The organism is Solibacillus sp. FSL W7-1436 (genome assembly GCF_038007305.1).
Taxonomy (GTDB): domain Bacteria; phylum Bacillota; class Bacilli; order Bacillales_A; family Planococcaceae; genus Solibacillus.
The window spans coordinates 1-50,474 of record NZ_JBBOWV010000003.1; the positions used below are offsets into that span (position 1 = coordinate 1).

Consider the following 50,474-nt stretch of genomic DNA (forward strand, 5'->3'; position numbering starts at 1 on the left):
TCTTTAACGAATAAAAAGTGTTCATCCTTAATGAGCAAAAAATGTTCAAATTGGGTTGACGGTTACAGAGAAAAGTAAAGTAGAAAATGCTTCGAACAAGTTAGATAAACAGGCTGAGTGGATTAAACAACTAGAAAAGCAAATGTTTGTCTAGGTTTTTTCTCGACAATCTGCCAGCAATCATGGGATGCCCTTTTTCCGGCACAGAGAAAAAAATTACGTGATGGTGAGCGAGGGAGAAAGATTATGCTGTTTTATGTAGTAAAGATGGAGAAGAACCATTATACATATAAAAGGCAATTGTCAGTTCTATACTGAAATTGCCTTTTACTGGGTATTTTATTTAAATGGGGTACCTTTTAAACGGGAATTTCAATATCTAACAAGGGTGCATATTGTTGAGAGCCGAAAATGTCCCCATCTCCAGGGCTTCCACTTGGAGTAAGGCGGGATATTGTAAATTTAATTGCATTTGCAGGATTATATTGTACAAAATCTGTAATGCGATCTGAGGAAACGTTAAATAGTTTCGCCATACTTTCACGCGTAATAACATTACTAGAACATACTTTATTGTAGTTCTCTTGATTATTAAAAATAATATCAAATGTAATACGATCGGTACCGGCATTTTTAGAACGAACTGTTTTGGCTAAATCTTTCAAATACTCTACAGCCATAGTATTACCTCCTTTTAATTAAGAACTTTATTTTTTTGTTCAGACGTAACTTCTTCCACTCTCACATCAAAGAGATCTAATGCATTTTCAACAGGAATGACATGATTTAATGTCCATTTATAGCTCTGTCCAGCATATAAAACATCATCAATTAAATAAGCTGCTGTACCTGCTGTTCCTTTAACCTCGGGTAGCTTACAATAGAATACTTGTCTTGTGGCAAATAAAGTTAATTCCTCTGCAGTGACTTTATCACGTGTAATGCCTTCAATTACAATGGCCAACTCATGTGATTTAATCTCTTTAACAGGCTCTAAATCGCCCATAACACCATTTTTCCCAAACACTTTGAGGTTAAGACTGTATTCAACTCCAGCAAATTCTTGAGCTACTTGATCCTCTACAAACTTAATTACTGTATCAATATTTTCAATTGTATATGGATCACGGACACCGGCAATGCCAATAAATTTTTCACCGATTAATCCGGCACCTTCCAATTTAACTTTAACTTTCCCTTCGATTGGCTTATATTTATAACCGGTAATACGGCATGTTTTTTCATCATATTGCTCATAATGGCAATCTGTCATATCTAGCATACCGCCTGCAAAGTATTCAAAATATGGATTTGACCGTTCATACATTGCATGCCCAGCAACTGAGGCAATAGTACATCTTTGATCAGGATGCATTGCTGTTGCTTTTACGTCTTCATGTGTGATTGTTCCAATAATACTTTCTTTAGCGCCATAAGGTTCTGCACAAAATGATGCACATTCTAATACTTTTCCTAGATAATATGCATTTGCTTCAGGAAAACCTTCACGAATAGCAGGTGCAGCAAATACTGCTACATCACTAGATCGTCCTCCAATAACTACATCAGCGCCTAAATCTAATGCTTTTATGAAAGGATGAACACCAGCAACCGCCACAATACGTTTTGTGTTTTCAAGTTCTTCCAATGTCAAATCATTTCGAGAGTCTAGGCCTTCAATTTTTACATCATTTTGCATTTGATTTTTTAAAAATTCCTTTTCTACTTCTGAATAAAAGTATCCAATTTTAAAAGGCGGTAAATTATGTTCTTTGGCTAAATCTTTAATAATTTGTACATACATATCAACTCGACTATTAGCACCGGTATCACCTGCAGAACCTATAATCATAGGGACACCTTGTTCTCTCGCTGCCAAGAGCATTAATTCTAAATCATGTTTTTGCCAATTATACATACTCACAGAACGGTCGGAACCAAGTGCTGTTGGTCCAATATCATCACTACCAGAATCTGCACAATAATAATCTGGTTTTGTAGCTGCTGCAATCTTAAAGCTGCCTTCTTTCGTAGGAGCAAAACCTAAATGGCCATTAGGACTTACAATTCTTAATTCTTTTTTCATAGTAAAACCTCCAGTTGTTGTAACATATTATAATGAGTTATTTCATGTCCTGCCCCTGTAAAAAGTGCTCTGAATTTCTCGTGTGATCTTTTAATACTAAAGAGAAACAAAACACCAAAACTAAGGAGTAGAACGCAATGCTTATAGCCAGTGACGGGTGCTATATATCTTTTTAGAAAAGCTATAAAACAGTGATAAACAGATTCAAGCCGATTTCTCTAATCTAGTGTTTAAAGGATGAAGGATTCATTATTTAAAAATGAATTACGGAATTTTAGATGCAGCTTCAACAAAGGCTTTATATATTGCTAGCATTTGTGAATCATGAATCCGGAATTCGGGATGAAATTGTACACCTAAGAGAAATGAATATTCAATGCCTTCAATAGCTTCAATTGAGCCATCGTAAGCATATGCACTCACCTTTAATCCCTTGCCAACATTTTTAACTCTTTGTCTATGATAACTATTTACATTAACCTCGCTGCTATTAAAGCAGCTTTTTAAAATGCTGTCCGGTTCTACACTAATTGGATGCGATGTTTCTTGTCCAAATGGGCTTTGTTGGTGAGTTGTATCACCTATATTTTCGATGGTCCCGCCTAAAGCATCATTGATTGTTTGATGACCACGACACACACCTAAAATAGGAATTTTTTTCTTCAAAGCAGCATTGATTAAAGCTAAATCAAACGGATGTCTAACAGGATTTTGCTCTTTTAATCCAGGTAATTCTTCTATGTCTTCCATAGCTGGCAAGAGACCACCGCCCCCGGTCATTAACAATCCGTCATATAACTCGATTAATTCATCAACAGCTTCAAGATTTGTAAAATGAGGTATAATTTGCGGAATCCCACCAGCAAGATAAACAGCCTCTATATATGACTTATCTAGATTCAATTCCCCTGCTAATCCTTCATGGGGTTTTATATTGCAATTTACCCCAATTATAGGTTTATTCATTTATTGTCTCCTCCGTATATAGGTGACATGCTACACCATGTCCATCTATTAATTGCCATTCAGGTCGCACCAGATCGCAAATTGGTCCTTTTTTATTAAAACAACGGTCTTTAAATACGCATCCAACAGTTTGATTTATTGGGGATGGTACATTGCCTTCTAATATAATTCGCTCTTTCTTCTCGTCTTTATAAACTGCTGGTATAGATGAAAGTAAGGCTTTAGTGTAGGGGTGTTTAGGATTATTAAATAATTCTTTTGTTTCTGCCATTTCTACCATCTGCCCCAAGTACATAACAGCCACTCGATCACTTACGTGGTAAACAACACTTAAATCGTGTGCGATAAATAAATATGTTAAGTTTAATTCTTGTTTTAGCTCATCCATTAAATTTAAAATTTGTGCTTGAACAGAAACATCTAGTGCTGATACGGGTTCGTCAGCAACAATGAATTCAGGTTTCATCGCTAAAGCTCTTGCAATACCAATTCGCTGACGTTGACCACCACTAAATTGATGGGGATATTGATCTAATTGTCTTTTAGTTAAACCAACACGTTCAATCAAATCAAAAATTTCTTGTTGTTGAACATACGGATCACTTACTCCACGACATTCAATTGCAATCTTTAAAATTTCGAAGACGGTCATTCTGGGGTTAAGCGACCCGTATGGATTTTGGAATATAATTTGTGCATGCTTTCGATATTCTTTTGTGGTCTTATTACTCATGTCAGAAATATCTTTGCCTTTAAAAATAATTTGTCCATCTGTTTTTTCATGTAAATTTAGAATAGTTCTACCTAATGTAGATTTGCCACACCCACTTTCGCCAACTAATCCTAAGGTTTCGCCTGGGTAGATGCTAAAACTTACATCATCAACAGCGCATACTAATGAATCTTTTTGCTTCGTTAATACTTTTTCAAGTACGCTGGCACTACGTTTAAAATATTTCTTTAGATTACGTACTTCAATAAGAGGTTGAATTTCTAATGTTGGAGTTGAACTAATTTGATCATTATTTGGTAGAGTATTTAGCAATATCAAACCTCTCCTTCCAAGTACTGTATACATCTTACATAGCGGTTTTCATTAATCTTTGTCATTTTGACAGGAGCGTTACATCTTTCAGTTGCATAGGGACAGCGATTATAAAAGCCGCAACCTTCTCCTACTTTTGCTAAATCGATTACATTTCCCTTAATCGGTTCAATTATTTTTTTCTCTTCTGAAATTGTTGGAATAGAATTTAATAAACCTTTTGTATAAGGGTGACATGGATTATTAATCACATCATAGGAAGACCCTTTTTCTACGATTCTCCCAGCATACATAACAATAATTTCATCACAAAATTCGGATGCAACCCCTAAATCATGCGTTACTGTAATAATGCTAGTGTTGTGTACTTTATTAATTTCCTTTAGTAATTCTAAAATCTGTGCCTGTACAGTTACATCTAAAGCTGTTGTTGGTTCATCTGCTAATAGCAATTTAGGATTATTTGCGATTGCCATTGCAACTAAAATTCGCTGTTGCATACCTCCACTAAATTGATGTGGAAAATCATCATAGCGTTTTTCAGGATGAGGAATTTTCACTTCTCCCATTAACTCGATGACTTTTTCTTTTTCTTTTTGTCTTTGTTTACGTTTATTAAAGAAATTATTCTTACCGTTGTTTAGAGTTCCATGAGTTTTTATTATTTCACGAATTTGTTCTCCTACAGAGTAAGCTGGATTTAGTGCAGACATTGGATCTTGGAAAATCATTGAAATATCATTCCCACGGATTTTAGTCCACTGCTTTTTAGTTTTAGTAGTTAGATTATGCCCACCAAATGAAATCTCTCCATCAAGAATTTCACCCGGTTTAGAAATTAGCCCTAAAATACTGAATAATGCTGTACTTTTACCACATCCAGATTCTCCTACAATGCCAATTATTTGTCCTTGATTTACAGAAAACTCTATATTGTTTACAGCTTTAATCCAAGATTCATCTTTTTTAAAGCCCACCGTTAGATTTTTGACTTCCAACATAGTTCCCACCCCCTATTTTGTCTTCATTCGTGGATCTAATATGTCTCTTAGGCCCTCACCAAGTAAGTTAATATTTAAAACTAAAATAAGGAGGAAAATCCCAGGGAATGTTGATAACCACCAACCTGTTAACATATATTCACGACCAGAAGCAATCATTGATCCCCATGCCGGAGTAGGAGGTTGGATTCCTAACCCTAAAAAGCTTAATGATGCCTCCATAATAATCATGTAGCCAAAACGAAGTGTCGCCAATACAAAAATAGTTTGAATAATATTTGGTAAAATTTCACTCCACATAATTTTGATGGGATTTCTTCCAATGGATTTGGCTGCTTCAACATACTCCTTCTTTTGCTCAGATAGTGATTCTCCCCGAGTTATCCGGAAAAATTCTACCCAGCCAATAAATGAGAGTGCTAAAATTAAATTCAAGAAACCAGGTCCTAAAAATGACATTAGCCCGATTGCGAAAATTAGGAAGGGAAAAGATAATAATAAGTCAGCTATTCGCGAAAGTACTGTGTCGAACCATCCTCTAAAATACCCTGCTATTAAACCTAAGGATGTACCAACGAGAACTGAAATTGTTGTGGCAATAATACCAACTGCAATGGAAACACGTGTACCTTCAATGATACGTGAGAATAAATCTACACCTTGTTCATTTGTACCGAGTATATGGTTCCACGTACCACCTTCCATCCAAACTGGGGGTAAAATACGGTCTGCTAGATCACCTTCTATCCCACTATGAGGGGTAATGAAGGGACCAATAATGGCTATAACAGCATAGAGTAACACGACAATTCCACCTATTAATGCTATGGGCTGCTTTTTAAGATCTTTAAAAATATTTTTTAAATTCTTCCCCCACTTTTGAAGTTTGGTAGAAGTAGCATAGGAATCATAAGTCGTGGTCTCGATGATTTTTATTTCTCTTGTCATCAGTTCACCTCTTCCTCTACACACGTAACTTAGGATTTAAATATGTGTAAATAATATCAACCATTAGATTGGCAATAACGAAAACAAATGCATAAAACATTACTACTCCTTGAACGAGTGTATAATCGCGATTAAAGATGCCATCAACCGCTAATCGACCAAGTCCTGGCCAACCAAAGACCGTTTCAACAATCATATTTCCACTCAACATAACTCCAATTTCTAAACCGATAATTGTTACTGTAGGAATCAGTGCATTACGTAATGCATGGACAGTAATGACTTTCCATTCTGGCAATCCCTTAGCACGTGCCAATATGACATAATCTGCTTTTAAAGTTTCAATCATACTTGATCTTGTTATTCGAGCAACAATTGCCGCCATACTTGCCCCAAGTGTTAAGGCTGGTAAGAATAAGTGACTCAAAGCATTTTTAAAGGCTGCAAAATCACCTATGATTAAACTATCGATTACATACATACCAGTGATAGTAGGTATGGTGTATTCAAAATCAAGTCGTCCTTTTACAGGTGTAATACCCATGAACACCGAAAAAATTAAAATCATAACAATTCCCAGCCAAAAAGGAGGCATGGATATTCCTAAAAAAGACCCGCCCATCCCTATTCGGTCTATTAAGCTATTCTGTTTAACAGCTGAGTAAACGCCCAAGGGTATTCCAATAATTGCTGATATAAATACTGCAGCTAATGCTAATTCAATTGTTGCCGGTAATGTTTCCCCAATTAGCTCTGAAACGGGCCTGTTTTTTTTGAACGATTCCCCCATATCCCCCTGTACTAATTGCAAAACATAGTCTTTTAACTGAATATGAAGAGGTTGATCTAAATTCATTTGTGAACGTAATGCGCTTTCCTCAGCTTCAGAAACATTCCCTTCCCCCATCATTAAATCGATTGGATCTCCTGGAGTTAGGCGCATAAATAAGAATACGATTAACGCTACACCTAACATAATTGGGATTGTTGCTAGTATTCTTTCAATAATTTTTATTAGTTTCATAGCATCGCCCCATTCAAATTACGTTATTTGTCTTCTTTAAAGAGTTTCTGATTAGAATAAATTATTAGTACTCCAACGTGGAGGGGAATGATTTGGAAAATAATTCTATTATTCCCCTTGATTTTGAAGCACTAATAAATTTGATTTTCTATTTCAGTTCAACTTTAGGCAGGTAGAACATTCCATCTGGGTATACCTCCCAGTTCTCCAAATTAGCAACAGATGCTTCTATTTCTTTAACTGCGTAACCGAATATCCAAGGTGCCTCGTCATAAACAATTTGCTGAGCTTCTTTATAATATTCTGCCCGTACTTTTTCATCTATTTCAGTTTCGCCTAATGATAAGAGTTCATCAACGCGTGCATTACTGTATTGACTATAGTTACCACGATCTTTAGTTTTTAACTTAGGGTTTAGTAGATCGAAAGGATCCATACTACCGTTCCCCCAATCGCTAACTGACATTTGTCGTTCTCCATTTAGCAGTAGGTCTTTTAAAACACCCATGTCCCAAATACGAGTTTTTGCATCGATATTTAATTTTCTTAACTCACTAGCTACTGCCTCGGCAACTTCTTTATGTTCATCTCCTGTATCGATAGTTACGGAGAAACCATCAGCGTAACCAGCTTCTGCCAATAAGGATTTTGCTTTTTCGATATCGTATTCATATGGCACTAAATCTGTATTTTCTGCAAAGGACCCTGGAAGCATGGTTCCAGCAAGTCTTTCGGCATAATCACCAAAAATACTAGATACAATTTTTTCCATATCAATGGCATGATTCATAGCTTGGCGTACCCGTATATCATCAAATGGAGCAATATTAACGTTCATTTCCATCATTGCTACACGAGTTCCATTTACACTTTTGACTTGAATATTGTCATTTTTCTTCAACTCTTCTGCTAAAGATGCAGTTATAGCATGTATACGTTGAACCTCACCAGCTTGTAAGGCGGCAACACGAGAAGAGTTTTCAGGGATAACATCAAATGCTAATTTCTTAATTTTAGCCACATCGCCATAGTAATCATCGAATCTTTCTACAATGATTCTTTCATCCAATTTGGCTTCAACAAATTTAAATGGACCGGCTCCAATAGGGTTATTTGCAAACTCCTCATCTCCAACTTTTTCAATGTATGCTTTAGGTACAATTTGTTGGTGTGGAAGCATTTTTAAAAAAATAGGGTATGGACTCTCAAAAATAAATCTTACTGAGTAGTCATCTAATTTTTCTATTCCAATTAAGGGACCGACTAATCCTTGGCGAGGGGATGTATTGCCCGCAATCGCACCAGGAGTAATAATACGTTCAAATGTAAATACAACATCATCAGCGGTTAACTGTGTTCCATCATGGAATTTTACATCGTCTCTTAAATAGAATATCCATTCTGTAGGACTAGAATTTTCCCAGCGTTCTGCAATTAGGGGAACAACTTCACCTTTTTCATCTCGAGTGACTAAACCATCAAAAATATTTCTTACTACACCTTCTGATACGCGATCACGATAATTAGCTGGATCTAATGAAATTACCGAGCTCTTGATTCCCATAATTAAATTCTTATCTTCTGAAGCAGATGACAGATTATTGCTACCACTGGCTTCTTGCGCATTATCATCGTTGGAACTACAAGCCACTAAAAATAATAAAACAAAAAGTAAACTTAATAATTTAGTATCAAAAATTTTTTTCAGAAAAAATTCCCCCTTTTCAGAATATTAAGATTATAATAAGTTATTATAACATGTTATGTCAAAGAAAATTTAAAATATTCTCGAATAAACGCATATATAGTATTAATTTGACATAATATTCTCTATTTATTAATATTATATAAATATAATGTAATGATTAATAATACATGTTATAAACAGTCTGGGAGGGTTAATTATGCTAAGTAGAGAAAATTCAGTGCCTTTATATGAGCAATTAAAAAATATTGTTGAAGAACAAATAATTAGCGGGAAATGGAAAGTAGGCACCCAAATACCTTCAGAAAAAGAGTTAGCGGATATGTACAAAGTTAGTAGAATTACTGTTAGACAAGCAATTTCTTTGGCAGAGCGTGCGCAACTTGTAGAAAAGGTGCAGGGGCTAGGTACTTTTGTGGCAAAAAAAATGATTGCTCAACCTTTAGAAAGAATCACTAGTTTCCAATCAACAGTAGAACAGTTAGGTTTAATAGCCTCGACTAAGCTGATCAAAACTTCGACAATAACAAGTGATTTTCAATTATCTAGAATTCTGAATATCAATATAATGGATAAAATAACAAACATCCAACTACTGGGATCTGGGAATGATAATCCTGTTGTATTTTATAATTCATATTTCCCTTTCGAATTAGGTTCATTAGTAAATGATTTTTCCAAAGAAATGACTGAGCTAAATAAGCCTTTTTCAACAATTGATTATTATTATAATTCATTAGAATATAAGCCTACGCATATTGAACAAACTTTTGAGGCTATAGTAAGCGATGAAGAAGTATCTTCAATACTTTGTATTCCTATCGCTTCTCCATTGTTAAAAGTAACATCGATAGTATATAAAAATGAAGATCCCTTAGAATTTAAAGAATCTTTCTATAAAGGAGATATATATAAATTTTTTGTGACTAGAAGACTTGATTTTTAATAAAAAATAACGAATTAAATTTAATTTATAAGGAAAACTCCTTTGATTCTGTCCATATCAAACGATATAGACAAAATTAAAGGATTTTTTGCGTTGTGATGCTTTTTTTATTGACCCAATCAATAAAAAAAACCCCCTAATAAATATTCAAAATAAAAAAAATTCAGATTTTAATGGAAAAAGTCATCTGAAAGAGTTATATTATACACATATAAAATATTAATTACCGTAATACGGTAAAAGGGGTGTAATAATGATTCAATTACCTACAGTTGAATTTAGCGATGAACAAGAGCAATTTAGATTGGAAGTACGAAACTTTTTGCAAGAAGAGTTAGATAAAGGCACTTTTGAAACAAAATGTGACTCATGGTTAAGTGGGGATGATTCAAACTTTTCGAAATTGATTGGACAAAAAGGTTGGATTGGTATGACCTGGCCAAAGAAATATGGCGGTCAAGAAAGAAATACTATCGATCGTTATATTCTAACAGAAGAGTTTTTAGCTTTTGGGGCACCAGTGGCAGCACATTGGTTTGCTGATCGCCAAACAGGACCTTTACTGCTCAGATATGGAACAGAAGAGCAGCGAGAATATTTTTTACCTAAAATTGTGCAAGGTGAATGTTATTTTGCAATTGGTTTAAGCGAACCAAATAGCGGTTCTGATTTAGCTTCTTTGAGCACACGTGCTGAAAAGGTTGAAGGAGGCTGGATAGTTAATGGGCAAAAAATTTGGGCTAGTAATGCCCATCTTAGTCACTATATGGTGACCCTTGTAAGAACAAGTCCGTTTGATGGGACGAATAAACATGGAGGTCTTAGTCAGTTAATAATTGATTTAAATGCAGATGGTGTGACGATTGTACCTATAAAATTTTTAACTGGAGAACATCATTATAATGAAATTTTCTTCGAAAACGTGTTTGTACCGGAAAATATGCTAGTGGGAGAGTTGGGTAATGGTTGGGCACAGGGATTAGCCGAACTTGCTTTTGAGCGAAGTGGTCCAGAACGTATTTTAAGTACGTTTCCCCTAATTAATGAGTTAATTCAAGAATTAAAAGCTCAAAATAATACTGAAGGGCTAAAGCAGGCATCTAAAATTGTAGCTCGTTTATGGAGCTTGCGTAACCTATCACTTGGTGTTGCAAAGCTTTTAGAAACCGGAGATGGGAAAGATGTAAGTATTCCTGCAGCGTTAGTAAAAGCACTTGGTACAAAGTTTGAACAAAGTGTCCCTGAAATAGCGCGACTACTTGTTCAAACATATCCTCATCTTGAAGCTGAACGTAAAATAGATCGTTTAATGGCGCAATCCATTTTACATGCCCCAGGCTTTACAATACGTGGAGGTACAACTGAAGTTTTATATGGAGTAGTTGCGAAGGGAGTGGTTGTACAATGAGTGAAATGAAAGAAATGATATTAGATGTGGTAGACCGTGTTCTTAAAGAAAATGTGGATAAAGATTTAGTAGATATTTTAGAAGATGGAAAATGGGCTAAAGATTTATGGGATATTTTTCTTGAAAACGGAATGACAACTGTAGCAATTTCAGAAAAAAATGAGGGTGCTGGAGGAGATTTAGATGATTTATTAAATATTGTTCGTCTAACAGGAAAATATGCTGCCCCTATCCCCTTTGCCGAAGTAACTTTTGCGAATACTTTACTTGAATATGTATCTCTTAAGCCTTCTGATAGTTTAGTAACATACATGATTTCAGGAAATCAAAATTTCTTTATAGAAGATAATCGTATTTCTGGGGCAGCATCTAATATCCCATGGGCAAGATATGCAGAAAAACTGCTCGTGCTTGTTAACGAAGTCGATGGTCCCCAATTAGTTCTAGTTGAATTATTACATGCTGACATTACTCCAAGTACAAACTTAGCAGGCGAGCCACGTGACACAGTGGTACTGAAAAATTCGAAGATAGTTCAAGTTTCTGACATCCTTAATTTTGAACAAATGCACCATATAACTAAGTTGGAAACAGCATTTCGACTTGCTCTTATTACAGGGGCAATCGAAAAAGTTAATGAGTTAACTGTTCAGTATACAAAAGAACGTGAACAATTTGGCCGACCGATACATCGATTCCAACTTGTACAACAGCACTTAGTGCAACTAGCAGGCGAAAGTGCTGTGATGCAAGCAGCATTTAATAATTTTACTGCTGCACTACTCAATGATTCAAATCAAAATGAAGTTGCTTTTACGTGTTTAAGAGCTGAAGAAGCTATAACTCTTGCAGCAACGATAGGACATCAAGTACTGGCTGCAATAGGGACAACATATGAGCATGCACTTCAACAATATACTCGTCGTTTATGGTCATGGCGAGATGAAGGAGTCCACAGTGATTACTGGAGTGACCTCATCGCTACAGATCTTCTTGAAAATAGCGGTAATAACCTATGGGATTATTTAACGAGAAATAAAGGCGAAGTTAAAATATAGGAGGTTTTTTTATGGGGGATTTACTATTTGAAGTAACAAATCATATTGCAACAATTACATTGAATCGTCCGAATGCTTACAATGCTTTTAGTGAAGATATGATTACTAAATGGATTACAGCTTTAGAAACTGTCAGAGATGATGATGCTATTCGGGTTCTTATTGTTAAAGGGAATGGAAAAGCATTTTGTGCTGGTGGAGATATTAAAGCAATGCAAGCGGGAGAAGGTTTTTATAAAAGTGAAGAGGATATTACTTCAACTGGTTTAGCGCGAAAAAACTCCTTATGGAAAAAAATCCAGCGTGTCCCGTTGCTTCTTGAAGAAATAGATAAGCCAGTTATTGCACAAATCCATGGGTTTGCAATGGGAGCAGGATTGGATATGGCCTTAATGTGTGACATTCGAATAGCAGCACAAAATACAAAAGTTTCGGAAAGCTATATTAATGTAGCCATTGTTCCGGGGGATGGTGGCGCTTACTATTTACCGAAACTAGTGGGTGTTGATCGAGCATTAGATATGTTTTGGAATGCGCATGTTTATGAGGCAGAAGAAGCTAAAAAATTGGGGCTCTTAACGTATGTAGTTGAGGATGAAGAACTTAATCAATATGTATGGAATTATGCTCAAGAGCTTGTTAAACGCCCACAAACAGCTTTACGTTTTATTAAACGGGCAGTATACCAAAGCCAGCGTATGGATTTACGCACTTCTCTCGACTATATTTCATCACAAATGGCAATAGTCACGGAGCTTCCTGACTTCAAAGAAAGTGTGACAGCTCTTACTGAAAAGCGAAAACCTAATTACAACTAGGGGGTATTTTATTTGCAACCACTTGAAGATATCAAAGTATTAGATTTATCTCGGGTTTTAGCGGCACCTGCTGGTTCAATGATACTAGCTGATTTAGGAGCTGAAGTAACTCGTATTGAACATCCTGAAGGCTCAGATAGTATGCGTGACTGGGGTCCTTTTATAAATGGACAGAGCACTTATTATTTATGTGCAAATCGCAATAAGAAATCTATCACATTGGATTTGAAAACAGAAGCAGGGGCTGAACATTTTAAAGAACTTGTAAAAGAAGCAGATATATTATTAGAGAATTTTAAAACAGGTGATATGGAAAAAATGGGGCTAAATTATGACGAAATAAAAAAAATTAACCCACGTCTTATCCATGTAGCCGTCACAGGTTTTGGGCAAACAGGACCTCTAGCACATGAACCTGGGTTTGACCCTGTAATTCAGGCTATGAGTGGGCTAATGGATGTCACGGGAACAGCAGATGGGGAACCGACTAGAGTAGGTATACCAATTGCTGATATCTTAACATCCCACTATATAGTGATGGGAGTATTAGCTGCTCTTCGTTTGAGAGATCAAACAAATAAAGGACAATTTATTGATTTAGCGTTATTAGACGTACAAATAAGTAGCCTCGCCAATATATCGAGCGCATATTTAAATACAGGGTTTGTTTCCAAAAGGCTCGGAAATCAACATAACAATGTAGCGCCTTATCAAGTATTTAATTGTAAAGATGGCTTATTAATGATTTGTGCCGGCAGCGATTCACAATTCGCTAAATTATGTAAATTATTAGGAAGAGAAGAATGGATATATGATGGGCGATTCAAAACGAATATGCTAAGGAAAGAAAATGAAAACCAATTAGCGGATATGATTAATGAAATCATTATTATGAAAAATCGGGATGAATGGATTCCCCTTCTGCAGGAATATAAAATTCCTGTTGGGCGTGTTAATACAATTGAGGAAGCGATAGAACAGCCTCAAGTCAAAGCACGTGATTTAGTGGGAGAAATCGAGCATGAAGCGTATGGGAAAATTAAATTTATAAAAAATCCCTTACAATTTTCAGAGTTGAATATCCAGTATAAAACTGCACCTCCTTTATTGGGGGAAAATGATAAATCCGTCGCTATTTTAAAGGGAAAGACGATATAATAAATATATTTCTCATTAAGCAGGTGACTAATTTGGATAAGGAAACATTCGAAAAAAATTACACAATCTCTTCTTTACACAAAGCAATTAAAGTACTTAAAGCGTTTTCTAATGATGAACCTTCATTATCTTTAACTGAATTAAGTAAAAAAACAGGTATTTCAGTATCTAGTTTACAACGTTTCGTAGCAACATTTGTATATGAGGGGTTCTTAATCAAAAATGAAAAAACAAAGAGATATCAGCTCGGTTATTCTTTATTGTATTTAGGCAATTTAGTTAAACAAGAGTCTAACTTAATAGCCATCTCAGAGCCCATATTGAAAAAATTAAATGTAGAGTTAGGAGAAAGTATATCTTTAAATGTTATAGATGCTTATGAAAGAAGATGTATTTTAAATTACGATTCTCCACAAGCGCTTTCTTCACGAATGTTAGTAGGTGATACGGCGCCTTTATATGCAGGTGCTTCATCAAAAACTCTACTAGCTTTTATGCCTGATAGAGATAAATATATTGAAAGCATTGATTTAAATCCAATTACGGAGTATACAATTTTATCTAAAGAAACACTTCGTCAACAAATTAAAGAAATTAGAATGAATGGTTTTGGGAAAAGTAAGAGTGAGCGAGTAAAGGGAGCTTGTTCTGTAACTGCACCCGTTCTTAATGATTCCCGTTCAATAATGGCATCACTTACGATTGTAATCCCAGAAGCAAGATATAATGATTATGAAGAAGAGGATTTAATAATTAAAATTAAAGAAGCAGCTCTACAAATTGAAAAGCAATTATAACATCAAGAAATGATAATTTAAATCAGACTTGGCATTAATATAGTAGTGGAATTAGGCTGGAAAAATGAAATTAGTTTATTTAGTGTAAAAAATGCGTACCAGCAAATGTTAACTGGTACGCATTTATTATTAATATATCTTTAACGCTTAAATTTTATTCTAAAGCCTGCTTATGATACTCATGAAGCGCAATAGAAAGTTGATTGGAGTAATTTTCTTCAACATAAGCCGTGATATAGAGCTTTTTATCGATTTCTAATTGCGTTGAATTGAAAAGTTTTTTGAAAAATGAAATCTTTTTTTGTTTCGTATACTGCTGAATTTCCTCATTTTGCAAACGGTTGAGCACGGTTTGTTCGATCGATTTTTCTCTAATCCGAATTGCAATATCCTCTTTATTGGATGCAACTATTTCCTCCACTTTTTTCTTCAACTCGGTGTTTTCATGTTCAAGTTTTTTCGTGATTGTTTGGATTGCCTCAAATTCTGATGAAGTTTCGGTAGGAAGGGCTTTGATTTCTTGGATTAAGAAGTCCTGGTTCAAAGTGAGCTGCATTTGCTCTGTTTCTTTGTTTGGCACCATTACAAATAATCCCGTTTTCATAATTTGCTCCAGAGCTTGGCTCATAGCATTGAGTCTATATTCAACATCTTCCGGTATACTAACTTCAGTAGCTGATGCCGTTCTTGTTTTGATGATATGGCCATCTTCATTAATTCGTAGAAGCTGCTTTAATCCTTTTACACGATACTCATCTTTTAACAGTAGAATCATACGAAGTTTTAAAACGGCTTTATAGTCTAGCCGAATTAAGGAGCCAGTTGAATACTGCGGAGCGTTTAAGCCAGCAGTGCGGAACTTTATACCAGTGAATGCGGAGTTTTGAGCCACCGAGTGCGGACGATTAAGCCACTCGTTAAAAATAAGAGGGAAACAACCACTACTAGTAGTGATTTGTTTCCCTCTTTCATGCTATGGAGGACTAGCGCTTGATGGGCTTTAGTCCATGACGTTCGCGCATCGATACTTCGCCATCAATTAAAATGTGGTAGGAATCATGGACGATGCGGTCTAAAATGGCATCTGCGATTTGGGCATGGCCAAGTTTGTCGTACCAGCCTTCCGGCGCAAATTGAGAACAGAAGATCGTTTTAGACGGGCTTCTACGATTTCAAAGACATTTAAAACTTGTTCTTCTGTGAGTTCTGTTAAGAGCCATTCATCAATGATTAATAAATCGATTTTTTTATAGTGTTGAATGAGCTTTCGATAGCTGCCATCTGCTTCATATTTAGCTACAGCTAATTCATCAAGTAGCTCAGGTAGGCGAATATATTTTACTTTATGGAATTGACGGCAGGCATGAATGCCGAATGCATTCGCTATATAGCTTTTTCCGTTGCCTGAAGCGCCCATTAAAATGATATTGTGGTGATTTTGAATATAGTTTCCTGTGGCTAGTTCTAAGATGAGTTTTTTATCTAAATGGCGATCTGAGTGGTATTCAATATCTTCAATGGCAGCCGATGGCTCATTGAATGTTGCTTGTTTAATTAAACGAGCAAGTTTGTTGGATTTGCGGCGATCGTATTCGGTATCCGTTAAGAGACTGAAAAGTTCATCAAAGTCCATCTCACGATAAGACTGATTTCGACTCATTTCTTGATAAAGTTCGGCCATTGCGCTTAAGCCCATTTCTGAAAGCTTACGTAACGTTTCTTGTTTACTCATTTTTTCTCCCTCCCAAAGTAAGCAGCTCCACGTGTAAAACCATGATTTTCGGTTGAAGCTGTAGTTGATTTTTTGGGTTTATTTTTGGCTTTAGACGTTTGTTTGGTTCTTTCTAATAGTCCCTTTAAAACCGTATTGGATGGGTTAGATGAGATTTCAAGCAACGTAGTAAAATCGCTTGTTCAAGTTCTTCAACTGCGTATTTTTTCGTGAGATTTTGTAGCGTATTTAAAATTTGAAGTGCCTTTTTCTCTACATGATTTTCTAAAATATACGCGACATACTTTTCTGTACATGGACCGATGGTTGCTGCCCATTTTGAGCTGTTTTCTGGATTATGCTCCACATATGAACGATGATGGTCAGGCATATGGTCGATGTTTGTGGAATATTGTCCAACGTTGCCTTTTAATCGTTTATGGGATGCAATTCTAGTTTCTTTAAAGTACACTTCAATTAGATCTGTTGTTAAGCGAATATCTACCGATTCACGGGCGTATTCGTAAGGGACGGAATAATACATGCGTTCAACTTGGATGTGGTAGTTCAGTTGAACCTTGGCGGTTTTCCATTCCGTCATCTTAAAGCGTGTTGGAGGAAGTTGTTGGAGAGTGCTTTTCTCTTCTTCCTCAAATACGCTTTTTCGTGTTCCAGGACGTTTTTGAAAATCGGTGGTGTTGATTTCTTCAAGTTTTTCAACGATATGTTGATTCAGTTCATTGATGTGAAAACACTGTATGTTGCGTAAAGCAGCGATAATTTGCCGTGAGGCATGTCCCACACTACCTTCGGCACTTGGTTTATCTTTTGGCTTTTGTACGCGACTTGGCACAATGACCGTGCGATAATGATCAGCCAGCTCACGATAAGCTTCATTTAGAACTGATTCTTCGCGCTTTGCTTTAATCACACCTGTTTTTAAATTATCTGGCACAAGTGTCTCTGTAACCCCTCCAAAGTAATCAAAGGCGTGGATATGTGCTGTCAACCAGTTGGCGGATGTCATATCTAGAAACGCTTCTACATACATCATTTGGCTGTAAGGTAAGGCAGCCACAAAAACATAGGCAGTTAAGTCCTCTCCTGTTGCACGATCTTGAATTGAAAGCGTTGCGCCTGCCCAATCTACTTCCAAAATTTCACCTGGTTTGCGTTTTAAAGGCATGGTTAATTTAAATTTTCGCGCATAATGACCGTACTTTTCAGCGAATGTACGATAAGCATAAGGGATTTTTTTAGCCTCCTTTGCGGCTATTGCGTACTCATGATGTAACAATTTAAGCGTGACGTGCTTTTTCTGCAGCTCCTTGTGTACATACTCCCAATCCACTGGACAGTAACCTTTTTCAATTGGCTGTTTCTCTGGGTAGAGATACTCTTCAAGCCACACATTTGTCATCGTATCGTTCAATGAGGTGACGTTTAGCTTTGCGGCACGTTGGATGACATCGGATACGGTATTGCGAGCGTGTCCGGTACTAGCGCTAATTGTACGTTGGCTAATTTGGTCGAAGGAAAGAGCTAATATCTTTCGGTAATCAATCATAAAAAATCCTCCTGTTCTGAAGTGTCATACCTGTTGGTATGCTCCTTCATTATACAGGAGGTTTAAGGGAATATATGTAAGTGGCTCAAAGTTTCCGCATTCGGTGGCTCAATTGTCCGCATTGAGTGGCTTAAAGTTCCGCACTGGTGGTCTTTTTGCTCCGCAATAATCAATTCTAAAAAAAATACACCCATAATTTAGTAGTAGGCTCGTTAAAGTGATTACTGCCCCCCAACTTTGCCATCCATTGACAAGTACTATACCAGCCTCCTCTATACTGAAATGGCATACGATTCTGTAGGTCATTTTATAGGGGAGGGCTTTTTCTATTTATTAAAACTATATGTTCGTATTCCATTTATGATGGATAAAAAGATTTTATCCACCTTAAAAAACAATGCTTGTTTAAGGTTGATTATGGTATATTAAAAGAAACGTATGTTCCCTTGAAATCCTCTGTAATCTCGGATCAAATTTTGACCAACATACACTTTTGAAAATCGACTTAGCAAAAGTAGAAATTTGTGTTGGAGAAATTCAAACTAGATTAGGGTGAAATAGAAAAGAATAGATTAGAAAAGAAATATAGAAAAAAGAACGGAATGGAATTGGGAGGTATATATAATGGAAGAAACTCTGTTTTCTTTGCAGCAATATAAGATGCAGCAACAGAAAGATGAAACGATTCAGGCAATGAAAAAGAAGAAGCTCGACATGTACAAACCAGATTTCAATTTATTTCAGGCGTTCTGTGAGCAGCATTTTTTAGCAATAAATTTTGACTCGCTTGAACTGTATTTACACGAACTCATTACGCAGCAACATGCACGCCTTTCAACATTCAACCGCAGATTTGCTGGAGTGAAATACTGGCTAGTTAATCAATATGGATTGCAGATGACGAATGAGCAAGAGTCAGGTGTGAAAATGCTACGGTCACTCTATAATGAAGAAGATTATCTGCGCTTAAAATCGATGCGTGGTATTCGTGCCGAGAAACAAACGGATGTGCTACGTTTAATCGATCGCTACGATACGGGGAAAAAAAGCGATATCCGTAAGCGTGCGATTTGTCTTGTAAATTTAATCACTGCCAATCGCCCTTCTGAAATGGTGCGTCTCAAAGTGAGTGACTTTGATTTAGAAAATCGTACGGTCCAGGTGATGATGGTGAAACAAGGTGACATGAAAGAAAAACGCCTGACGCTCGAGTGCGTGCAGGCGGTTAGAAACTATATAGCTGCTTGTGAATTGGTTTCCGAAGATTATTTTGTTGGTGCAGCCGATAAATGGGGTAACTATACAAACCGTCAAATTAGTGAAGTGAGCTATAATCAAGCCATTCAAAGTTGGTTAGGCTTTGCACCTTATACTTTCCGTAAAACTCAGATTACGGCTATGTATCAGAAAGGTGCTGATATTCCGACCATCGCAAAGCAGTCTGGCCATAAATCACATCAGACGATCATGGAACATTATATTAATTTAAAGAACAGTGATGTGGATGAGTATTTATAACTGCATTTATTTAAAATATTAAAAGTGGCTTGCTAAACTCTCAACAATTGTTTATTTTTAACATTAAGTTAATTTTTAAATTTACAATAAAAAATGTAATTTGCTACTGTCTCAATCGGTAAATAGTTACTCTTCTTAAAATGAAGGTAACAAAAAAGAAAATAACCAAATCATAAGAAGTGTATTTAACGTCGAAAAATTATAAGCGTATTAACAGTTTAAGGTTAAAGCTAGGAGCTTATTAATCGATTATTAGATATGTATTTCGTGGAATAGGAGAAGTAGAAATGGCTAATAATTTTTATGAGATGTACCTAAAAATGAAAGGTTATTATGGAAGTAAATGGATGGAATCTGAACATTTGAAAATTTTTTTAGAGAATAAAATTAGTAAGGATATACCTAGAAATGTATTAAACGATATTAATCTCTCTTTATTTTTCGAGAGAGAACATACAAATTTAGAAAGGTTGTATCGTACTTTGGTAACGGTAAAAGAACCATTTGATACTAAGGAAGCATATTCCAATGGAATTGAAGGGTATAATGCCGATCGATTAAATTTACATAGAAAGATTATTGATAAATATACTTCTGAACAAAGAGTAGCGATCTTACTTGGCGGGGGCTCTGGTGCGGGGAAAAGTTCTGCTATACAAAAATTTGTTCTGCCGGTTTTTTTAAGTTCTTTTATCCTTATCGATTCGGATGATATTAAAGAGCAAATACCGGAATATCAACTTTTTAAAAAAATGGAAGTGATAGACGCCAGCGATTATGTACATGAAGAAAGTTCTGATTTAAGTAAAACATTAATAAATTATTCCATAGACAATAAACGTAGTTTTATTTACGACGGTACCATGAGTAAATACGATAAATATAATGATTTAATTGATCGTTTAAAACAAACAGAATATGAAATACATATATTATTCGTAGATACGGATGTTGAAATAGCTCAAGAAAGAGTTGCCGAGAGATTTTTAAGTGAAGATGGTGAAATAGGGAGGTTTGTTGATCCAGAAATAGTAATAAAAACGAATCAAGAATCAGCCGAGACATTCTTCAAACTATATAAATCAGTAAATGGTTTTACTTTAATTAATAACAATGATACTCCACTTATCATAGCTACTAAAGAAGAAATTAAAGAGCCTAAAATGTTTGAGCTCTTTAAAAAAAAGGGTAAATATTAATGATAATTCCTTTTTAAATAAAAAATTATAAGAAATAATATTAGTAATTCAGATGTATTTAGGTTATATTAATAACAAAGAAGGGTGGGAAGGTCATGAACATTTCAAAAGCTATTGTTAATTCAGTTGAACGGAACGCAGAAGAATTTGTAAAAGAACAAAAAAAAGCTAAAACTGCAGAAGCACGTTCTAAGTCTAAACAGGCTTATTGGGAGTTTGTTCAGGCGAAAAGAGAACAATTAGCAACTTCTCCCAAAAGCACAAATCATGAATTCGTATTAATGAAAGCTTAAAACCATAAAAATCTATACTAAAGCGATTAGATGAATAAATCTAATCGCTCTTTTATGTGCGCCCGGCATGCGTACGAACTATAGGGTGCAAGTCCCGAACCCCGAAGACAGAAGTAGAGGTTAGCCAAGAGCAAGGGTGTCCGTGGTGACGCGGAATCTGAAGGAAGCTGGAGGCAAAACACCGGTCCGAGGAACACGAATCTCATAGAAGGCTAGGTGTGATTGGATGAGTTTGCATAACAAAACAAAGTCCCTTCTGTCGAAGGTCATATTTAGTAAATGAGGCGGATAGATGGTGTGAAAGTGCGTACGCTTACCCGGGGAGGTCTGACAGGAATGTGAAGTACCCTTCATAACCTACTTGGTGACAAGTAGCTGAACTGTCAGAAGTCAGCAGAGGTCATAGTACAAGTAAGTCTAGAATTACTTGGAAGGACTGAACAATTAAGAGAGAATAGCCCTTGGCTTTCCAACCTGGACGGATGAACACAGAAAACAGGAGAAACCTCACGCTTAGAAAGTAGTGGTGAATCCCACGAGGGTATTTGCGGAGGGTGTAGTCCAGTTGGGCAAGAGAAGAACAGCTATTCACGGAAAGGAACAAAATGGTGATGTTGAATCAAATTTTGGAACGGCAAAACATGATACAAGCATTAAAGCGAGTAGAAGCGAATAAAGGAAGCCATGGAGTAGACATGATGCCCGTACAAACCTTACGACAGCACATCCTCGAAAATTGGGAAACCATAAAATCGCAGATTTTGAATGGTACCTACGAACCGCAACCAGTCCGTCGTGTCGAAATCCCGAAACCAGACGGCGGTGTGCGTCTATTAGGAATACCAACCGTGACGGACCGTTTGATTCAGCAAGCCATCTCGCAGATTTTATCAAAAGAATATGACCCAACATTTTCGGACCACAGCTATGGATTCCGTCCAAATCGGAGTGCTCATGATGCGGTGAGGAAGGCAAAAGGCTATTTAAAAGAGGGATACCGATGGGTAATTGATATGGATTTAGAGAAATTCTTTGATAAGGTTAATCATGACCGCCTAATGGGAACATTAGCAAAACGAATTTCAGATAAACCGTTATTAAAACTTATTCGTAAATATCTCCAAGCGGGTGTCATGATTAATGGAGTAATTTCAAGTACAGAAGAAGGGACCCCTCAAGGTGGTCCTTTAAGTCCGCTACTTTCTAATATCGTCTTAGATGAACTCGATAAAGAGCTAGAGAAACGAGGACATAAATTCGTTCGCTACGCAGATGATTGCAATATTTATGTGAAAACCGAACGTGCTGGATTACGGGTGATGGCAAGTGTACAGCGATTCATCGAGGGTAAACTTCGTTTAAAAGTAAATGAAAAGAAATCAGCAGTAGACCGTCCATGGAATCGTAAATTCCTAGGTTTTAGTTTTACGAATCATAAAGAACCGAAAGTTCGCATTGCGAAATTAAGTCTCGTACGAATGAAGAAGAAAATACGAGAAATTACCTCAAGAAAGATGCCTTATTCCATAGAATACCGAATTGAAAAGTTGAACCAATATCTGATAGGGTGGTGTGGATATTTCGCTTTAGCGGATACTCCTTCAATATTTAAAGCATTAGATGGATGGATTAAACGAAGATTACGTATGTGTCTATGGAAGAATTGGAAGAACCCCCGAACAAGAGTCAGAAATCTTATTCGTTTAAAAGTACCTTATGGGAAAGCATACGAATGGGGAAACACCCGAAAAGGGTACTGGCGCATTTCTAAAAGCCCCATATTACACAGAACCCTCGGCAATTCCTATTGGGAAAGCCAAGGGCTGAAAAGTCTGCAAGTTCGTTATGAAACTTTGCGTTATTCATCTTAATTGAACCGCCGTATACGGATCCGTACGTACGGTGGTGTGAGAGGTCGGGAGTTAATCACTCCCTCCTACTCGATTAGCTGAAATTAGCTAAATGAACATTTGTTGCATGAAGGCTTGTTTTTGTGTATTCATTTCTTTGAGTTTTTGAACTTGGTAATCGATTCTAAAATTTAGACTTTCAAAAAAAGTACCTATTTTTTTTTGTTCTTGGATATTAGGCAACTGTATTACGATATTTTCGATTGTTTTCTTTGACAAACTAGGGACACCTGTAGATTCATCAAAACTTTTCCATTTAATCATTTCGAAAAGAGTATAAACAAATTGGAGGTTATTTGATTCGGTAGGTGTGCAATAAAAAAGTGTATCTACAGTCCAAAAAGGTGCTTTTAATATTTGCGGTACATCAATCGTACCTTTTCTTCCAATACCGATTGAATCGGCTTCGGATAGCGATTGGTCAACACTTAACATATATCCACCAGTTCCATAAACAGGGATATTCCCTTGTCCCAAGTGTTTATAATCTCTACCTGAATTGACTTTAATTAAAGAAGATAAATTCTTTTCTACCCACTCTGGAAATTCCTGCCCATCCTCATCCCTAAACCGTAATTCCTGACTGAAAATTTTCTGCATAAACCCTTTTTTCTGCTCTTTCAGCAAATCAATTTTCTTTTGTTGCAGTTGGATTTTTCTGTCGAAACGACTTATGAAATCGGCAATTTTTTCTTGTTCCTTTTTAGTAGGAATACTAATTTCAATAGAGTTTAAAATAGATTGACTAACATTAAAGCGTGTACTGCCTCCAGATTTAGAACCAATTTGATTACGTACAGTCGGGGATTCTAGATTTAACTTTAAAAAGTAGGGATAATAGTCAGCTTGTTTTTTCCCACGAATCACAAAACCACCAAATAAAGCGAAATTATCCTCGTCTAAATATACAGAACTTTTTCCAACATCATCTCTTGTTTCAGAGCTACGTAAAAATAATAAGTCACCATACTCAACCTTATTTGTCTGTTCAACTTTTTCTGAAACGGCTACAGAACCGATAATATCTTTATATTTTATCGAATTATTATTTAAGATATCTAATACATTGATAAATTTCCGACCATGTCCATAACTGCTTTTTTCAGCATTTATACCATTATTAAATGACATTAAGTCACTAAGTAAGGTTACTTTCCACTCGTCATTAAACTCTTTGAATCTTAAAATTGGCACAGGCATTTTTACACCCCTAATTCCTTAAAGTACTTCGCTAATTCCTGATCCACTTCCGCAATCTCAGCGTCAATCTCTTTTAAACGTTTCGCTACAGCTTGCAGGTCAATCACTTCTTCCTCTTCAAATGTATCCACGTAACGAGGAATATTTAAGTTATAGTCGTTCTCTTTAATTTCTTCCAAAGTAGCTGCATACGAATACTTCTCAATCGTTTCACGGCTCGCATAAGTAGCTATAATCTTATCTACATGCTCGTCTGATAAATGGTTTTGGTTCTTACCTTTTTCATAATCACTTGATGCATCGATAAATAACACATTATCATCATACTTACGGCATTTTTTGAATACTAAAATACATGTCGGAATTGATGTACCATAGAAAATATTTGCTGGGAGACCAATGACTGCATCTAAATAGTTTTTATCTTCAATTAAATATTTACGAATCGCTAACTCAGCAGCACCACGGAACAGAACACCGTGTGGTAAAACTACTGCAAACGTACCGTTATCATCTAAATGGTGGATAAAGTGTTGGATAAACGCAAAATCTGCTTTTGATTTCGGTGCCAGTTTTGCATACGCACTAAAACGCTCATCTTCTTTGAACTTATCGTCTGCAGTCCACTTTGCTGAATACGGAGGATTTGCTACAATCGCTTCAAAACGTTCATTTAAGTGCGCCGGTGCTTCTAGTGTATCATCATTTTTAATATCAAAACGTTGGTACGGAATGTCGTGCAGTAGCATGTTCATGCGCGCTAAGTTGTATGTTGTTGATACTTTTTCTTGACCGTAATACTTAAATACTTTTGCTTCGCGACCAACACGTAATAGAAGAGAGCCTGATCCACATGTCCCGTCATATACGCTACGTAATTCAGACTTTCCTTGTGTAACGATTTTCGCTAAGATTTTTGATACTTGTTGTGGCGTGTAGAACTCCCCTGCTTTTTTCCCAGCATTCGCTGCGAACTGTGAAATCATGTATTCATAGGCATCGCCTAAGACATCAATCTCTACATCATCTTGTAAAAACGGAATTTCTGCAATTTTCATGATAACTTTACTAATTAAAGTTGTACGGTCTTTTACAGCACGTCCTAAACGTGATGAATTTAAATCCATATCGTCGAATAAATTTTCAAAGTCTTCTTGGCTGTCGTTTCCTAAAGTAGAAGATTCAATGGCTTTAATCCCATTCGCCAACATTTCAATGTCAAAGCTGCCGTTCTCACCTTTTTCGATTTCTTGTAGAAAGTGGGAGAAGAGGTATTCAGGTTCTACAACATAGCCTAATTCATCGATTAGGTAGTCCGCTAAATCTTCACGGTACTCTTCGTTTGCCCAAGCATCTGCATACGATATGTTATCTTCTTTCAACAATGCATCAGCACGTGCCTCTACTTTTTCTGATAAGTAGCGATAGAAAATTAAGCCTAAAATATAATCCTTAAATTCACTTGCATCCATCTGGCCACGTAAATCGTTTGCCATCGCCCATAATTTTTTGTGGAGCTCAGCTTGTTGCTGGCGTTGCTTTTCACTTGTTGTCATCTATATTCCTCCGTTATTTCATACTTTTAATTAACTGTTGCTGTATAAGCTGGTGTTGCAATTCAATCCGCTCTAGCTGCAGTACTTCTTTTCTTCTTTTTAGCTGAGCAATGCGTCCAATTATTTTCTGCTTTTCTAAAGTTGGTAGCTCAATCCCAAGCTCTTTTAAATGGGAAAGCTTTAGTAATGTGACTGAACTGCCTTCGCTCATCACAGAGAGCTGCTTATGAATGTCTGGATGTTCATTGAAATACCACTCGAAAAAGGCTAAATCGACGGTTTCATGCAATCGTATTTTCAAAAAGTTATTTGTAAGCAAAAGACCACTGTATTTCTCTGGAAGCAAAGCAACCTTTTTAGCCTGTGTATGTAGCACTAAGCTAGTTGTGTCGGTTAGAAGTTGAGCATCTAACTTTTCTTTAGCCATGGTAATGTCTAAACTTTTTTCATTTGAAAAACGATAACTAATTCCTAATGTTTCATTAAATTCTTTTAATGAAAGTGGCTTTACCTTTACGGTTTGTACATTGTTCGCAGAAGATTCTAAACGAGTAGCAAAAGCTCCTTGTGTAAATTCTGCAATTTGTTCTAATCTCATTCCATCACCACACTTGTTATTTTTAAAAATATCATTAATTTAAATTAAATATAACTGATATATTTAAAAATATCAATACACAACTTAAAATTCCTTAGTTATTTTTAAAAATAACAAAAGAGAGCTTTTGGAAAGCTCTCTTTGCTGGTTTATGCCCCATATTTTTCTGTGAAATCACGAATGAATGAAGTAATAACTTTGATTGCACGCGATTTTTTTAAGAAACTACCTGATAATGCGTCCATAATCGTTTGCTTTTCAATGTAATTGGAATACTCATATGTTGCCAATTGTTCACGTAATACAGTATTTTCTATTCCATTTACTTCTGCAAATGCCACAAGTTCATTTTCACTTACTTCTTCTTCATAACGATGGAAAGCATCAATGACAGAAACATCTTTAGGTAGTGTCGGTGCTACTTTGTTTAGGAAATCTTTAATCAGTTCCGCTTTTAAACGTAATTTAGGATCTGTTCCGTGATCTAGCTCTTGTTCAATGAAACGAATTTCTTTATCAAGTTCATTTGGATCTTCCAGATTTAAATTAGCAATTAAATTTAAAATATAGCCAACATTAATCGTATCTGTGTGCATGAGCTCTAATTCAAAGTCCACATCATGAAGAATCGATTCTTTTGGTAATTCGCTACGTTTATACTCGTCGTACACTTTAAAATACTTGCTTTTGAAATCTTCATATGTTTGTTCGGAAATGGAAAGCACATTCTCATCAAATTCAAAATCAGAGAATGACTGCAATTTTTGCAGGAACTTCGTGACATTCTTAAATGCCATGATGAACTCATGCTTTTTTTCTTCACTTTCTAACAGGTCCACTTCTGCAGGAGTAGCTGCGAGTGATCTCAAGTTAGAAATAGCGGTTAGAAAAGCACCTAAATACTCAGTTTTACTTTTCATCAGTACCGTATCGACATTATCCGTTCGTGAGAATAAACGAATTGCCGCATCAGTGTTTTCTTTTAGGTTACGGTAACACACTATATTCCCGTATGGTTTTGTTGCTTTTTCTACACGGTTTGTACGGCTATAAGCTTGTAGCAAATCATGATATACCATGTTTTTATCGACATATAGCGTATTTAATGGTTTACTGTCAAATCCGGTTAAGAACATTTTCACCACAATTAAAATATCGATCTGCGCATTTTTAACACGCTTGGAAACATCGGAGAAATAACGGTCCCACGTATCTGTCGAGTAATCCGTTTCAAAATAGCCATTATAATCTTTAATCATGCGATCTAATGCTTCACGTGAATGCTCTTCTGTGCCATCACTGTCCTCGTTTTGCCCGTAAGTATAAATACCAGCAATCTTCAGGTTGTGGTCTTTGGATTTGAAAATATCATAATACTTAATGAGCGTTGGAATCGAATCGACCGTAAACATGGCACAGTAACCTTTGCTTTTTGACCGGCGTAAATGGTTGTCCAGAATATGATCGGCCACGTTATTTAAACGTTCTTCATTATGCCAAACTTCTTCTGTATCAATCGCATATACTTTATTTTTATTATTTTCATCAATTTTCGATTTCACCGTACTAATATATTCCACTGAGAAACCAAGTACGTTTTCGTCACGAATAGCATCTTTAATTAAATAATGATGTAAGCACTTTTCAAACAGGTCGGCAGTTGTGCGTCCGTCCTGGCTCTTATTTTCTTTAAAACGTGGGGTACCAGTAAAACCGAAATACTGTGCATTTTGGAAATGCTGATTGATTTCTTTACGCATATCCCCGAACTGGCTGCGGTGGCATTCGTCGATAATAAAGACAACATGCTCTTGTTTATATGGCTCCATAATCGAAGCATATTTTTCACTTTTCACCGCATTATTCATTTTTTGGATTGTTGTGACGATGAATCTTTTCATTGGGTCTTTAATTTGATCAATTAAAATAGACGTATCATCTGTTCGGTCTACAGCCCCTTTTTGGAACTTATTAAATTCCTGAATTGTCTGGCTGTCTAGGTCCTGTCTGTCAACTAAGAAAAATACTTTTTTAATGCCATCCTCATTAGAAAGGATCTGACCGGCTTTAAAGGAAGTTAATGTTTTCCCTGAACCTGTTGTGTGCCAGATATAGCCGTTATTATTCGTTTCAGTTGCCCGTGTTACTAATGCTTCGACTGCATATACCTGGTATGGACGCATGACCATCAATGCTTTATCTGTATCATTAATAACCATATAACGGCTAATCATCTTTGCTAAATGGCATGGCTGTAAGAACGTACTTGTGAACTCCTGCAGTGTCGTGATTAATTCATTTGCTTCAGTTGTCCAGAAGAACGTAAAGCCAAACTGTATATCATAATCAGAGTTGGAGAAGTATTTTGTATCAACGCCATTACTAACCACAAAGATTTGCAGGAAACGGTAAAGACCTGTAAATGTATGCCGGCGATAACGCTGAATTTGATTAAACGCTTCTTTAAAATCTAATCCACGTCGCTTCAACTCAATTTGGACAAGAGGTAAGCCATTAATCAAGATGGTGATATCATAACGATTTTTATACTTTCCCTCCATTGTTGTTTGGGTTGTAACTTGAAAAAGGTTTTTACACCATTCTTTCGTATTGAATAATTCTACGTATAAAATTTTGCCATCTTCACGTTCAATCGGAAGCTTATCACGTAAGATTTTGGCTGATTCATAAATGCTTTTATCCTCGATTTCCGTTAAAATACGACGAAATTCGGAGTCAGTCAGCGGTTGGCCATTTAATTTATGTTCATTGAATGTATTCAATTGTCTACGGAAATTATCTTTTACAGCCTCATAATCCGGTAAGTATACAGGCTGGTAGCTTTGATTTGTTAATTGTTTATGTAAATTATCTTCTAATTGAGCTTCGGACTGGTAGCCCATCATTAATTCCCCCTAAAAATTACTCTCTTTTATTATACTGAAGTTTTATTAAAATAGTTTCAATTACCCAAAGAAATATTAGGTTATTTGGTTTATAAGCTAAAGCTGAGCCTATGACACTATTGGGAATAGATACACTCACATTAAATCTACTTATAGACCTATCTACAAGTAGACACGTCTACAAATATACAATTAAAAGCCCTCCAACTCACTAAAATAATCCCTCTAAAACAATAATTTATTTCTTTTGCTATGAAATGTTTGCTATAATCTACTTATCTACATGTCTACAAATCTACATTTAACTAAAATTATGTTTTTAAAATAAGGGAGGTAACAGAAATGGAAAAAAGAGAAGAAGCAATCATAGTAACGTTCGGTAATTTCAAAGGGGGTACTGGAAAGACAACAAATAGTACAATGATTGCCTATGCATTATCTGAAATGGGTTACAAGGTGCTTTTGTGTGACCAGGATCCTCAGGCAAATGCGACGACATTGTTCTTAAAAACAAAAGCTTCAGTTACCGATGAAATCGTAACATTTAATAAAACATTGATGGCAGCGATTCAAGAGGAAGATTTGGGGCAAATTGTAACAGAGGTTAAAGAAAATTTGTATCTATTACCGAGCTTTAGTGATTTTGCTTTGTACCCACGATATCTTGAAAAGAAATTCCCGTCAGACACGAGCTCACGGGTTAAATATTTCGCTTCGTTAATTGAGCCATTGAAAAAGGATTATGATTTCATTTTCATTGACGTACCACCAACGATTTCGGTAATTACGGATGCAGCACTATATGCTTCGGATTTTGTCGTTGTCGTACTGCAAACACAAGAAAGAAGTCTGCAAGGTGCCGAAGTATTTACGGGTTACTTACAATCATTAATTGATGAATACGGTGCGAACTTGGATATTATCGGGATTTTACCTGTTCTTCTTAAAAACGGTGCAGCTGTCGATTTGGCAACATTGGAAAATGCCCGTGAAATTTTTGGACCTGAAAACTTATTTGAAAACGTAGTAAACAATATGGAACGTTTAAAACGTTTTGATATAACGGGAATTACGAATGAAGATATGCATGATCGCAAAGTCCATAAAAGTTATGGAATTATCGCTGGGGAATTTATACAGCGTCTGGAGTCTGAGTTATCGGAGGTGACTGGTGTTGAGCAACTTACTAAATAACAAAAAGAAAAAATTATTAGATCGTGGGCCTAAAATTACCCCTGCCCAAGAGTTTTCTCTTAGTGATGTGGAGACAAATGAAACAAATGTGAGTTCGGTTGAACCTGAACCATTAAAAGTAATAAAAGAAGAAAAACCGAAAAAGACAAAACAAAGCACGACAACGGTCCGGGTAGAAAAAATAACTAGAAGTAAACTTAATGCACTTGTACAAATGGGCAAGGCAGAAACGGTTGATGTATTAGTAGATATTCTGATTGATGAATATGTTAATCATCAACTCCTAAAAGATGAAAAGAAAACATACGATATCCTTTTAAATGTCCTTCGTAAAAAAGAAGAATTATAATTTCTAAAACACTTACTTAAACGTCAAAAGTAAGTGTTTTTGAATTTGATAAAAAAATTTTAAAATAAAAAAAGTCTACTGGTATACTCATCTACATGTAGATGAGTATACCAGTATATATATATACAAATCTACCAGTCTACACTGCTTCTACAAACCTTGGTAAATCAACAACTAAACCATATATAAAAGTCTACAGATCTACCTATCTACAAGTAGAGAAGTATACAAATATACTCATCTACTTGTAGATAGGTATACCAGTCTACAAACCTTTAAAAACCCCGAAAAAGCCTATTGCATCTAGGTTTTCCCATAGTTATAATGCAAATAACAGAACATAAAGACAAAACAAAAAAGCCATTCCCCAATGTCTTTGGCCGGACAAGGAATGACTTTCACACGATTAACAACTAAATAAGTAAGTGTTCGCAAATAACTAACCTATCGTCATTAATCTACAACAAAATAAAGTAGCGTCATCAATAGATCGCTTATCTTGTTGCTATAATATAATCGTGTGCTGGTAACACACAATTAAGTAATTCAATATTATGTTTATTATAGCAAATTTAGACCTGATTTTCAATATTGTTATATTGAAAAGTGGTTTTGTGTATTCTTTTTTAGGCTTCTTTTTTAAGGATGGCTATGGAGCCCACCTATTTGAAAGGAAAGCGATTGATCAGAGCTATTATGTTATTAGCTCTCAACTCTATGTATCAACCTCATTACCTCTTTCAGAGGTTTATCAACGAATTTTAGCTATTTGCGTTCACTTACCTAATTATTCAAGGGAGAGGTCTGCGCAAATGGCTATTTTTTCGTATGCAACCAAACAAGATACACTAGCAAAAATCATCGAAACAATCATGCATGAAGGTCTTCTAACTTATCATCCAAAATATTCTGATGCACCCCTGGATTTGCAGTACAGAGCAAAGCAGCTGGACAAGCTCCACAAAAAGGGGGCTGTTTTTGCTGTACGCAATAAAAGCCATTTTGAGAATGGTGTAAAAGGTTATATCATCACATCAAATGAAACGCTCATCAAACAGGCAAATCTAATTTCGCACTTCACTCCAAATGTATATCGCCGCTACTACTATGCCGATGACAAACGCCAGACAATTAAAGGCTTTGAAGAGGAAAACCTGCAGCAAATCAACGCATTCGTAGTCGATATTGATACAAAGGAATACAGCCTTAACGATATTCAATTGGCATGCATTGATGAAAGTATAGGCGAACCTACCCTCATATTAGAATCGGAGAGGGGCTACCAGGTGTATTTTGCTATGAAAACGCCGATTTTTATATCAAATAAAAACCAGTTTCGCAGTTTGAAAGTAGCAAAACGCATTGCAGAAAACTTAAAACGCAGTTTAGCGAGTGTCGAAGCAGATATGTACTGTAACGACTTCGGTTTTTTCCGTATGCCCAATAACCGCAATGTGAAGTGGTTTAACGAATATGCTATCTATGATCCGGCCACGTTAATCGCATGGTCCCAGCGCAAAGATGCTGACAGAGGACGTCAGCTTTATGTAGTACCGCAAAAAACAAACAGTCCTTCTCTATTGAACACAGATTGGTTTCACCAGCTGCTTCAAACAACGGATGTAAGGGGTGAAAAAGGACAAATCGGGCGTAACAACTATTTGTTTACGCTTGCTTTAGTGTGCTATCAAGACGCGCGTGACCAAAGCTATACATTTGATTTACTGGATCAGTTTAACTCACGCTTACGCACACCCCTGCCAGTAAAAGACTTGAATACAATCGTTGAATCAGCATATTCCGGGCGGTACCACGGACCGAAAAAGGAATATGTTGAACAACTTATAGAACTATACGCGCCCCATCACAAAGATATTAAAGTATCTTTTGGCCATACGGCTTGGTACAAGCATAAAAAAGCGCGCAAAGACCGTGAACGCAGCCATTTAGAAGAATGGGAAGCAGACATCACGGAGTGGATTACGGCAAAAAAACAAGTTTCTGAGCCGTTTATTTGGCGTACCCAAAAAGAGCTGTGCAATGAAATCGGTATTGCAAACAGTTCTTTAAACAAGCTGCTAAAGCAATCAAAAAAACTATTGAAAACAACTAGCGGCAAAGGCCGTAATGCAAAAACAGGCTGGACAACCGTTGATTTATACATAGCGTACATCATTTGGCTGAAAAAAGATCTTGGCGCACGTTTTGCGTTCGGAATCCGCGCGTTGGTCGAAGAACAAATCGATTTGATGGAACATGTCGCAGGATATGAAGTACTTCTAGAGAAACTTAGAAAGCTTCATTTTGAACAGATAATTAATGAACAACTGACCATGAGCGAATCATTAACGGGTACTGGTTAAATAAATACTCCACTCTGCCAATACATATTTCTAGTTTCCTATTTTTTACTTTGCCTCATAGAAAGAGATCTTGATTTGTTTTAATTAATATTAGGCTGTTTATATTGCTAGGGAACAAAGCCCACAGCGGGAGGCGTTCCACAGGCCAGCTTGCTGGGCGAGGACCTTAAAACAAGGCTACTGGGTAATCTAAGGGTTTATTATTTACGGACCGTGATTGGATGGATTATTTAATAGAGAGACCTATGTAAATATGCGATTTAAAATTAATATGGATTTTTACAGGAATTGAATATTTAGAAAGTAAGCTAGTTAGACCTTAGCTGAAGTCAGTATTGGAGATTGATATTTCAATGACATCAATCTTAGCGCTAAAAAGCTTATTATGAGTATTATTATTATTAAAATAGATTTCATTTGTAAGGTAAGTGTTTTTAACTTTGCTTTTTAGCAGTTACAGTAGTAAGAGTCTTGTAAAAGAATAATAGTATGTGTTTGGTCTTTATACGTTAAGTTAGTACTTTTCGATGAGTATATTGCGAAAAATAGGTATTCATATTATACGACTCTAGTTTTATTTTAGGGAATAGCGATTAGGTAGATAAGGTATTTTTTGTGGGTACGTTGTTTTGGAGTTGAAAGAACTTATCTTAGGAATATTATAGTTGGCAGAAGGATAGTTCTCATTAATTATAGAATTTAACAATTATTAGTTAAATATTAACAGTAAAGGTGGTAGACTTTCCTTTGAAAATGAACGATTTTAAGGTTTTACCGTTGGACGAACAATTAACAAAACTTAACAACCATTTGTTAACTCTAAAAGATAAGGCTGGCCGATTAGAAGATAATTTTAAATCGGAGGAATTTGATTTCAGCTATTCGTTGTTAAAGAAAAATGCAAATGAACTTGGTATAACGGTAGATGGTAAAAATTATGTAGCATTTAAAATGAGGGATAAACTACAACAAGTTTCTGTTTTAGATAAACAAAATAATAAAAAGCAGAATGTTAAACAAAAACAAGGTGTTGTTAAAAGGAATAAAATTGTTAACAAACAACAATTTTCTGCTGAGACAGAAAATCTTGTATTAACAAGTGATGAATTAATCTTTGTGAAAGAACTTTATAAGAATAAACAAGATCTTGTTAAGGCAAAGCAAAACTTATTCTTACCGCAGTTTGCGGGATTGAAGAAAACTACTGGTATTAGCGTGTATGTAGAATTATGGGAACGGTGGGGCAAGTTCAAAAAGAAGTATCCGATGTATTCAGGAACTGATTTAATGGCTCAAGCATTAGAAGAATTTATGGAGAAGTATGAGGAAAAAGTAGATTCTTAGAAGGAATATGTAAGTCCATAATCAAAGCACAAATGTGGGCACCTCCAATTTGCTAAACCTATCAATCAATTGAGATGTCATGCTTATGCTAACAAACAAATAAACCAATGTTTCCGTCAAACTTATTCCTCTTCGATGTATTCTCTTCAATTCACCGCTGAGCCAAGTGTTGCTTTGTAATAAAGTTCAATCAAAAATGCCTCACAAACCATTATTTACGGTAAAAAAGAAGAATCTATTTTGAAAGAAAGATTGATCAAAATAGATTCTTCTCTTGCATATATAAGTTTCCGTTTTATAAAAAAGTTTGTTCATTTTCTAATTGTGTTGCTCAACAATCGCGCCCAGATCGTATTTGTGGAATAAATAAAAATCCTGTATCTTTACAGGTTTTTTATCAAACTTTATTATAAATAATCGAACTTAATTATAAATAATCGAACTTAATTATAAATTATCAATCTTTATTAAAAGACAACATCTATCTTACGTCCGCACTATACAAATGGTCTGTTGTTGGTTACTCATAACTAGCTTGTATTACTCAACTATTTATGGAAAAATAAAACAGTAAGACCATTTTAGTAACAGGAGGAACAATTGATGAACCAATATGAATTTAAGAACATCACAATTAAGATTCACAATGGCGATAATAGCAAAACTGCTCTAATCGTTAATAAAGAAACATCCGAACAACTTAATTTATTAAATGCAAATAACTTCGCTACATTAAGAACAAAACTTGAAAATTACTTCTCAAAGGAAAATCTTTTAGAAGTTGGCGAAACAATAGATCACATTTTCAAGTAAGGATAACAGAGCAAGGTACTGTTTGTACCTCGCTCTTTTTCATTCCCCGTAAAACGCATAATTGTACTCCATAAACGCGCCAAGATTGTTGAATAACTAAATTAAATCAATATGTTCACAAAGTTAAGTACAAGAAAATTCCCAAACACCACTTTGGGAGCCAACACCCTTTATTCAATTGAATAAGGGGTTATTTTGACGCTTATAAACAGTAAATCCCCAAACCTCGATTTGGGAACTATAAGGTCGGAATAAGAATTGTTGTAAATAAACTGGACAAAATAAACTTAAATAAAATTTAGGGTGATGAAGTTGAAAAAAATTTTTCCTCTTTTCTTATATTTATTAGGTTTCTTAATTTTGGGAATAAACGATAGACATGTTTCTGGAAATACAAACGATATTCCTCCACCTTTTGAGGAAATATATCCTGAAATAGGGTACAAATCGGTAGATGTTGCAGTCGACGATTTTGAACAACATTTTAATCAAGAGCCTATGTTACCAATAAGAGTACCACCAATTAGCTTTACGCATTACTGGGGCAGGTTTAGTGATTTAGATGGCGAAGCAAATGACACTCTTGAGGTTACATTTATAAGTGAACATTTTCCTAATAATCACTTTAAGATTGATGTGCGATCTATTCAACATAAAATCTCGTTTGAAAAGTATAAATCTAAAGAGATTCAATTAAAAAATGGGAATAATGCAATATATACGGGAGAATTATTCCCTGGTTTTAAATTGTTGATATTCGAAACAGTTCATTGGCAATATGTGTTTAGTGTTGATGAAGATGTTTCCGATGAAGTAACACCTGAAATACTCGTCCAAATAGCAAATTCGATTGATTTCTAAAAATCCTTATTTAACTAACGCTTTAGTGAAACAAGTATTTATAACGTATACAAAACAAATCTAAATAACGTTCCCAAATCAAAGTTTGAAGTGACCCCCAAAAGTTAGACACGGTTATTTCGCTTAGGCAGCTTGGGTAAAATGAGTTCGGTATTGTACCGGACTCATTTTAAATTTGGCCTTTAGACGTTTCGTGTTGTAATAATGAATATATTTTTCGAGCTCTTCTTTAAAGTGCTCAATACTTTCAAATTCTTTTAAGTAAAGGAATTCTGATTTCATGATGCCAAAGAAATTCTCCATCACCGAGTTGTCGTAACAGTTGCCTTTTCGTGACATGCTTTGCACAATGCCTCTTGATTGGAGCGCATGGCGATATTGCTTCATTTGATAATGCCAGCCTTGATCGGAATGCATGAGTAGCTGGTGGTCTTCTGGCAAACGCTCTAATGCTTTATCTAACATGTCTGAAACAAGAGAGAAAGTAGGTCTAGAGCCGATTGTATAAGTAATAATTTCACCATTAAACATATCTAAAACTGGCGATAAATACAGCTTTTCGCTAAATAATTTAATCTCTGAAATATCCGTTGTCCATTTTTCATTTGGTGCTTCCGCTGTAAATTGGCGGTCTAAAATATTTGGGGCAATTTTCCCCACTGAGCCTTTATACGATTTATATTTTTTCATCCGGACAATACATTTTAGGCCGAGTTCTTTCATGAGGCGCTGTACCTTTTTGTGGTTCACTTTTTGCCCACGATTCGCCAGCTCATCCCGAATACGACGGTAGCCATAACGACCATCATGTTCCTTATAAATGGCTTGAATATCGTCTTTTAATTTCGTGTCTGGATCAGGCAAATCTAATTTCTTTGCGATTTGATAAAACGTACTGCGTGGAATTTCTGCGTACGCTACAAGTGCTTTCACCGAATAAATCTCCCTTAATTCACAAATGACTTTTACTTTGTCTTTCGTGGTGATGCTTCCTTGGCTTGAACTAAGGCATTCAACTTTTTTAAATAGGCATTTTCCATTTCTAACTGTTGGATACGTGCTTGAAGTGCTTCTGTAGAGCCTTCTACTAAATTCTTTTTAAATGATTTCGTTCCTTGTTTTTTCATAGATGGACGCCCCTTTTTCTTTGGCTGAAGGGCATCCTCTCCTAATGTTTCGAATTGTTTTTGCCAATTCCGTATGCATGAACCGGCGCCAATATTGAAAATCGCTGCCGTTTCATAGAAGGACGTACCATGTTCAGTCATATAGTTAAGTACGTCTAGTTTAAACGCTTTTGAATAATTTGTATATCTTCTGACGAACGCTTCTACACCGTTCTTTTGATATTGTTTCGTCAACGTTAGTAAATAACGATGTGAAATTCCAAACTCCGCAGCGACGACTCTGGAGCTTTGCCTGCTCGTTAAATAGCGTTCAACCACTGCTAATTTTTGTTCGGCACTCATTTTAGCCATGAAAAAAACACCTCATTCGTTAGTATTGTGTCTAACAAATGGGGTGCAGTTCAGTTTTGGGACACTTTAATAAGGCACGAACGTTGATTTAACAGCGTTTCGTGCTTTTTCTTGTGAACATTGTTTATGCGGTATTTTATACAAAGTAATAAGCGGTTGATGCAGCGGTGTTTGCACTTACTGGCGTGTTATTCAGCTTGCATAAAATTGTGTATATTTCTTATCGTTGTAAACCCATCATTTCTGACGCTACCTTCTAAAAAAGTTCTTCAATTAAATGGCCCTTTAATTGAAGAACTTTATTTTCACTTTACAGGTTCTTAATCCAAAAGAAAAACCGAAATCCCCTTTTAGAAATAGGAAATTCCGGTACATCTTTATTTATAATCTACACCAAGTTGTGTTATAAAAATCGCTGCGGTTGAAATTTTCTTTTTCAATGGTGTAGATGAGCACCTTGTCCAAACTATTATGAAACTGAAGAAAGACAAATGAGTGAAAGGAATTGATGAATTAAGTAAACATTATTAAACAACCTTAATGAGAAAAGCAGCGATTTTTAGAAGGGACATTTTGTAATTTTTTCGAAAACAGTACAGTTATTTAGATAATAAATACTTTAAAAAAAATAGACGTTCACTTACTCGGATATTTTCTGCAGTTTACGCATTTAAGTTTAGTTGGTTTTTAATGTAACATTTCAAAGATCATCTTTTTAAAGCAGTTACGGAAGACGATATTTTTAAATGGAACTATAACAATTAAAACATCTTACTATAATTCCATATATTCCAAAGGAAGTGTAACGAAAAAAAAGAGCTTTTATATTATTGTAAACCTTATTTTTATCGTATCATTAGAAGTTTTCTAATCTTCTTCGTTAAAAGCCTCCTGTATATCCGCCACTATTTTAGTAATTAATTTCAGTTCCTTTTCACTACAATTCGCTAATCTATATTCTAATTTGTTTAATAGTGTTTGTTTTGCAGGTTCTTGTTTTTCTAGGAATTGAGTTAAATCAAATAAATCCTCAGGTAATACCTCTAATCCAGTAGTAATTTTTTCTAAGGTTTGAATAGTTATGTTTCTACTGGCTCTTTCTACCCCAGCCAAATAAGAAGTTTGCATCTCGCATTTTTCAGCGAGTTCTTCTTGTGTAAGGCCTCTTAATTTTCTTATGTATTGAATATTTTGTCCTAATACCTTCATTAGATCGCTCATTGAATCACCTCAACTTAAGCCTAGGTGAGTATTTAAAATACAAACAGATACTTAAAAATAATAATTATTTGATTTTATAACTTATAAGTAATAAAATGAAGTGTGATTTTATAAGGAGTGAAATTTTAAATGAGTAATAATTTAAGTACAAGTGTAGTTCTAGAAAATGTGGTGCAGTCGAAGATGAGGGGAAGGGTTATTTATCAAGGGGCCGTATCATCCCAAGTAGCCGTGAATTTTTCATATTCTAAATTATTTAATGATCCATCAGGAAAAGGCTATCAACGTCCAATCAATAAAAAACGTTGCACAAATTTTGCGGATTATTTATCACAAGGGGAAGACTCTTTATATACACCTATTTTATTAAATGCTGCAGGTAATTGGGAATTTCATGCATATGACCGTCAACGTCCAAATTATGGTCGTTTAATTTGTCGTAAAAAAGCAACCTTAATGGATGGCCAGCATCGTTTAGGAGGAATAAAAGAGTACATCGAGGAAACAGGTAGCACTCTAAGTGTGCCTTTTTTGGCGTTTCATTATTTAGATGAAGATGAGGAAATCAAACTTTTTGATGTAATTAATACAAAAGCGAAAGGGATAGGGACTTCACTCAGTCGTTATTTAAATCGTGATAATGATGACTTAAGTTGGGTCGCAACAAATTTAATATTAAAACCAGAAAGTCCATTTTTTAGTAAAGGAACATTGATTGGTAAGCGCACACGTGAGAAACATATTACATTACAGAACCTTTATCACATCGTTAATTTACTTACAAAGAAATCTGATTTAGCAAAATTGCCAAAAGAAAAGATATTAAACTTAACAATGTTCTATTTTAATTTAATCAAAGAATTGCTACCAGATGAATGGGAGGATTATCAAAACTATCGATTAACACATATAACATGTTTAAATGCATTAGCGATTGTAGGAAACGAACTAATTAATGAAAATTATTTAGCGAAGTCACAGCAACCAGATTCGGTTAGGATTGCTAATAAACTAGTTAATTTAGGGGAGATTGATTGGTCTGCAACTGGAGACTTAAAATTTGTTAAGGGAGTGGCCGGAACCAAGTTGCTTGCGGGAGATATTAGAAACTGTATTAAATAAATCAGTATAATTATTCAACGCATGTCTCTCAAAGCAACGTGTGCAGACAAGGCGGCAATGGAAAACTTCTTTGGCTTACTAAAACAGGAAATGTAAATACATCAAAAGATGACATGCAATAATTAGCTTATGCTTTAGTTTAAATTATACAAACGATGATATAACATCTATATCTACTGATATTTCAGATATAGATGTTATATCGTTGTATTCGATTTAACAGGCTTCTTGCCCCCAAATCGCAATTAGGTTTCCCGCCAAAATTTCCACCAGGATTTTTTCTTCTCTTCCTCTGCAGCTAATTGTCTTCTTGTTTCCATTGATTCTTTTAAAGCCAACATCAACTTCTTATCTCTTTCATCAATACTATTTTCAATATAGTTTTGCTGCTTTTCTAATTGTTCCAACAGTTTTTGATTGAACTGCATTTGATTATTTTTAAATGTCTCAAACACTTCTAATAACTTACTGTAATCAGGGTTTGCTATAGGTGCTGCATCTGTTATATCGTCTATGTCAGATTCTAATATGGCTTTCACCGCTTGACTCAAAGTTAACGATCCTGAATTTTTAAGCGTTACAATTTCCTTTATTACCTCTACATCTTTTGGATAAAAGACACGATGCCCTACTGAATTTTTATTAAATTCATATTGCTGCTTTTGCATTAATGCACAATATTTCCTCAGCGTACTTTCCTGGACACCCAGCATTTTACTTACCGTAACAGTGTCATAAATAAGTTCCCCACCAATTGTTTTATCAGATATATCCGATATAAAATTTATATTCGATGTATCAGACATAACATATCACCCCCTCTAATACATACAATTCGTAAAAACTCACTACATTCCTTTATAAATCGTTCTACAAAATAAGACATATCAGATATATCAGGTATAACTGATGTAAATAATATAATCAGCACGTAAGCTCAGTGAATAAGTGCGTTTCGTTGAATTAAAAAGCATGAGTCCGATACAATATCGAACTCATGCCTCACAGGTTACCTGAAATAATCGCGCCTAACTTTTGGGGGCCACTACCCTCTTACTCCACTTAAACCATAAGCCCTTTAAATAAATTACCAATAAATCCTTTGAAGTCTTATTCAATTAAATGGGCGCGATTGTTGAGTAACACAAGAAGAAAATAATTATACTTTTTTATAAAAAACTAACTTATAACTATTAAGGGAGAATCCGTTTTGAACAATACTTTTTCAAATGGATTCTTTTTTATTTGTTATAAAATAAGGAATTAAGGAGTATTTTGTTCAAACTTTATTTCAAAGCTACAAAAAACTGTTTTCTAAGTTAGTTGTAAACTAGTTTATTTCTAAATATTTTAGAAATAAGTAAGCTAGCTTTTTTCGATACAAATTGATGAAATGGTATTGTTAGCAATTTAACAAATAATTCCTTTCCTTTAAATACAAAAATACCATTTTAATATAATAAAAACTCCCCTTATCAAAATTGAAATCCCACCCATAAAATTATCTTGATTTTTCATTAGTAGGTTCGTTGGCACGTTCCAATGCCTACTCTAAATTCTTGCGAAAACCAAACATTTATTTACCTAATTTTATTACACATAGGCCTATGATTTGAAGGTATATGTGGCGGCACATTAATTTAAACCTTTAAAATAACAAGCCTTTAAGCCATTTCTACATGCTTACAATATACCCTAAAAAGAAGTACCTAATTTTGGGTAATCACCTGGGTTTTCACCTTAATAATTCCTTATTAAATTGAACAAAAATATCCCCCTTTTACACACTGCTTTATACTTGAAACACTTAGATTTTCTATTAAACAATTAGCCAATCTATTCTACTTATGTTATATTATGATTAATTCAAATTTACTTTTGTAAATTATGTAAAAACGGGACTACCCCGAAACTGATTTCCGCTTAGTTATTCGCTAAGTGGAAACCTGTTTCGGGGTTTTTTGTTTATTTAATCCGTTTGAAAAGGAGGAAACATTTATAGTGACAGCACCATTACTGTTTATTGATGGGAAAAGCTACACATTTTCTCATGCAGAACCAATCCCAAATAATGCAAAGGGCTTGTACCTTTCGGAATACGAGTTCACCATCTTACAACAGATTTATCTTCATCGCATGGTAGAAGCAAGTAGGGTTCATATTCTGTTCAAAATAGAAAGGAGTTCGATGAGGGCAAATAGCATCACGAATCGACTCGCTAAATTAGTAGAATATAAAATTCTTAAACGTAAGCAATCTGACACAAAGAGTATTCGTTATCGGAAATACTATTATTACATTGGGGAAGTAGGCTACGAAATTTTAAGGAAATATCATCCTTTTCCTATGGGTGCTTACTCGCCTAAAGATTGGAAAATACCCAATGCGCACAATGAAAGCTGTACCAATGCCATTATAGAGGCTCACAGCGCTAATGCTTTGCGTGAACAACCGTTTAATATTCGCTATGAGCGAGGCAGTCATCATGAACTCATACGTGAACGTGCTAATTTGAATGGTTGGGTAATCCCCGATTATATTTTGCAGCATGAAAATTTACTGATGTGTATTGAGTATGATACGGGCACTGAACCTGTCGGCCGCATTACAGAAAAGTCTAAAATATATGCTGGCAAGTTGGAATTACTAAAACAGAAAGGGTACCGATTAGCGATTATTTATTTAAAGAGCTCGAGCAATACAGGAAAAAGTAGCATACGCCGTATCCAGTCTATGAAAGCAGCGCATGAAACCATCTATAAACAAATACGGGATATTCCAATTTATGTCGTTGATGAAGCAGATTTATATACAATTGTTGAAAAATTATGCCTTGGTATGTATCCCTACCAATATGAGCAAACGCTATCGATTATCTTGAAGGCAGAACTCTTAGAACGTCTCAATAATAAGCAAGCGAAAGCCTTACGCTCCAATTCAATTGGATTATCTGAAATGTTACTTGAAAAAAAGGATGAATTTTTATTCCCCGAAAACTTTATTTTTCGCGCAGATCAATTTTTTGAGCACCGTGGCACTGTTAAAACGGTTGTATACTGTGCTGGAGAAATCGGTAGTGTACACACATATATCCATTTACGCATAGCCAATAGTATATTCGCTAAGGCAAATGAATCTTTACTGATGACTGAAGTGAGTCCAATTGAATTACTCGTCACCTATGAAGGTATAGACAATACACAATTGATAAAGGAAGTGTTGGGGATACCACCACGCCTAGATATTCGCTTACAAACCTCTCTTGAAGTAGAGTTTGTATTTAATTTACTGTTTGATAGATATGGTACCGCTAATTTAGAGAATATGTTCGGTGATCCCATACAACGGTTAAAATCAATTTCTGCATTCAAAATGATTTGGGAGGAACATAAATGAATATTCCATTAAAAGGTAAGTTGCTATGGTTTAATGACAGGCTAAAGGTATGGGAAATGTGAGCAGAAGATTTGTTGAAATAGGAATTTATGAACGATCTAAATCTTTACATCATTTGCAGCAAGAGATCTCGGCATTCTTGCAACGGTATGAGCATTTCATGAAAATTCAAAAAATGTAAATGAATAACTTTATAGAAAAGCCATGTATGTTGTTAAATGATATGGTCCCCATTAGGTAGATAGATTAAAAATAAAATCTGTTTTTCAAATGGGGGGCATTTCAATTCCAATGTTACTCAAATCATATTTAGTTCAATTTTATAAAATTAGTTGAATATAGGGAGAGTTCTTAAGGAAGCAATTATTTGGCACGATAATTGCATGTGAATAGCTAGGGAGGATAATAATGGAAAAAACAAAATTGTATTTAAATGGGGAATGGGTATCAGCAAAGAGAACGTATGATTTATATTCCCCATATACTCGAGGAAAAATCGCTGAGGTAGCGCTAGCAAATGAATCTGATGTAAAAGCAGCTTTGATAGGAGCTCATAATGCTTTTAAAGAAATAAAGGACATGCCTTCTTATAAAAGAGCTGAGATTCTTTATAACGTAGTTGCTTTATTAAAGGAGAGGAAAGAAGAGGCAGCGAGTATTATTGCATTAGAGGCTGCAAAACCCATTAAAACAGCTAGAACTGAAATAGATAGAACTATTGCTACTTACCAATTTGCAGCAGAAGAAGCTAAACGTATATATGGCGAAACTATTCCAATGGATGCTGCACCAGGGGGAGAACAGCATATCGGATTCACTTGGCGAGAACCATTAGGTGTGGGAGTTGCAATTAGTCCATTTAATTTAGTAGCACATAAATTGGGACCAGCTATCGCTGCAGGTAATACAATTGTACTTAAACCAGCAGAGCAAACCCCTTTAAGTGCATTGTTTATTGCAAAATTATTTGAAGAGGCTGGTTTACCACCAGGTGCTTTGCAAGTAATTACTGGTGATGGGCGAGAGCTTAGTCATGCATTAACTACAGATCCTTTAATAAAAAAAATATCATTCACAGGAAGTGCAACTGTAGGGAAAATTATAAAAAAACAAGCTGGGTTGACGAAGATGACCTTAGAATTGGGCTCTAATTTCCTGGACTCCCAGCATTTTACTTACAGTAACCGTGTCATAAATAAGTTCCCCATCAATTGTTGTATCAGATATATCCGATATAAAATTTATATTCGATGTATCAGACATAACTCATCACCCCTTTAGTACATACAATTCGTAAAAACTTAGGACATTCCTTTGTAAAACGTTCTATAAATTAAGACATATTAAGTATAACGGACATAACTGATGTAACTGATATATCCAGTACGTAGGCTCAGCAAATAAGTGGGGTTAGTTGAATTAAGGCATGAGCCCGATGCAATACTGTACCTATGGTAACCAACAAACTAAAGGAATTTCTTAAGTTAGATGTTACATTTTTATTTTTTACTCATTCAAATATTTATATGTACGGCCTAGAGCTCGCTTGCTAAGGGGAAGAAGCATCCTAGGGCTATTTGGAATATTCGCAAGTGGAATGCAATAGCAACACTACTGAATTAAATTTAGGCAGAGTTAAGACTGCTGACTTAGCTGCTGTAACTAAGTCTAGGACGCAGTTACATGCTTTCTTGTTGATGTGGGCATTGGAAGAAAACTTATGAATGGAATTATCATATTATTGGCCAATTAAATTCGAATTCAAGGTAAAGGTTTTGTTATTGATAATGGAGAGATACAAAACTGAGGAGAGAATATGATTAATAATAAAAAAACAAGCACCTAAAATCTGGTCTTATTGCTGAATTTCTTTTTCGAGAAATGCGCCCGTGAGCTACAGGTGAATTGTGGAGATTACAATAAAATAAAAAAGCTACCACAGGCTGCAAGAGCAGCCAATAGTATCTTTAAATGTTATTCGGAAAACTGCAAGAGCAGTTCATAAAATAACAAAAGTAACTTATTGTGATTGATAAAATAAATTTTATCAATCTGACTTGACCTTTTCAAGTGGTGAAGGTACTTCATTGAAAACATACTTTCGGATTCATACATACCTAGGGGTTACGTAAAATTAATAATTTTTAAAAGCGACTAAGGATTAGAACCGCTGAATACCCCATCGATTGCTGAGAATGTAACCGCTAAAATAAACTTAACAGTTTTTGCTCATTTCAATTGAACACTTTTTCACCAATTTAATAGTTTCCTGTAAACTGAAAATATCAGTTTATTAGGAGGTTGTACCAATGGAGGAGAAGCTTGTGTTACATATCGAAATTCATCAATTACGCAATCGTCGATTAAAGGTTGCACAAATCGCAAAACGACTAAAAATATCACGTAACACCGTGTATAAATATTTAGGTATGTCATTTGAAGATGCAATAAATGAATTTAGTCAGACCGGACGCAAAAAGAAGCTGGATGAATACCAAGATTGGATTGTAGGTTGGTTACTTGAGTTTCCTAGCTTAACGGGAGCGCAAGTTTTAGATTGGCTACAAGAAAAATTCCCAACGATTGATGTAGGAGAAAGTACGGTTAGGCGTTATGTAAATGAAATTCGTGAAATTTATCAAATTGAAAAAGTAGATGAACCTCGAGAATACGAAGCCGTTATTGAACTGCCTCCAGGGAAGCAATTACAAGTAGATTGGGGACAAACCATTCAAAAAACAACGGTTGGTAAAGAAGTGAAATTATATTTCGTAGCCTTTGTGTTAGCACACTCCCGGCATAAATTCACTGTGTGGTTAGATCGACCTTTTACAACAAGAGATACAATAGACTGTCATGAAAAAGCTTTTCAGTTTTATGGCGGTATAACGGATGAAATTGTTTACGATCAAGATAATTTAATTGCGGTAAGTGAAAACGCTGGGGATCTTATTTTAACTCAGGAGTTTCAACAATACGTAAAAGACCGGAAATTTAAAATCTATCTGTGCCGCAAAGCAGATCCCGAATCGAAAGGCAAAATAGAGAGTGTTGTAAAATACGTAAAATATAATTTCGCTAAAAATCGAATTTATACAACACTTGAGGACTGGAACGATAGGTCTTTAAAATGGTTAGAACGTACAGGGAATTATAAAGTGCACAATACAACAAAAAAGAGACCTTTCGAAGTGTTTCTCCTGGAAAAGCAACACTTAAGAAAAGTCTCTACACCGCTTCCTAAATTAGAAAGCAACCATATAGAAATTATAACAAGGAATGTCAACAAGGACAACACAGTTCGGTACGCATCTAATCGATATTCCGTTCCACTGGGAACATATACGAACTATCCAGTCATACAAATAGTGCCCCAAGGGCAGAAATTAAAAATATTAGTACCGCATACTGGCGAAATTCTTGCGGAACATACCATTAGTTTAGAAAAAGGCAAACTAATAAAAAATATAAATCATGGACGTGATCGCTCTAAGTCGCTCGATGAGTTACAACGTAATGTGCTCACTTTATTTCCATTTAAAGGAGCCGAGCAATATATTCAAGATGTTTGTCATACATACGGTCGATATCGTAGAGATCAATTATTGTTATTCCAAAAAATTGCGAAAGAGAACCCAGAATGGATTTCTGCAGCAATTAATAAATGTATTCAAGAAAAGTTATATAGCGCAAATGAGTTTCGAGATGTGGTCGCCTATTTTAAGCGAACAAAAATTGAACCAGAACAGCCAATAACTACTGTAAAAGAATCAAAAGAATCGCTAGCAATAGCAGTTCAAACGAGAGATTTAAAAGAATACATTCAACGTATGGGAGGCAAATAATATGAGTAAAAGTGTGGCAGATATCCAACAGGCATTTAAGCAATTACGTTTAGCAGAAACGGCTGAGGGGCTCCCAGAGCTTCTCCGCCAAGCAGAGCAAGTATCGTGGACGTATTTAGAATTCATTGATGAACTAACAACATTAGAGCTTAAAAGACGAGAAGAAAAGAGTATCGAAAAGCGTTTATCGTGGGCACGTTTCCCATACCATAAGCCGTTGCATATGTTTCAGTTAGAGGAGCAAACAGCGATTACAGAGCGCCAAATGAAACAGCTGCAAGAGTTCCAATGGTTAGAGCAAAGTTACAATTTAATTCTTTTGGGACCACCTGGTGCAGGGAAAACGTTATTGGCCGTAGGCTTAGGCATTGAAGCCATTCAAAAAGGCTTTCAAGTCTATTTCATAACAATGGGAGAATTAATTCAGTTATTGAAAACTGAGGAATTTACACATCGCTCACAAATCCAATTAAAACGTTTGAGAGCGTCAGATTTAATTATTATCGATGATGTGATGTATATGGCTTTAGATCAACGGGAAGCCACTTTATTCTTTCAACTCGTACATCAGCTATACGAACAAAGTTCGCTAATATTGACATCAAATCGAAGTCCAGAAGAATGGACAGAGTTAGTAGATAACCAAGGGATGATGACTGCTATTTTAGACCGCCTGTTACACAGAGTCGAGGTCATTCATATGAACAATGAAAGTCATCGTTTAAAACATCAACAAAGAATCTTTAACGTAAGCCCGAAATATAAAAAATAGCGCACCTTTACGGTACGCACGACAAATGGCCAACTATCCTAAATTTTTTTCAGATAGTTGGCTATTTTGCACATGTGGCTTGAATATTTTCTGACCAAGGCATGTAGTTATGTAAAATCTCAGGTTGCTGATGAAATGGTAAATTTGGTAATTCCGTCATCAGCTTCACCAGATACTGATAAAAATCAATCCCGTTTGCTTTGGCCGTTTCAGCCAAGCTTAAACAGATGGCATTCGCATTGGCACCCGCTTCGCTCACAGAGAAAAGCCAATTTTTACGGCCAATAACATTTGGACGAATCGCATTTTCAGCGGGATTATTGTCAATTGCGATGTGACCGTTATCAAGAAAGACTTTTAACTCATCTGCTCGGCTCAATGTGTAGTCCGCTGCTTTCGCAATTGCGTTTTTACCAAAGAAAGGAGAACGGTCAATCCAATCGAAAAATTCAGCTACGATGGGCTTTGCTTCTTGTTGACGAACTCGCACACGTTCTTCCGGTAAAAGGTGTTTGATTTTACGCTCGATGTGAAATAAACGATCGCAATATTCAACACCTATTCGCCCGTTTTTACTATCAGCTTTCAGCCAATAACGTCGTACGTGCGCCCAACAGTTAGCGAACTGAACATTAGGCAATTGACCATAAGCCGAATAGCCATCACAAATCACAGTCCCTTTGAACCCTGCAATTAAATTTTCTAATATAGCTCGCCCTCGTGAGAGAGCGCTCTTAAATAAAACGATAATAGGACCTTCACTTTGTACACTACGACATACCCAGTTATAGGCGTTCGATTGAGCGGATTTCCCATCTGAACGTTTGAGTATTTGTGCATACGTTTCATCCACATGCAGCACAGATTTCGCCGTCAATAGTTGCTTCATCAAAACATAAAGCGGTTGAAGCCAATCTTCTGCTACGCGTATTACCCAATTGGATAAATTCTTATCGTTGGTATGTAGGCCATGTCGCTCCCATTCATTTACCTGACGGTAAAGAGGCAAGTACTGGATAAACTTATCATAGATAAGTTTTGCTAAAACAGTGGGTCCGGCAATGCTTCTTTGGATAGCGCCTTGTGGTGCTTTACCACGTTTGATTTGTGCTTTTTGTAGGGCATCTTTTTTACACGCTTTGCACTCATAAGCATGTTCAAAATGTTGTACACGTTTCAACGTAGCTGGAATAAATTTCGCTTCTTCACGTACCATCGTTGAACTGAATTCTACCATTTCACCGAGACAACAATCACAAGCTAAATTAGCTGGATGATGATGAATTTCCTCAACTTCAATATCCTCACGAAACGAATCATTTCGTTTTTTATTTGTCTTTTTACGAGTAACGGTATAACTAACCGTTTCCGTGCTTTGTTCTTCTGTCTGCTCAGGTTCGTTAAAAGACGGATCTTCTTCAAATAAAGAGCCCTGTCCGTCTGGTGCTTGATATTTGGATTTCTCTGACTTAGAGCCGTATAAGGCTTTCGTTAATTGACGAACTTGTTCCGTCAACGCTTCTATTTGTCGATTTGACTGAGCTAACTGTTCTTCAAGTAATCGTATAATACGTTCGTTTTGTTCTTCTTGCTTCTGTTTAACAAGCGTCAAATCGTTCACCACTTTTCCGTTCAAGTTATATGTGGATGATTATACCATTTAATATATGATGATTAAAAGATACCTTTTACAGATTTTGCAATTGCCTTCGGCTGTTGTAGAGATAATCCTTCCAACAACCAACGCAGCTCTTGTTGCGAAAGTTTGCGTACCTCATTTTCATCTTTTGGCCATTGTAATTTCCCATTATCTAATCGTTTATAAAGCATGGCGAAGCCATCTCCATCGAAATACAAACATTTATACCGATCCTTGCTCCATCCAGAAAACAGAAAGATAGAATCACTATACGGATCCAATTCGAAAGAATCTTGAATGAGCGTTGCGAGACCATCAATACCTTTACGCATGTCTGTCTTACCGCAGATGATGTAGATGTTTTGCACGCTCGTAAAATCCTGTTTCATCCCTTCAGCTCCTTCATAATGGTTTGGATAATGCGCTCATCTACGCCATTGAAGAAGGAAATTTCAGCCACAGCGGTTTTAATTACACAACTTGGCTCAGCAGTGTATTGAAGAGAATGATTCGAAGAAGTTTCAACTGGAAGAGGATCGAGTTTGACGGGAACAATGGTTAATTTGTTTTTAGACATAAATGGCACCTCCTTTGGTTGATACATTTATCGTACCGGAGGTGCCTGATGTTTTATATGCGTTGTTTGATTACGGGCTTAC

40 protein-coding genes and 2 pseudogenes are annotated in these 50,474 nt (G+C 35.7%); 21 read left to right on the plus strand and 21 right to left on the minus strand.

The window, feature by feature from the left end; translation table 11 throughout:
• Positions 1–359: 359 nt before the first annotated feature.
• From MKX73_RS19370 to MKX73_RS19405, 8 genes are all read right to left on the minus strand, one after another.
• Positions 360–680, minus strand: a complete 321-nt coding sequence (locus MKX73_RS19370) for a DUF4387 domain-containing protein (RefSeq protein ID WP_340719008.1) — start codon at positions 678–680, stop codon at positions 360–362.
• Between the two features lie 14 nt (positions 681–694).
• Complete coding sequence (locus MKX73_RS19375; protein WP_340719009.1) at positions 695–2,086, minus strand: acyclic terpene utilization AtuA family protein; 1,392 nt, start codon at positions 2,084–2,086, stop codon at positions 695–697.
• Positions 2,087–2,350: 264 nt separating this feature from the next.
• Positions 2,351–3,052: a gamma-glutamyl-gamma-aminobutyrate hydrolase family protein gene (locus tag MKX73_RS19380; RefSeq protein ID WP_340719010.1), complete on the minus strand. Its 702-nt coding sequence runs from the start codon at positions 3,050–3,052 to the stop codon at positions 2,351–2,353.
• On the minus strand, positions 3,045–4,097 hold the full coding sequence (locus MKX73_RS19385; RefSeq protein ID WP_340719011.1) for an ABC transporter ATP-binding protein: 1,053 nt from the start codon (positions 4,095–4,097) through the stop codon (positions 3,045–3,047). The genes MKX73_RS19380 and MKX73_RS19385 overlap by 8 nt, the downstream gene beginning before the upstream one ends.
• A 2-nt stretch (positions 4,098–4,099) precedes the next feature.
• Entirely contained in the window at positions 4,100–5,098 is a 999-nt protein-coding gene (locus MKX73_RS19390) for an ABC transporter ATP-binding protein (RefSeq protein WP_340719012.1), read from the minus strand.
• A gap of 12 nt (positions 5,099–5,110) precedes the next feature.
• The gene (locus MKX73_RS19395; RefSeq protein ID WP_340719013.1) at positions 5,111–6,046 is read right to left on the minus strand and encodes an ABC transporter permease; all 936 of its coding nucleotides are present in this window, start codon (positions 6,044–6,046) and stop codon (positions 5,111–5,113) included.
• 16 nt (positions 6,047–6,062) lie between these two features.
• Positions 6,063–7,070 carry an ABC transporter permease gene (locus MKX73_RS19400; protein WP_340719014.1) on the minus strand — a complete coding sequence of 336 codons (1,008 nt, stop codon included), beginning with the start codon at positions 7,068–7,070 and terminating at the stop codon, positions 6,063–6,065.
• Positions 7,071–7,218: 148 nt separating this feature from the next.
• Positions 7,219–8,634, minus strand: a complete 1,416-nt coding sequence (locus MKX73_RS19405; protein ID WP_340719015.1) for an ABC transporter substrate-binding protein — start codon at positions 8,632–8,634, stop codon at positions 7,219–7,221.
• A gap of 340 nt (positions 8,635–8,974) precedes the next feature.
• Here MKX73_RS19405 and MKX73_RS19410 point away from each other — a divergent pair, with 340 nt between their 5' ends.
• From MKX73_RS19410 to MKX73_RS19435, 6 genes are all read left to right on the plus strand, one after another.
• Positions 8,975–9,721, plus strand: a complete 747-nt coding sequence (locus MKX73_RS19410) for a GntR family transcriptional regulator (protein WP_340719016.1) — start codon at positions 8,975–8,977, stop codon at positions 9,719–9,721.
• Positions 9,722–9,974: 253 nt separating this feature from the next.
• The gene (locus MKX73_RS19415; protein WP_340719017.1) at positions 9,975–11,129 is read left to right on the plus strand and encodes an acyl-CoA dehydrogenase family protein; all 1,155 of its coding nucleotides are present in this window, start codon (positions 9,975–9,977) and stop codon (positions 11,127–11,129) included.
• Complete coding sequence (locus MKX73_RS19420; RefSeq protein WP_340719018.1) at positions 11,126–12,187, plus strand: acyl-CoA dehydrogenase family protein; 1,062 nt, start codon at positions 11,126–11,128, stop codon at positions 12,185–12,187. Before MKX73_RS19415 ends, MKX73_RS19420 begins: the two co-directional genes overlap by 4 nt.
• An 11-nt stretch (positions 12,188–12,198) precedes the next feature.
• The gene (locus MKX73_RS19425) at positions 12,199–13,005 is read left to right on the plus strand and encodes an enoyl-CoA hydratase/isomerase family protein (RefSeq protein WP_340719019.1); all 807 of its coding nucleotides are present in this window, start codon (positions 12,199–12,201) and stop codon (positions 13,003–13,005) included.
• A gap of 12 nt (positions 13,006–13,017) precedes the next feature.
• Entirely contained in the window at positions 13,018–14,163 is a 1,146-nt protein-coding gene (locus MKX73_RS19430; protein WP_340719020.1) for a CaiB/BaiF CoA transferase family protein, read from the plus strand.
• Positions 14,164–14,195: 32 nt separating this feature from the next.
• Positions 14,196–14,960: an IclR family transcriptional regulator gene (locus MKX73_RS19435; protein WP_340719021.1), complete on the plus strand. Its 765-nt coding sequence runs from the start codon at positions 14,196–14,198 to the stop codon at positions 14,958–14,960.
• 154 nt (positions 14,961–15,114) lie between these two features.
• Here MKX73_RS19435 and MKX73_RS19440 read toward each other — a convergent pair whose 3' ends face one another.
• The 3 genes and pseudogenes from MKX73_RS19440 to istA (MKX73_RS19455) form a co-directional block, all read right to left on the minus strand.
• Positions 15,115–15,735 (minus strand): hypothetical protein, encoded by a 621-nt coding sequence (locus MKX73_RS19440; RefSeq protein WP_340719022.1) that lies wholly within the window; start codon positions 15,733–15,735, stop codon positions 15,115–15,117.
• Positions 15,736–15,943: 208 nt separating this feature from the next.
• A pseudogene (locus MKX73_RS19450) lies at positions 15,944–16,620 on the minus strand (ATP-binding protein).
• Positions 16,621–16,816: 196 nt separating this feature from the next.
• On the minus strand, positions 16,817–18,238 hold the full coding sequence (istA, locus tag MKX73_RS19455) for an IS21 family transposase (protein ID WP_340716955.1): 1,422 nt from the start codon (positions 18,236–18,238) through the stop codon (positions 16,817–16,819).
• A gap of 624 nt (positions 18,239–18,862) precedes the next feature.
• On the opposite strand from istA (MKX73_RS19455), the gene MKX73_RS19460 reads away from it, so the two are divergent.
• From MKX73_RS19460 to ltrA, 4 genes are all read left to right on the plus strand, one after another.
• Positions 18,863–19,756 carry a tyrosine-type recombinase/integrase gene (locus tag MKX73_RS19460; protein WP_340719023.1) on the plus strand — a complete coding sequence of 298 codons (894 nt, stop codon included), beginning with the start codon at positions 18,863–18,865 and terminating at the stop codon, positions 19,754–19,756.
• 287 nt (positions 19,757–20,043) lie between these two features.
• Positions 20,044–20,955: a zeta toxin family protein gene (locus tag MKX73_RS19465; protein ID WP_340719024.1), complete on the plus strand. Its 912-nt coding sequence runs from the start codon at positions 20,044–20,046 to the stop codon at positions 20,953–20,955.
• A gap of 95 nt (positions 20,956–21,050) precedes the next feature.
• On the plus strand, positions 21,051–21,248 hold the full coding sequence (locus MKX73_RS19470; RefSeq protein ID WP_340719025.1) for a hypothetical protein: 198 nt from the start codon (positions 21,051–21,053) through the stop codon (positions 21,246–21,248).
• 608 nt (positions 21,249–21,856) lie between these two features.
• A complete protein-coding gene (ltrA, locus tag MKX73_RS19475; protein WP_340718832.1) occupies positions 21,857–23,119 on the plus strand; it encodes a group II intron reverse transcriptase/maturase in 1,263 nt (420 codons plus the stop codon).
• An 87-nt stretch (positions 23,120–23,206) separates the two neighbouring features.
• Here the strand turns inward: ltrA and MKX73_RS19480 are convergent, their stop codons facing one another.
• The 4 genes from MKX73_RS19480 to MKX73_RS19495 form a co-directional block, all read right to left on the minus strand.
• Positions 23,207–24,358 carry a restriction endonuclease subunit S gene (locus MKX73_RS19480; protein ID WP_340719026.1) on the minus strand — a complete coding sequence of 384 codons (1,152 nt, stop codon included), beginning with the start codon at positions 24,356–24,358 and terminating at the stop codon, positions 23,207–23,209.
• Positions 24,359–24,360: 2 nt separating this feature from the next.
• Positions 24,361–25,914, minus strand: a complete 1,554-nt coding sequence (locus tag MKX73_RS19485) for a type I restriction-modification system subunit M (RefSeq protein WP_340719027.1) — start codon at positions 25,912–25,914, stop codon at positions 24,361–24,363.
• A 13-nt stretch (positions 25,915–25,927) separates the two neighbouring features.
• Entirely contained in the window at positions 25,928–26,512 is a 585-nt protein-coding gene (locus tag MKX73_RS19490) for a restriction endonuclease subunit S (RefSeq protein ID WP_340719028.1), read from the minus strand.
• 149 nt (positions 26,513–26,661) lie between these two features.
• Positions 26,662–29,415, minus strand: a complete 2,754-nt coding sequence (locus MKX73_RS19495) for a type I restriction endonuclease subunit R (protein WP_340719040.1) — start codon at positions 29,413–29,415, stop codon at positions 26,662–26,664.
• Positions 29,416–29,760: 345 nt separating this feature from the next.
• Here MKX73_RS19495 and MKX73_RS19500 point away from each other — a divergent pair, with 345 nt between their 5' ends.
• From MKX73_RS19500 to MKX73_RS19525, 6 genes are all read left to right on the plus strand, one after another.
• Positions 29,761–30,612 (plus strand): AAA family ATPase, encoded by an 852-nt coding sequence (locus MKX73_RS19500; RefSeq protein WP_340719029.1) that lies wholly within the window; start codon positions 29,761–29,763, stop codon positions 30,610–30,612.
• Complete coding sequence (locus MKX73_RS19505) at positions 30,593–30,961, plus strand: DUF5388 domain-containing protein (RefSeq protein ID WP_340719030.1); 369 nt, start codon at positions 30,593–30,595, stop codon at positions 30,959–30,961. Before MKX73_RS19500 ends, MKX73_RS19505 begins: the two co-directional genes overlap by 20 nt.
• An 812-nt stretch (positions 30,962–31,773) precedes the next feature.
• Positions 31,774–33,324, plus strand: a complete 1,551-nt coding sequence (locus tag MKX73_RS19510) for a primase C-terminal domain-containing protein (protein WP_340719031.1) — start codon at positions 31,774–31,776, stop codon at positions 33,322–33,324.
• 747 nt (positions 33,325–34,071) lie between these two features.
• On the plus strand, positions 34,072–34,668 hold the full coding sequence (locus MKX73_RS19515; RefSeq protein ID WP_340719032.1) for a hypothetical protein: 597 nt from the start codon (positions 34,072–34,074) through the stop codon (positions 34,666–34,668).
• Between the two features lie 603 nt (positions 34,669–35,271).
• Positions 35,272–35,481 (plus strand): hypothetical protein, encoded by a 210-nt coding sequence (locus tag MKX73_RS19520; RefSeq protein ID WP_340719033.1) that lies wholly within the window; start codon positions 35,272–35,274, stop codon positions 35,479–35,481.
• A gap of 306 nt (positions 35,482–35,787) precedes the next feature.
• Entirely contained in the window at positions 35,788–36,342 is a 555-nt protein-coding gene (locus MKX73_RS19525; RefSeq protein WP_340719034.1) for a hypothetical protein, read from the plus strand.
• 123 nt (positions 36,343–36,465) lie between these two features.
• Here the strand turns inward: MKX73_RS19525 and MKX73_RS19530 are convergent.
• Together MKX73_RS19530 and MKX73_RS19535 are read right to left on the minus strand one after the other, a co-directional pair.
• Positions 36,466–37,820 (minus strand): IS3 family transposase gene (locus tag MKX73_RS19530; protein ID WP_340718498.1). Its coding sequence is split into 2 segments (ribosomal slippage): positions 36,466–37,367 and positions 37,367–37,820, totalling 1,356 coding nucleotides; the frame shifts between segments, so codons are not numbered across the junction.
• An 867-nt stretch (positions 37,821–38,687) separates the two neighbouring features.
• Positions 38,688–39,041, minus strand: coding sequence for a helix-turn-helix domain-containing protein (locus tag MKX73_RS19535; RefSeq protein WP_340719035.1), 354 nt, complete (start codon positions 39,039–39,041; stop codon positions 38,688–38,690).
• Positions 39,042–39,170: 129 nt separating this feature from the next.
• On the opposite strand from MKX73_RS19535, the gene MKX73_RS19540 reads away from it, so the two are divergent.
• Positions 39,171–40,163 carry a DGQHR domain-containing protein gene (locus tag MKX73_RS19540; protein ID WP_340719036.1) on the plus strand — a complete coding sequence of 331 codons (993 nt, stop codon included), beginning with the start codon at positions 39,171–39,173 and terminating at the stop codon, positions 40,161–40,163.
• A 245-nt stretch (positions 40,164–40,408) separates the two neighbouring features.
• Here MKX73_RS19540 and MKX73_RS19545 read toward each other — a convergent pair whose 3' ends face one another.
• Positions 40,409–40,969, minus strand: coding sequence for a DUF3967 domain-containing protein (locus MKX73_RS19545; protein WP_340719037.1), 561 nt, complete (start codon positions 40,967–40,969; stop codon positions 40,409–40,411).
• A 1,195-nt stretch (positions 40,970–42,164) separates the two neighbouring features.
• Here MKX73_RS19545 and MKX73_RS19550 point away from each other — a divergent pair.
• From MKX73_RS19550 to istB, 4 genes and pseudogenes are all read left to right on the plus strand, one after another.
• The gene (locus tag MKX73_RS19550; RefSeq protein ID WP_340719038.1) at positions 42,165–43,559 is read left to right on the plus strand and encodes a replication-relaxation family protein; all 1,395 of its coding nucleotides are present in this window, start codon (positions 42,165–42,167) and stop codon (positions 43,557–43,559) included.
• A gap of 408 nt (positions 43,560–43,967) precedes the next feature.
• Positions 43,968–44,711 (plus strand): annotated as a pseudogene (locus tag MKX73_RS19555) (aldehyde dehydrogenase family protein); the annotation flags it as partial.
• Between the two features lie 1,172 nt (positions 44,712–45,883).
• Positions 45,884–47,404: an IS21 family transposase gene (gene istA, locus MKX73_RS19560; RefSeq protein ID WP_340719041.1), complete on the plus strand. Its 1,521-nt coding sequence runs from the start codon at positions 45,884–45,886 to the stop codon at positions 47,402–47,404.
• A gap of 1 nt (position 47,405) precedes the next feature.
• Positions 47,406–48,176, plus strand: coding sequence for an IS21-like element helper ATPase IstB (gene istB, locus MKX73_RS19565; protein ID WP_340719039.1), 771 nt, complete (start codon positions 47,406–47,408; stop codon positions 48,174–48,176).
• A 61-nt stretch (positions 48,177–48,237) separates the two neighbouring features.
• On the opposite strand, the gene tnpC is transcribed toward istB, so the two are convergent.
• From tnpC to MKX73_RS19580, 3 genes are all read right to left on the minus strand, one after another.
• Positions 48,238–49,788 carry an IS66 family transposase gene (tnpC, locus tag MKX73_RS19570; protein ID WP_340718479.1) on the minus strand — a complete coding sequence of 517 codons (1,551 nt, stop codon included), beginning with the start codon at positions 49,786–49,788 and terminating at the stop codon, positions 48,238–48,240.
• A 62-nt stretch (positions 49,789–49,850) separates the two neighbouring features.
• Positions 49,851–50,204 carry an IS66 family insertion sequence element accessory protein TnpB gene (gene tnpB / locus MKX73_RS19575; RefSeq protein WP_340718478.1) on the minus strand — a complete coding sequence of 118 codons (354 nt, stop codon included), beginning with the start codon at positions 50,202–50,204 and terminating at the stop codon, positions 49,851–49,853.
• Positions 50,201–50,392, minus strand: a complete 192-nt coding sequence (locus MKX73_RS19580) for a hypothetical protein (RefSeq protein ID WP_340718477.1) — start codon at positions 50,390–50,392, stop codon at positions 50,201–50,203. The genes tnpB and MKX73_RS19580 overlap by 4 nt, the downstream gene beginning before the upstream one ends.
• Positions 50,393–50,474: the final 82 nt, after the last annotated feature.

Excerpts from the sequence above, each read along its gene's own strand:
- MKX73_RS19535 (WP_340719035.1), bottom strand. The coding sequence starts at position 39,041 with ATGAGCGATCTAATGAAGGTATTAGGACAAAATATTCAATACATAAGA.
- MKX73_RS19380 (WP_340719010.1), bottom strand. The coding sequence starts at position 3,052 with ATGAATAAACCTATAATTGGGGTAAATTGCAATATAAAACCCCATGAA.
- MKX73_RS19500 (WP_340719029.1), top strand. The coding sequence starts at position 29,761 with ATGGAAAAAAGAGAAGAAGCAATCATAGTAACGTTCGGTAATTTCAAA.
- MKX73_RS19375 (WP_340719009.1), bottom strand. The coding sequence starts at position 2,086 with ATGAAAAAAGAATTAAGAATTGTAAGTCCTAATGGCCATTTAGGTTTT.
- MKX73_RS19395 (WP_340719013.1), bottom strand. The coding sequence starts at position 6,046 with ATGACAAGAGAAATAAAAATCATCGAGACCACGACTTATGATTCCTAT.
- MKX73_RS19525 (WP_340719034.1), top strand. The coding sequence starts at position 35,788 with ATGAAGTTGAAAAAAATTTTTCCTCTTTTCTTATATTTATTAGGTTTC.
- MKX73_RS19425 (WP_340719019.1), top strand. The coding sequence starts at position 12,199 with ATGGGGGATTTACTATTTGAAGTAACAAATCATATTGCAACAATTACA.
- MKX73_RS19420 (WP_340719018.1), top strand. The coding sequence starts at position 11,126 with ATGAGTGAAATGAAAGAAATGATATTAGATGTGGTAGACCGTGTTCTT.
- MKX73_RS19580 (WP_340718477.1), bottom strand. The coding sequence starts at position 50,392 with ATGTCTAAAAACAAATTAACCATTGTTCCCGTCAAACTCGATCCTCTT.
- MKX73_RS19460 (WP_340719023.1), top strand. The coding sequence starts at position 18,863 with ATGGAAGAAACTCTGTTTTCTTTGCAGCAATATAAGATGCAGCAACAG.
- MKX73_RS19540 (WP_340719036.1), top strand. The coding sequence starts at position 39,171 with ATGAGTAATAATTTAAGTACAAGTGTAGTTCTAGAAAATGTGGTGCAG.
- MKX73_RS19510 (WP_340719031.1), top strand. The coding sequence starts at position 31,774 with ATGGCTATTTTTTCGTATGCAACCAAACAAGATACACTAGCAAAAATC.
- MKX73_RS19410 (WP_340719016.1), top strand. The coding sequence starts at position 8,975 with ATGCTAAGTAGAGAAAATTCAGTGCCTTTATATGAGCAATTAAAAAAT.
- MKX73_RS19400 (WP_340719014.1), bottom strand. The coding sequence starts at position 7,070 with ATGAAACTAATAAAAATTATTGAAAGAATACTAGCAACAATCCCAATT.
- MKX73_RS19370 (WP_340719008.1), bottom strand. The coding sequence starts at position 680 with ATGGCTGTAGAGTATTTGAAAGATTTAGCCAAAACAGTTCGTTCTAAA.
- MKX73_RS19390 (WP_340719012.1), bottom strand. The coding sequence starts at position 5,098 with ATGTTGGAAGTCAAAAATCTAACGGTGGGCTTTAAAAAAGATGAATCT.
- istB (WP_340719039.1), top strand. The coding sequence starts at position 47,406 with ATGAGTAAAAGTGTGGCAGATATCCAACAGGCATTTAAGCAATTACGT.
- MKX73_RS19485 (WP_340719027.1), bottom strand. The coding sequence starts at position 25,914 with ATGACAACAAGTGAAAAGCAACGCCAGCAACAAGCTGAGCTCCACAAA.
- MKX73_RS19470 (WP_340719025.1), top strand. The coding sequence starts at position 21,051 with ATGAACATTTCAAAAGCTATTGTTAATTCAGTTGAACGGAACGCAGAA.
- tnpB (WP_340718478.1), bottom strand. The coding sequence starts at position 50,204 with ATGAAACAGGATTTTACGAGCGTGCAAAACATCTACATCATCTGCGGT.
- MKX73_RS19415 (WP_340719017.1), top strand. The coding sequence starts at position 9,975 with ATGATTCAATTACCTACAGTTGAATTTAGCGATGAACAAGAGCAATTT.
- MKX73_RS19480 (WP_340719026.1), bottom strand. The coding sequence starts at position 24,358 with ATGCCTGTGCCAATTTTAAGATTCAAAGAGTTTAATGACGAGTGGAAA.
- istA (WP_340716955.1), bottom strand. The coding sequence starts at position 18,238 with ATGATTGATTACCGAAAGATATTAGCTCTTTCCTTCGACCAAATTAGC.
- MKX73_RS19490 (WP_340719028.1), bottom strand. The coding sequence starts at position 26,512 with ATGAGATTAGAACAAATTGCAGAATTTACACAAGGAGCTTTTGCTACT.
- MKX73_RS19520 (WP_340719033.1), top strand. The coding sequence starts at position 35,272 with ATGAACCAATATGAATTTAAGAACATCACAATTAAGATTCACAATGGC.
- MKX73_RS19495 (WP_340719040.1), bottom strand. The coding sequence starts at position 29,415 with ATGGGCTACCAGTCCGAAGCTCAATTAGAAGATAATTTACATAAACAA.
- MKX73_RS19405 (WP_340719015.1), bottom strand. The coding sequence starts at position 8,634 with ATGGGAATCAAGAGCTCGGTAATTTCATTAGATCCAGCTAATTATCGT.
- MKX73_RS19440 (WP_340719022.1), bottom strand. The coding sequence starts at position 15,735 with ATGATTCTACTGTTAAAAGATGAGTATCGTGTAAAAGGATTAAAGCAG.
- MKX73_RS19465 (WP_340719024.1), top strand. The coding sequence starts at position 20,044 with ATGGCTAATAATTTTTATGAGATGTACCTAAAAATGAAAGGTTATTAT.
- MKX73_RS19545 (WP_340719037.1), bottom strand. The coding sequence starts at position 40,969 with ATGTCTGATACATCGAATATAAATTTTATATCGGATATATCTGATAAA.